Annotated in this window: 50 protein-coding genes (1 of these 50 running past the window's edge); 32 read left to right on the plus strand and 18 right to left on the minus strand. The window is 43.7% G+C overall.

Annotated features, from left to right (window positions below; all coding sequences use genetic code 11):
- The first annotated feature begins 154 nt into the window (after nt 1-154).
- Both DFP77_RS08550 and mdoH read left to right on the plus strand, forming a co-directional pair.
- Entirely contained in the window at nt 155-1,816 is a 1,662-nt protein-coding gene (locus tag DFP77_RS08550) for a glucan biosynthesis protein G (protein WP_258861093.1), read from the plus strand.
- A 2-nt stretch (nt 1,817-1,818) separates the two neighbouring features.
- The gene (mdoH, locus tag DFP77_RS08555; RefSeq protein WP_114411872.1) at nt 1,819-3,972 is read left to right on the plus strand and encodes a glucans biosynthesis glucosyltransferase MdoH; all 2,154 of its coding nucleotides are present in this window, start codon (nt 1,819-1,821) and stop codon (nt 3,970-3,972) included.
- Between the two features lie 161 nt (nt 3,973-4,133).
- Here mdoH and DFP77_RS08560 read toward each other — a convergent pair whose 3' ends face one another.
- On the minus strand, nt 4,134-4,559 hold the full coding sequence (locus tag DFP77_RS08560) for a VF530 family protein (protein WP_114411873.1): 426 nt from the start codon (nt 4,557-4,559) through the stop codon (nt 4,134-4,136).
- Between the two features lie 185 nt (nt 4,560-4,744).
- Here DFP77_RS08560 and DFP77_RS08565 point away from each other — a divergent pair, with 185 nt between their 5' ends.
- Nucleotides 4,745-6,325 (plus strand): NAD(P)H-hydrate dehydratase, encoded by a 1,581-nt coding sequence (locus DFP77_RS08565; protein ID WP_258861094.1) that lies wholly within the window; start codon nt 4,745-4,747, stop codon nt 6,323-6,325.
- A gap of 106 nt (nt 6,326-6,431) precedes the next feature.
- Here DFP77_RS08565 and fdhA read toward each other — a convergent pair whose 3' ends face one another.
- On the minus strand, nt 6,432-7,625 hold the full coding sequence (gene fdhA / locus DFP77_RS08570) for a formaldehyde dehydrogenase, glutathione-independent (RefSeq protein ID WP_114411874.1): 1,194 nt from the start codon (nt 7,623-7,625) through the stop codon (nt 6,432-6,434).
- Between the two features lie 154 nt (nt 7,626-7,779).
- Nucleotides 7,780-8,661 (minus strand): LysR family transcriptional regulator, encoded by an 882-nt coding sequence (locus tag DFP77_RS08575; protein ID WP_114411875.1) that lies wholly within the window; start codon nt 8,659-8,661, stop codon nt 7,780-7,782.
- Between the two features lie 128 nt (nt 8,662-8,789).
- On the opposite strand from DFP77_RS08575, the gene DFP77_RS08580 reads away from it, so the two are divergent.
- The 5 genes from DFP77_RS08580 to DFP77_RS08600 all read left to right on the plus strand — a co-directional run bounded on the left by DFP77_RS08580 (nt 8,790) and on the right by DFP77_RS08600 (nt 14,159).
- A complete protein-coding gene (locus tag DFP77_RS08580; protein ID WP_114411876.1) occupies nt 8,790-9,494 on the plus strand; it encodes a CoA transferase subunit A in 705 nt (234 codons plus the stop codon).
- Nucleotides 9,495-9,511: 17 nt separating this feature from the next.
- A complete protein-coding gene (locus DFP77_RS08585; protein ID WP_114411877.1) occupies nt 9,512-10,174 on the plus strand; it encodes a CoA transferase subunit B in 663 nt (220 codons plus the stop codon).
- 22 nt (nt 10,175-10,196) lie between these two features.
- Nucleotides 10,197-11,372 (plus strand): acetyl-CoA C-acetyltransferase, encoded by a 1,176-nt coding sequence (locus DFP77_RS08590; protein WP_114411878.1) that lies wholly within the window; start codon nt 10,197-10,199, stop codon nt 11,370-11,372.
- A 123-nt stretch (nt 11,373-11,495) separates the two neighbouring features.
- Entirely contained in the window at nt 11,496-12,869 is a 1,374-nt protein-coding gene (locus tag DFP77_RS08595; RefSeq protein WP_114411879.1) for a short-chain fatty acid transporter, read from the plus strand.
- Nucleotides 12,870-13,100: 231 nt separating this feature from the next.
- Nucleotides 13,101-14,159: a lipid A deacylase LpxR family protein gene (locus DFP77_RS08600; protein ID WP_114411880.1), complete on the plus strand. Its 1,059-nt coding sequence runs from the start codon at nt 13,101-13,103 to the stop codon at nt 14,157-14,159.
- A gap of 68 nt (nt 14,160-14,227) precedes the next feature.
- On the opposite strand, the gene DFP77_RS08605 is transcribed toward DFP77_RS08600, so the two are convergent.
- Nucleotides 14,228-14,848 (minus strand): DsbA family protein, encoded by a 621-nt coding sequence (locus DFP77_RS08605; RefSeq protein WP_114411881.1) that lies wholly within the window; start codon nt 14,846-14,848, stop codon nt 14,228-14,230.
- Entirely contained in the window at nt 14,842-15,708 is an 867-nt protein-coding gene (locus tag DFP77_RS08610) for an MBL fold metallo-hydrolase (RefSeq protein ID WP_114411882.1), read from the minus strand. Before DFP77_RS08610 ends, DFP77_RS08605 begins: the two co-directional genes overlap by 7 nt.
- A gap of 122 nt (nt 15,709-15,830) precedes the next feature.
- Between DFP77_RS08610 and DFP77_RS08615 the strand changes: the two genes are divergently transcribed.
- The 7 genes from DFP77_RS08615 to DFP77_RS08645 all read left to right on the plus strand — a co-directional run bounded on the left by DFP77_RS08615 (nt 15,831) and on the right by DFP77_RS08645 (nt 20,304).
- Nucleotides 15,831-16,730, plus strand: coding sequence for a LysR family transcriptional regulator (locus DFP77_RS08615; protein ID WP_114411943.1), 900 nt, complete (start codon nt 15,831-15,833; stop codon nt 16,728-16,730).
- A 223-nt stretch (nt 16,731-16,953) separates the two neighbouring features.
- Nucleotides 16,954-17,229, plus strand: a complete 276-nt coding sequence (locus DFP77_RS08620; protein WP_220235529.1) for a hypothetical protein — start codon at nt 16,954-16,956, stop codon at nt 17,227-17,229.
- A 284-nt stretch (nt 17,230-17,513) separates the two neighbouring features.
- Nucleotides 17,514-17,966 (plus strand): hypothetical protein, encoded by a 453-nt coding sequence (locus tag DFP77_RS08625; protein WP_147270553.1) that lies wholly within the window; start codon nt 17,514-17,516, stop codon nt 17,964-17,966.
- Nucleotides 17,967-17,978: 12 nt separating this feature from the next.
- Nucleotides 17,979-18,371 (plus strand): hypothetical protein, encoded by a 393-nt coding sequence (locus tag DFP77_RS08630; RefSeq protein WP_114411885.1) that lies wholly within the window; start codon nt 17,979-17,981, stop codon nt 18,369-18,371.
- A complete protein-coding gene (locus DFP77_RS08635; RefSeq protein ID WP_114411886.1) occupies nt 18,361-19,029 on the plus strand; it encodes a hypothetical protein in 669 nt (222 codons plus the stop codon). Before DFP77_RS08630 ends, DFP77_RS08635 begins: the two co-directional genes overlap by 11 nt.
- A 96-nt stretch (nt 19,030-19,125) precedes the next feature.
- A complete protein-coding gene (locus DFP77_RS08640; protein WP_114411887.1) occupies nt 19,126-20,049 on the plus strand; it encodes a viperin family antiviral radical SAM protein in 924 nt (307 codons plus the stop codon).
- 9 nt (nt 20,050-20,058) lie between these two features.
- Nucleotides 20,059-20,304, plus strand: coding sequence for a ParE family toxin-like protein (locus DFP77_RS08645; RefSeq protein ID WP_114411888.1), 246 nt, complete (start codon nt 20,059-20,061; stop codon nt 20,302-20,304).
- A gap of 10 nt (nt 20,305-20,314) precedes the next feature.
- On the opposite strand, the gene DFP77_RS08650 is transcribed toward DFP77_RS08645, so the two are convergent.
- The 4 genes from DFP77_RS08650 to DFP77_RS08665 form a co-directional block, all read right to left on the minus strand.
- A complete protein-coding gene (locus DFP77_RS08650) occupies nt 20,315-20,620 on the minus strand; it encodes a nucleotidyltransferase domain-containing protein (protein ID WP_114411889.1) in 306 nt (101 codons plus the stop codon).
- Nucleotides 20,617-21,030 (minus strand): nucleotidyltransferase substrate binding protein, encoded by a 414-nt coding sequence (locus DFP77_RS08655; RefSeq protein ID WP_114411890.1) that lies wholly within the window; start codon nt 21,028-21,030, stop codon nt 20,617-20,619. Before DFP77_RS08655 ends, DFP77_RS08650 begins: the two co-directional genes overlap by 4 nt.
- A gap of 79 nt (nt 21,031-21,109) precedes the next feature.
- Entirely contained in the window at nt 21,110-21,964 is an 855-nt protein-coding gene (locus DFP77_RS08660) for an inositol monophosphatase family protein (protein ID WP_114411891.1), read from the minus strand.
- A gap of 119 nt (nt 21,965-22,083) precedes the next feature.
- A complete protein-coding gene (locus DFP77_RS08665) occupies nt 22,084-23,073 on the minus strand; it encodes a 2-hydroxyacid dehydrogenase (RefSeq protein WP_114411892.1) in 990 nt (329 codons plus the stop codon).
- 320 nt (nt 23,074-23,393) lie between these two features.
- Between DFP77_RS08665 and DFP77_RS08670 the strand changes: the two genes are divergently transcribed.
- Nucleotides 23,394-27,665: a PAS domain-containing hybrid sensor histidine kinase/response regulator gene (locus DFP77_RS08670; RefSeq protein ID WP_114411893.1), complete on the plus strand. Its 4,272-nt coding sequence runs from the start codon at nt 23,394-23,396 to the stop codon at nt 27,663-27,665.
- Between the two features lie 108 nt (nt 27,666-27,773).
- Nucleotides 27,774-29,087, plus strand: a complete 1,314-nt coding sequence (locus tag DFP77_RS08675; protein WP_114411894.1) for a methyl-accepting chemotaxis protein — start codon at nt 27,774-27,776, stop codon at nt 29,085-29,087.
- A gap of 58 nt (nt 29,088-29,145) precedes the next feature.
- On the opposite strand, the gene DFP77_RS08680 is transcribed toward DFP77_RS08675, so the two are convergent.
- From DFP77_RS08680 to DFP77_RS08695, 4 genes are all read right to left on the minus strand, one after another.
- The gene (locus DFP77_RS08680; RefSeq protein WP_114411895.1) at nt 29,146-29,601 is read right to left on the minus strand and encodes a MarR family winged helix-turn-helix transcriptional regulator; all 456 of its coding nucleotides are present in this window, start codon (nt 29,599-29,601) and stop codon (nt 29,146-29,148) included.
- Nucleotides 29,602-29,724: 123 nt separating this feature from the next.
- A complete protein-coding gene (locus DFP77_RS08685) occupies nt 29,725-31,044 on the minus strand; it encodes a TRAP transporter large permease (RefSeq protein ID WP_114411896.1) in 1,320 nt (439 codons plus the stop codon).
- The gene (locus DFP77_RS08690; RefSeq protein WP_114411897.1) at nt 31,037-31,540 is read right to left on the minus strand and encodes a TRAP transporter small permease; all 504 of its coding nucleotides are present in this window, start codon (nt 31,538-31,540) and stop codon (nt 31,037-31,039) included. Before DFP77_RS08690 ends, DFP77_RS08685 begins: the two co-directional genes overlap by 8 nt.
- A 23-nt stretch (nt 31,541-31,563) precedes the next feature.
- Nucleotides 31,564-32,598 (minus strand): TRAP transporter substrate-binding protein, encoded by a 1,035-nt coding sequence (locus DFP77_RS08695; protein ID WP_114411898.1) that lies wholly within the window; start codon nt 32,596-32,598, stop codon nt 31,564-31,566.
- A 335-nt stretch (nt 32,599-32,933) separates the two neighbouring features.
- On the opposite strand from DFP77_RS08695, the gene DFP77_RS08700 reads away from it, so the two are divergent.
- The 9 genes from DFP77_RS08700 to DFP77_RS08740 all read left to right on the plus strand — a co-directional run bounded on the left by DFP77_RS08700 (nt 32,934) and on the right by DFP77_RS08740 (nt 43,413).
- Nucleotides 32,934-34,502 (plus strand): acyl CoA:acetate/3-ketoacid CoA transferase, encoded by a 1,569-nt coding sequence (locus tag DFP77_RS08700; protein WP_114411899.1) that lies wholly within the window; start codon nt 32,934-32,936, stop codon nt 34,500-34,502.
- A 32-nt stretch (nt 34,503-34,534) separates the two neighbouring features.
- Nucleotides 34,535-35,737 (plus strand): thiolase family protein, encoded by a 1,203-nt coding sequence (locus DFP77_RS08705; RefSeq protein ID WP_114411900.1) that lies wholly within the window; start codon nt 34,535-34,537, stop codon nt 35,735-35,737.
- A 72-nt stretch (nt 35,738-35,809) separates the two neighbouring features.
- Nucleotides 35,810-36,568: a crotonase/enoyl-CoA hydratase family protein gene (locus tag DFP77_RS08710; protein ID WP_114411901.1), complete on the plus strand. Its 759-nt coding sequence runs from the start codon at nt 35,810-35,812 to the stop codon at nt 36,566-36,568.
- Between the two features lie 182 nt (nt 36,569-36,750).
- Nucleotides 36,751-37,518, plus strand: coding sequence for a 3-hydroxyacyl-CoA dehydrogenase (locus DFP77_RS08715; RefSeq protein WP_114411902.1), 768 nt, complete (start codon nt 36,751-36,753; stop codon nt 37,516-37,518).
- Between the two features lie 13 nt (nt 37,519-37,531).
- On the plus strand, nt 37,532-39,295 hold the full coding sequence (locus DFP77_RS08720) for an acyl-CoA dehydrogenase family protein (protein ID WP_181858522.1): 1,764 nt from the start codon (nt 37,532-37,534) through the stop codon (nt 39,293-39,295).
- Nucleotides 39,296-39,429: 134 nt separating this feature from the next.
- The gene (locus DFP77_RS08725; protein ID WP_114411904.1) at nt 39,430-41,283 is read left to right on the plus strand and encodes a feruloyl-CoA synthase; all 1,854 of its coding nucleotides are present in this window, start codon (nt 39,430-39,432) and stop codon (nt 41,281-41,283) included.
- A gap of 11 nt (nt 41,284-41,294) precedes the next feature.
- Nucleotides 41,295-41,711: an acyl-CoA thioesterase gene (locus DFP77_RS08730; RefSeq protein ID WP_114411905.1), complete on the plus strand. Its 417-nt coding sequence runs from the start codon at nt 41,295-41,297 to the stop codon at nt 41,709-41,711.
- Between the two features lie 20 nt (nt 41,712-41,731).
- A complete protein-coding gene (locus tag DFP77_RS08735) occupies nt 41,732-42,481 on the plus strand; it encodes an electron transfer flavoprotein subunit beta/FixA family protein (RefSeq protein ID WP_114411906.1) in 750 nt (249 codons plus the stop codon).
- Nucleotides 42,481-43,413: an electron transfer flavoprotein subunit alpha/FixB family protein gene (locus tag DFP77_RS08740; RefSeq protein WP_114411907.1), complete on the plus strand. Its 933-nt coding sequence runs from the start codon at nt 42,481-42,483 to the stop codon at nt 43,411-43,413. Before DFP77_RS08735 ends, DFP77_RS08740 begins: the two co-directional genes overlap by 1 nt.
- A gap of 58 nt (nt 43,414-43,471) precedes the next feature.
- Here the strand turns inward: DFP77_RS08740 and DFP77_RS19790 are convergent, their stop codons facing one another.
- Nucleotides 43,472-43,600 carry a hypothetical protein gene (locus tag DFP77_RS19790; RefSeq protein ID WP_258861095.1) on the minus strand — a complete coding sequence of 43 codons (129 nt, stop codon included), beginning with the start codon at nt 43,598-43,600 and terminating at the stop codon, nt 43,472-43,474.
- A gap of 169 nt (nt 43,601-43,769) precedes the next feature.
- Between DFP77_RS19790 and DFP77_RS08745 the strand changes: the two genes are divergently transcribed.
- A complete protein-coding gene (locus tag DFP77_RS08745; protein WP_114411908.1) occupies nt 43,770-45,224 on the plus strand; it encodes a TrkH family potassium uptake protein in 1,455 nt (484 codons plus the stop codon).
- Between the two features lie 94 nt (nt 45,225-45,318).
- Here DFP77_RS08745 and DFP77_RS08750 read toward each other — a convergent pair whose 3' ends face one another.
- Both DFP77_RS08750 and fdhD read right to left on the minus strand, forming a co-directional pair.
- Nucleotides 45,319-47,646, minus strand: coding sequence for an FdhF/YdeP family oxidoreductase (locus tag DFP77_RS08750; protein ID WP_258861096.1), 2,328 nt, complete (start codon nt 47,644-47,646; stop codon nt 45,319-45,321).
- A 13-nt stretch (nt 47,647-47,659) separates the two neighbouring features.
- The gene (fdhD, locus tag DFP77_RS08755; RefSeq protein WP_114411910.1) at nt 47,660-48,478 is read right to left on the minus strand and encodes a formate dehydrogenase accessory sulfurtransferase FdhD; all 819 of its coding nucleotides are present in this window, start codon (nt 48,476-48,478) and stop codon (nt 47,660-47,662) included.
- A 427-nt stretch (nt 48,479-48,905) separates the two neighbouring features.
- On the opposite strand from fdhD, the gene DFP77_RS08760 reads away from it, so the two are divergent.
- On the plus strand, nt 48,906-50,303 hold the full coding sequence (locus DFP77_RS08760) for a peptidoglycan DD-metalloendopeptidase family protein (protein ID WP_258861097.1): 1,398 nt from the start codon (nt 48,906-48,908) through the stop codon (nt 50,301-50,303).
- A 110-nt stretch (nt 50,304-50,413) separates the two neighbouring features.
- Here the strand turns inward: DFP77_RS08760 and DFP77_RS08765 are convergent, their stop codons facing one another.
- Both DFP77_RS08765 and DFP77_RS08770 read right to left on the minus strand, forming a co-directional pair.
- Nucleotides 50,414-52,537, minus strand: coding sequence for a TRAP transporter permease (locus DFP77_RS08765; RefSeq protein ID WP_114411912.1), 2,124 nt, complete (start codon nt 52,535-52,537; stop codon nt 50,414-50,416).
- Nucleotides 52,538-52,632: 95 nt separating this feature from the next.
- Nucleotides 52,633-53,661 carry a TAXI family TRAP transporter solute-binding subunit gene (locus tag DFP77_RS08770; RefSeq protein WP_114411913.1) on the minus strand — a complete coding sequence of 343 codons (1,029 nt, stop codon included), beginning with the start codon at nt 53,659-53,661 and terminating at the stop codon, nt 52,633-52,635.
- A gap of 280 nt (nt 53,662-53,941) precedes the next feature.
- Between DFP77_RS08770 and DFP77_RS08775 the strand changes: the two genes are divergently transcribed.
- The 4 genes from DFP77_RS08775 to DFP77_RS08790 all read left to right on the plus strand — a co-directional run.
- Nucleotides 53,942-54,562, plus strand: coding sequence for an HAD family hydrolase (locus DFP77_RS08775; protein ID WP_114411914.1), 621 nt, complete (start codon nt 53,942-53,944; stop codon nt 54,560-54,562).
- 58 nt (nt 54,563-54,620) lie between these two features.
- Nucleotides 54,621-55,385 (plus strand): class I SAM-dependent methyltransferase, encoded by a 765-nt coding sequence (locus tag DFP77_RS08780; RefSeq protein WP_239544621.1) that lies wholly within the window; start codon nt 54,621-54,623, stop codon nt 55,383-55,385.
- Between the two features lie 118 nt (nt 55,386-55,503).
- Nucleotides 55,504-57,462 carry an acetate--CoA ligase gene (gene acs / locus DFP77_RS08785; protein WP_114411915.1) on the plus strand — a complete coding sequence of 653 codons (1,959 nt, stop codon included), beginning with the start codon at nt 55,504-55,506 and terminating at the stop codon, nt 57,460-57,462.
- 27 nt (nt 57,463-57,489) lie between these two features.
- On the plus strand, nt 57,490-57,671 hold the start of the coding sequence (locus DFP77_RS08790) for a LuxR C-terminal-related transcriptional regulator (RefSeq protein ID WP_114411916.1). The gene runs 472 nt beyond the window's last position; 182 of the gene's 654 nt are visible here — the first part of the coding sequence; its start codon is at nt 57,490-57,492; the stop codon falls past the right edge of the window.

Consider the following 57,671-nt stretch of genomic DNA (forward strand, 5'->3'; position numbering starts at 1 on the left):
CTGCTTTATCTGTGGTAAGAAGAAGTGTATCAACTTCAGCAGTTGGCTTCTTCTACACCTGATTTGCAGTGTCGCACTTATTATCTGAATTTAGGTCTTATATCCCTTCGGTCGCCTCATGACTGAGCCTAACTAAATAACAAGAGAGCTTTTTTTGATTCTTTTCTCCCAATGTCGTTTTCGTGTGTTTGGATGTATTAAATGGTCTTTATTGACGTCGCTATTGTTGAGTGCGATAGGCACGCCAATGGTATATGCAGAGGAGAGCGGGGCGACTCTCGAAACAGAAGTTGCTATTAATGCTAACGCATCTTCTGTACCTGATAGTGCAGAAAAAGCTCCTTTGGAGAGCCGTCCCGCTATAGCTCCTGTTACACAGGCTCCGAAAGGCTATGAATTTTCACATCAAACCGTGATCGACTTAGCAAAGGATCTAGCGTCAGCCCCAATGAAGCCTGCAGAAATGGCTCCAAAAGCTTTGATTGATATGGACTATCCCACTTATCGACAAATCAACTTTCAACAGAACCAAGCCGTATGGGGGAATACGCCCACTAAATTTTCAGTTCAATTATTTGCACCGGGTTTTTTGTTTAAAGATTTAGTGTCGATTGATGCGGTTGAAAATGGTCGTGCTTTTCCTTTGAAGGTGTCTGAAGACTCTTTTAAAACACCGAATGATGAAATAAGTAAGCTTATTTCACAGGTCGGAAAATACGCAGGTCTGCGTTTACATTATCCGATAAATACCGCCGATATGAATGATGAGTTTATTGTCTTTCAAGGGGCGAGCTATTTCCGAGCGATTTCCAAAGGTCAGTCTTATGGCTTGTCGGCACGTGGTCTTGCTGTCGATGTGGCGCAGCCTAAGGGCGAAGAGTTTCCAATGTTCAAACAGTTTTGGATTGAGCGCCCGTCGTCCAGCCAAGACGCTATTGTTGTACATGCATTACTTGACAGCAAAAGCGTCACTGGCGCTTATCGATTTGGTATTTATCCAGGAAAGCCAACTCGTGTCGATGTTAAAGCGACTTTGTTCCCACGAGTAGATTTAAAAAATGTAGGCATTGCACCGCTGACATCTATGTTTATGTATAACAACTCACTTGATGGCTCTGATATTCCGGATTACCGTCCTGCCGTTCATGATTCCGAAGGTCTGCAAATCTTAACGGGTCAAGATGAAATGGTTTGGCGTCCATTGAACAATCCCAAGTCACTGCAAGTGAGTGCTTTTAGTGATAATTCACCGAAAGGCTTTGGTTTAATTCAGCGCCATCGTGGTTTTGAAGACTACCAAGATTTAGAAGCCAGCTACCATACTCGTCCTTCTGCTTGGATTAAGCCGCTGAATGATTGGGGTGAGGGGCATGTTGAGTTGGTTGAAATTCCTTCAAACGCGGAAACAAACGACAATATTGTTACTTATTGGCAGCCTAAAGAGGGGCTGAAGAAAGGTGAGTCTTACACTTACCAGTATTTAATGACGTGGTCTAATGACACGCCAGTTTCACTGGACTCTCCTCGAATCGTTCGTAGCGCCAAAGGTGTGAAGTTATTCAAAACGAACCCAGAAGTAGTGATCGATTTTAATAAAATGCCGGACGTAGATGTCGATGATCTCACTATCGATGCCAGCATTAGTAACGGGAAGATACTTGAAACTATCGCGGTAAAAAACCCACATAATAATGGTGTTCGCGTGTATGTGTCTTTTGACCCAGAAGATACTGCTTTGTCGGAGTTGAGAGTCCAACTTAAACAGGATGATGTGGCCGTTGCGCCGACTTGGTTATATCGTTGGATAAAGGAGTAATTATGTTACTAAAGGACAGTGTTGCTAAGCAGGCATTGCCAAAGGTATCACCTTTGACTATGCCGCGTCATACCGTTGATGAAGAATCCCAAGCCCGTAAAAGTAGATTGCAAAGCTTTGCTGTTACGACATTTTTTGCCCGTTTATTTGTATTAATTGGGACGGTTGGATTGTCTTGGTATGGTGCAACTGAGATGTACGATGTGCTTAATACCAATGCGATTGCGGGTCTACAGTGGGCGTTCTTGGTATTGTTTTGTATCAACTTTACGTGGATCTCTTTTGCTTTTTCACAAGCGACACTCGGGTTGATCTTCCAGATTTGGCCATTTTCTAAAACTCGTAAAGAGCAAGAAGTCGATGGCGTTACGGCTATTTTGTTGCCTGTTTATAACGAAGATCCTTTGCGTATTCGTGCCAATATCCAAGCCATGCATGAGGACTTAGTAAAACAAGCACCGGGTAAGTTTGCGTTCTTTGTGCTGAGTGATACCAACCGAGCCGATGCTTGGATTGCTGAGGAACAAGCGTTTCGTCCGTTACTTAATGAAGATGACTCGGCGTGTCCTGTTTATTATCGTCGTCGCTACAATAATGCTGAACGTAAAGCAGGTAACATTGCTGAATGGGTGACCGGTTATGGTGGTGATTATGAATGCATGATAGTACTGGACGCCGACAGTTTAATGGGCGCGGATTGCTTGATCTCTCTGACTCGTCGCATGGCAGCAGAACCAGGTTTGGGTTTGATCCAAACCTTACCAACTATTATTCGTGCGAACACTTTATATAGTCGTATTCAACAGTTTGCTAATCATTGTTTTGGCCCTATTTATGCCTCTGGTTTAGCGGCTTGGCATGGTTACTCTTCTAACTTCTGGGGACATAATGCCATTATTCGTACCAAAGCCTTTGCTGATGCGTGTGGTTTGCCTGTTTTAGAAGGTAAAGCGCCTTTCGGTGGTCATGTAATGAGTCATGACTTTATGGAGGCGGCATTATTGCGTCGTGCGGGTTGGGGCGTGCGTTTTGATACCGACTTAAAAGCGTCTTATGAAGAAGCGCCACCTTCGCTGGTGGATGTGATTGTTCGAGATCGTCGTTGGTGTCAGGGTAACTTGCAGCACAAAGCCTTTGTATTCGCTAAAGGATTCCATTTTGCGACTCGTTTGCACTTGATCTCTGGCATCATGTCTTATCTGAGCGCTGTTTTCTGGTTGCTGTTAATCGTCGTCGGTTTTGCCTTGGCAGTTCAGGCGTATTTTGTTCGACCTGAGTATTTTTCCAATCCATCGTTATTTCCAACTTGGCCAGTATTTGACTTCGAAAAAGCGCGGTCGTTATTTGTCTTGTCTATGGCGTTGGTGTTAGCGCCTAAAGTATATGGCTGGTTGTCTGCCATGCTGAACTTTCGCCGTTGCATGCAATTTGGTGGGCCGATCTTACTGACTTTGAGCACCTTAGTAGAGACGGTTTTATCTGCTTTGTATGCGCCGATTCTTATGTTGTCTCAATTTCAAGTTGTTTATGATGTCTTTAAAGGTCGCGACAGTGGTTGGAAGCCACAATCACGTGATGACGGTGCTACTTCATGGAAAGTCGCTGCACGTGCTCACTGCAGCCACACTCTGCTAGGTTTTGGGTTAGCAGGTGGTGCTTTGTTTCTGAGTGAAGAGTTGTTTTATTGGTCTTTACCTATCAGCTTTGGACTGATTTTGTCTATTCCATTATCGTGGATCAGTGGTGGTGCGAAGCGTGGTAACGTCATTCATTATTTAGGGTTGATGCGTGCTCCAGAAGAAAAGCGTCCACATTCTATTATTGTGATGCAAAGTCGATATGATGAAGCGCAAAGTGAGCTGAAGTTTGATGATGCTTTATCTTCTTTGAAACGTTTGTCATCTGATTCGGCTTTGTTTTATTGGCATTTAGCCCAAATGCCACAAGATGAGCCCAACAAAGAATTCTCCCGCGCCTGGATTTGTGCCGAATGGCAGATTATCAACAGCGAGAATATTCAAAGTTTGCTAGATCATCTTAATGAAAAAGAGTGCCTTGCCATTCTGCAGCATCGAGAGCTTATGGTGGCAATGGAAAAATATTTGCCGGAAGATAAGCGTGTAAGCGAACAGACAGAAGAGTTTGTGTTGGCTTAGACTGACTAAGGTTTAAATTTCGAATTCGGCGTAAAGAGAGTATTTTCTTTGCGCCGTTTTTTTGTATCGACTAAATCATAAAGCTGATGTGATGTAAAAAGGGAAATTCACTTAATAGTAATTCCCCTTTTTAACGAATCTTATTTATTCAACAGGTAGATCTAGTGTCTAGAATAATCACTGGGTTTGTTATTCCGGTAGTTTTTCGTCTTGCCATGCTCTGCGGCTTTCTTGGCCTGCTTTTCTCGTACTCGCTCCGCATCTTCAAAACTCAATTCTGCTGGCTCGCGGGGTGTCTGACCTTCTGGAATGATACGCTTTCGCGGTGGCAGTTCGAACTGCTCCGATGATACGCGAGGTAGGTTTTTAAACTTATACAGATAGAAAATCTCTACTTTTTCTCGTGCCCATTCTGTCTTCTTGAGAAATTTCACACTGGATTCAATGCTAGGGTTAGTGTTGAAGCAGTTGATGTTCAGGTAAGCGTATAAAATCTCAAAACCATAGTGATCAACTAGTTGGGTGAGCAGTTCTTGTAAACCCAAGCCATGTAGTGGATTGTTTTCGTAGTTGATCTCGTCGTTCATAAAAGTATCCGATAATAAGTCAAAAATTTTAAAGGCTAATAATGTGCCATCATACCTGTGACGGCTTAGACTTTATAGTAAAGGCTGGTGTTAGGATTTGTTCAAATACGCAATATATGTCCCTAATGAATTAATAATGGTTGTTTTAAGGGCGACACTCCTTATAAGTTGTTAGGACGTTAGAAATGCAAAGGCAGAAAGCAATGGCGCAGATAAGTAAACAAGATTTTCAACTCCTTCTAACCGCAAGTGAAATGGGTGAGGCCGATATAGCGGCGGTTCAGGCTGGTGTTCCTGCTATGGAACTGATGGAGGCGGCAGGAAAGGCGGTTGCTGATGCTGTACTCGATCACTGGTCTAGGTGTTCTGTCTTGGTGCTTTGTGGGCCGGGCAATAATGGCGGTGACGGTTTTGTTGTCGCTCAACTTTTGCAGTCTGTTGGCTGGCCAGTGCGTTTGGCGTTTTTGGGTTCTGTTGAAAAATTATCGTCAGAAGCTGCGTATTTTTATCATGCGTGGCAAGGTGAAGTTGAAGCGTACTCTGTCGCTTTATTAGAGCAAACCGATTTGGTTATAGACGCTATGTTTGGTGCGGGTTTGACTCGGCCTCTAGAAGGCAAAGCCCGCGACATGATCGATGACATCATCGAGCGTAAAATACCTGTGTGTGCGATTGATGTTCCTAGTGGTGTGGATGGTACAACCGGTGCTGCTCTTGGCAAGATTGCTTCTGCTGAATTAACGGTAACTTTCTTTCGAAAAAAGCCGGGGCATTTATTGCTTCCTGGCCGTAGTTTGTGCGGCAAGCTTGTTGTTGCTGATATTGGAATCCCTGTTTCTGTGTTGGACGAGTTGAATCTGCAAACTTGGGAAAATAGCCCTGAGATTTGGTGTCGAGATTACCCTTGGCCTCGTTCAGGGGGACACAAGTTTCATCGCGGACACGCTGTAGTGTATGGCGGAGAAAATATCACTGGCGCAAGCCGTTTGACGGCTCGTGGCGCCATGCGAATCGGCGCGGGCTTGGTGTCGCTGGCTGTGCCAATTAAAGCGTGGGCAATATATGCCACGGCGATGACTAGCGTGATGGTGGCGAAATTAGAGCAAAGCCAAGAAGCGGAAGATTTTGAAGAGTTATTGCTCGATCCTCGTCACAACGCTATTGCAGTCGGGCCAGGTGCTGGCTTGGCTGGATTCGAGCGAATTCGTACACGCAAAATTGTTCTGGCAGCGCTGGCGACTAATCGTCCTACTGTGTTGGATGCTGATGCACTCAGTGCTTTTGCAGATGATCCAAAAACGCTTTTTGATGCGATCAATGGGTCTTGTGTGATGACGCCCCATGAAGGGGAGTTCGCGCGTCTGTTTCCTACTTTTAATGAAAACACTGATATTAATAAAAGCCCTGACATTAATGAGCAATGTGCGGCTGACAAGTTAACGCGTGCTCGACTTGTCGCCAAATTAAGTGGTGCTGTGGTGGTATTGAAAGGATCGGATACCGTCATTGCGTCGCCTGATGGCCGAGCGATTATCAACTCAAACGCGCCTGCGGATCTCGCAACCGGTGGCTCTGGGGATGTATTGGCGGGCTTTATTGTCGGATTACTTGCTCAAGGCATGTTGCCATTTGACGCCGCAGCGGCTGCTGTTTGGTTGCATGGTGAAGTGGGTAATGAGGTGGGGATTGGCTTGATTGCCGACGATTTGCCAAACCATCTTCCGAAAGTGTTATCTGCTTTTAAAACGCAGTACTTCAGCGATTAAATATAATTTTTTAGATAAAACAAAAAAGGCCTTGTTCTGCTCTCGTTATTTAAACGTTTGCGGAACAAGGCCTTTTTTAATCTAGCGTTCTAGATTAGTAGCTGAATTAGCTCACCATTTTGTGAGGGTCGATAACGAATTTCTTCGCTGCGCCGCCGTCGAAATCAGCATAACCTTGTGGTGCTTGGTCAAGTGAAATCATTTGTACGTTAACCGCTTTAGCAATGTCGATCTTATCAAACAAGATGGCTTGCATTAGTTGGCGGTGGTACTTCATAACAGGGCACTGGCCAGTATGGAATGAGTGAGACTTAGCCCAACCTAGACCGAAGCGCATGCTTAGGCTGCCTAGTTTTGCCGCTTCGTCAGTGGCACCTGGATCTTCTGTTACGTACAAACCAGGAATACCAATCTGTCCACCAGCACGTGTCATTTGCATTGCAGAGTTCAAAACGACTGCTGGAGATTCTTGTTTGTGGTTACAACCACAAGCGTGTGCTTCAAAGCCTACACAATCCACAAACGCATCGACTTCACGATCACCAAGAATCGCTTCGATTTTGTCTTGGATATCGCCTTCTTGAGTAAGGTCGATTGTTTCACAGCCGAAAGAACGTGCTTGGTTAAGACGATCTTCCACCATGTCACCAACGATGACACAAGCTGCACCAAGTAGGTGAGCGGATGCCGCAGCAGCTAGACCAACAGGACCTGCGCCAGCAATATAAACAGTAGAGCCTGGACCTACACCAGCCGTAATACAGCCATGGTAACCAGTAGGAAGGATGTCAGACAGCAAAGTTAGGCCTTGGATTTTTTCCAGTGCTTGGTCTCTATCAGGAAATTTTAGTAGGTTAAAGTCAGCGTATGGCACCATAACGTAGTCAGCTTGTCCGCCAACCCAGCCGCCCATGTCAACGTAACCGTATGCTGCACCTGGGCGAGCTGGGTTTACGTTCAAACAAATGCCTGTTTTACCTTCTTTACAGTTGCGGCAACGACCACATGCAATGTTGAAAGGAACCGATACTAAGTCGCCGACTTTAATGAATTCTACATCACGACCACATTCGATAACTTCACCGGTGATTTCATGGCCAAGAACTAGGCCTTTCTCTGCAGTTGTTCGACCTCGAACCATGTGTTGGTCACTACCACAAATGTTAGTGGTAACCACTTTTAGAATAACGCCATGATCACATCGGCGCTTGCCAATAGAAAGTTCTGGGAAGGGGATTGCTTCTACTTCGACAGTGCCGTTACCTTGATAAATAACACCGCGGTTTGCATGATTGCTCATATCGACATCCTTTTTTCTGTTGTTTTTGTTGTGCGCACGACTGGCTATTCTGTCACCAGTGAATATAAAGAGTAGCCCCTAGAGCGACATAGAAACATGCTAAAAACGACGTAAATGCACACTTCCTTATTTTGTTCCTGATAGGAACAAGACATTAAGCATAGGTATTCATCAACACATCCAGCATCGCCGCTGCGGCGACGGAGAGGTGGGATCTGGGTTGGCAGATGACGCCGACGCGTCGGCGAATTTCCGGTTCTATGACTGGTCGGCAGGTGGCCCCTTGTTCTATGGCTTGTTGTCGGCACAACGCAGGGACAACAGCGACGCCCATGCCTTCGCTAACCATGCGGCCCACAGTGGCAAGTTGGTGAGCATCAAACGCCACATTGAGTTCTATGCCTGCCTTATGGAGCGTACTTTCAATCATGGTGCGAACACTGGAAGGGCGCTGCAAGGTAATGAAATCGTATTCCAAAAGTGCTCGCCAAGAAATAGTGGTTTGGTCTTCTAATGGATGATCTTTTGGAAGGATCGCGATGAATCTGTCTTCGTAAAGGGGATAGAAAGACAAATCCACAAGATTACTGGGTTCGAAGGAGATGCCCAGTTCCACTTGATTGTTACGCACCATTTCCACCACCACATCTGATAATACATCGTCGATGGCGACCTGAACATTGGGGTACGAAGCATGATAATTACGAATCGCTTTTGGCAGCAATGACGCAGCAAAAGAAGGCATAGAGGCGATAGTAATTTTACCAAGTTGTAAGGCAAAACGTTGTTGCATCTCGTCTTCGGCATTTTCCCATTGGGCCAACAATCGTCTGGCGATAGGCACTAGAGCTTCGCCTTCTGGAGTTAAGGCGATATGACGTGTCGTACGAGTGAATAATTTCCCACCCAAATTATCTTCTAGGCTTTTAATCGATAGACTCAGCGCAGGTTGTGACAAGTGTAATTGCGTGGCCGCGCTGGCAAAACTCATGGACTCGGCGACAGCGAGGAAGGCTTTTACTTGTTTGACGTTCATTTAAGAATACTTCTCTTATGATTATTATTTTGAAAAACTTATTAATAAATAGAAAAAACAAATTTAATTAATTTATCTGCTTGGGTCAAACTGAAGGGAAATTAAGAATAAAAAAACAGGAGAATAAAATGGCCGGTTTTGACAAAGTCGTCGCTTCTTATGAAGAAGCCATGATCGGGCTAGAAGATAATATGACGGTGCTGGCGGGCGGTTTTGGCCTGTGTGGCATCCCTGAAAATCTGATCGCTGAAATCAAACGCAAAGGCACCAAAGGTCTAACCGTTGTGTCGAATAATTGTGGTGTGGACGGTTTTGGCTTGGGCATTCTGCTTGAAGATAAGCAGATCACCAAAATGGTGTCGTCCTATGTGGGCGAAAATGCCTTGTTCGAAAAGCAGTTGTTGGATGGTGAACTTGAGGTTGAGCTCACTCCACAAGGTACGCTGGCTGAAAAAATGCGTGCTGGTGGTGCGGGTATTCCCGCTTTTTACACGGCTACTGGCGTCGGTACGCCTGTAGCAGAAGGCAAAGAAACCAAAGAGTTTAATGGCCGTGAATACTTGCTGGAAGAAGCCATCGTTGGTGACTTCGCTATTGTTAAAGGCTGGAAAGCAGATCGTTACGGCAATGTTATTTATCGTCATACCGCGCAGAACTTCAATCCTTTGGCCGCAACTGCCGGCAAAATCACCGTTGTAGAAGTCGAAGAGATCGTTGAAGTCGGCGAGCTTGACCCCGCACAAATTCATACCCCAGGCATTTATGTTAATCGAGTGGTGCTCGGTACATTCGAAAAACGCATCGAAAAAAGAACGGTCAAGCCAACAGAATAAGAAAAAGAGGTTCTAATATGTCACTTACTAGAGAGCAAATGGCACAACGTGTTGCTCAAGAGCTACAAGACGGTTTTTACGTCAACCTAGGTATTGGTATTCCTACCTTAGTCGCCAATTACATTCCAAAAGGTATGGAAGTCATGCTGCAATCTGAAAATGGTTTGCTGGGCATGGGGGAGTTTCCTACGGAAGAAACCATTGATGCCGACATGATTAATGCAGGTAAACAAACTGTGACCACAGTCAAAGGTGCCTCGATTTTTTCCTCCGCTGAATCTTTTGCCATGATACGTGGTGGCCATGTGGATTTGACTGTATTGGGTGCTTTTGAGGTCGATGTGAATGGCAATATTGCATCTTGGATGATCCCTAATAAGCTGATTAAGGGCATGGGTGGTGCGATGGATTTAGTGGCGGGTGCCGAAAACATTATCGTCACAATGACTCATGCTTCTAAAGGTGGTGAATCTAAACTCTTGTCTAATTGTTCCCTTCCACTAACTGGCAAAGGTTGTATCAAAAAAGTCCTGACAGATTTAGCTTGGCTAGAAATTAAAGATGGCGCGTTTGTCTTAAAAGAACGGGCGCCGGGTGTTTCGGTAGAAGAAATTATTGAAAAAACACAGGGTAAACTTATCGTGCCGGATCATGTCCCTGAAATGATCTTCTCAAAATAATAATCACAACAGGAGCGTTACTATGAAAGCCGTTATTGTTGCTGCTGCAAGAACACCGATTGGCGCCTTTAATGGTGCTTTATCTTCGTTAAGTGCTGTGCAATTAGGTACTCAATTATTGTCTGGCATGTTAGCCAAACAACCTATTTTGAAAGATCACATTGAAGAAGTGATTTTAGGTCAAGTTCTGGCCGCAGGCTGTGGGCAAAATCCCGCTCGCCAAACCGCTGTTCATGCAGGATTGCCAAATCATGTTTCCGCGATGACGATTAATAAAGTCTGCGGCTCTGGCTTGAAAGCCGTGCAACTTGCAGCGCAAGCTGTGTTGAATGATGATGCCTGTATGGTCGTTGCGGGTGGTCAAGAAAGCATGAGTCAAGCGGCACATGTTTTACCAAACAGCCGCTCTGGTAAAAAAATGGGCAACTGGGAATTATTGGACTCCATGGTCACCGATGGTCTATGGGATGCGTTTAATGATTACCACATGGGTCAAACCGCCGAAAATATTGCCAATCGTTGGGATATTAGCCGTGCAGAGCAAGATGCATTTGCTGCACACTCTCAACAAAAAGCCACGCAGGCGCAAGCTGCAGGGCGTTTTGTTGAAGAAATTTTGCCGATCGCCATTCCTCAGCGTAAAGGTGATCCTATTATCGTCGATGCCGATGAGCAAATTCGTCCGGATACCACCGCAGAGTCCCTAACCAAGTTACGTCCTGCCTTTGCAAAAGAGGGCACTGTCACTGCTGGTAATGCATCTACCTTGAATGATGGTGCGGCCATGGTCATCGTCACATCGGATGTTGAAGCCAAACGTTTGGGCTTGCCGATTTTAGCCGTCATTGAAGCGGCCAGTGGCGCGGGTGTTGATCCTGAAATTATGGGGACTGGACCGATTGCTGCGACACAAAAAGTACTTAACAAAGCTAAGTGGCAAGTAGCTGATCTGGATCTTATCGAAGCGAACGAAGCTTTTGCTGTGCAGGCACTTTGTGTGAATAAAGAGCTTGGCTTAGATGCAGGCAAGGTAAATGTAAACGGTGGTGCGGTAGCCTTGGGACATCCGATTGGAGCGTCTGGTTGCCGAGTTTTGGTGACATTGCTTCATGAAATGCAACGGCAAGATCTTAAAAAAGGCTTAGCGACCTTGTGTATTGGTGGCGGCATGGGCGTTGCTATGTTGGTGTCTCGCTAATAAGTCATATTAAAAAGAACGAATAAATAAACGTAATAAAGTGAGTTAGCAGAAAAGGATCTATTCTTTTCTGTTTTTGCTTTTGTCGTCCAATAAAAAATATAAAAAAACAGGATAAAACTGATGAATACTCTCGAACAAAAACAAACAGGTTTACAAAAAGTAAGCCAATTCTTCGTTACCTTGTTACAGCGTTACCTTCCTGATCCTTTTATTTTCGCCATAGTCTTAACATTTGCTGTATTTTTATTGGTGATGCCGAGTACTGGGCAAGGGCCAATGCAAGTAGTTAATGCTTGGGCGGGTGGCTTTTGGAATTTACTTAGCTTCTCTATGCAGATGGCGATGGTAGTTGTTACGGGCCATGCCATGGCAAGCGCTCCGGCGTTCAAACGTAAGTTAGCTATGTTGGCGGGTGTCGCGAAAACTCCTGGGCAAGCGATTATCTTAGTTACGGTTATCAGTGCGATGGCGTGCTGGGTTAACTGGGGATTCGGTTTGGTGGTGGGAGCGATCTTCGCCAAAGAAATTGCGGCTCGTGTTCAAGGTGTCGATTACCGTTTATTAATAGCTTCTGCTTACAGTGGGTTTTTGTTCTGGCACGCTGGACTGTCTGGCTCTATTCCTCTGTCTATTGCAGGCGGTGCGAATATAGAAAAGGTCACGAATGGCGCAGTGACGGCTGCGATTCCAACGTCAGAGACAATTTTCTCTGCGATGAACTTAACCATTTTAGCAGTGATGTTTGTCACTATCCCGTTATTAAATCGTTTGATGCATCCCGCACCACAGGACACGGTTGCGATTGATGCAGAATTGTTAAAAGAGCAAGTCGTCGAAATGCCAAATAAAGCAGACATGACACCAGCTGAGCGCCTTGAAAACAGTCGTGTTTTATCCATGCTGTTAGGTGTGATGGGCTTTGCTTACGTGATTTACTATTTTGTGAATAACGGTTTCGCACTGAACCTGAATATAGTGAATTTTACCTTCTTGTTTTCGGCGGTTTTGCTTCATGGAACACCAAAAAGTTTGTTGAATTCGGTCTCTCAGGGAGCACGTAACTGTTCTGGTATTTTGCTGCAATTCCCATTCTACGCAGGGATCATGGGCATGATGACTGCAACGGGTGAATCTGGTGCGTCATTGGCAGGGGTGATTTCTCAGGCATTTGTGTCTATTTCCAATGAAACGACTTTTCCGCTGTTTACTTTCTTGAGTGCCGGTATCGTTAACTTCTTTGTGCCTTCTGGTGGTGGTCAGTGGGCAGTACAAGCGCCAATCATGATGCCAGCAGGTGCAGCACTGGGTGTTGATGCCGCGAAAACAGCCATGGCGATTGCTTGGGGAGATGCGTGGACAAATATGATTCAGCCATTCTGGGCATTACCAGCACTTGCCATTGCAGGGCTTGGTGCAAAAGATGTGATGGGTTATTGCTTGATGGCTTTGATCGGCTCTGGTGTAATTATCTCTTTAGGTTTTTTGATTTTCTAATCTAGAACGCCAAACAGGGCGGTCATGGCGAGAGGTTTTTGCCATGTTCGCCTCATTTTTCCTATTTGGTGCACATATTGAACTATTCTTGAAAATTATATGTAATCCTACCGCTCATTTCCTTAAAGTTATAACTCTTAGTCGTCCTTTCCAGCATAATTTCTCTTTATAATAGCGACCAACTTAATAATTTGAAGACACAATGTGCGTACGTAGGCGGGGGGAGTTCTTATGCGACAGGGAATAGACGGAGACGATCAAAAAGGAGTGGTTAGAGGTAAAGGCGAAGTCGTTGAAAGTAGCCTGAATCTAGTTAAATATTCTTTAATTAGCTTGTCTCTCCTGTTTGGAGTGTCTGCGTATGCCAATGAGAGTTGGGTGTCTGCAACCTTAGATAATGATTTTTTTGTCAATGAAGATAATGGCTATACTAACGGTCTGTATGTAACCTTTTATGACGTCAATGAGTCTGGTAATGATTCACACTGGCCAGACTTCTGGGTCAAGCCGCTAATGTGGACTATGTCAGATGCTCCAGTAAAGACCTCGGCAAATGTTTATAGTGTTGGCCAAGCCTTAAACACAGCTGAAGATCTAACGTTAGCAAATCCTCCCCAAGGCTCATTCCCATATTCTGCAATGATTAGTATCAATAATACTTATATCACGACACGTGATGATCATGCCGATCGTGTGAGTACGACTATTGGTATTGTCGGGCCATGGGCGTTAGGTAAAGAAACCCAGAAAGCCGTCCACAAAGTAATCAGCGCCCAAGATCCAAAAGGCTGGAATACACAGCTTCATAATGAGTTAGTGTTTGAATTATCCAGAAGCCGTGTATGGCGCTCCTGGGTTTCTGAGGAAGACACCATGGATGTGCTAACAGGCTTTGATGTGAGTGCAGGGACACTGAAAAGTTCGACGAGTACTGGGATTATGTTTCGTTACGGACGTAACCTAGAGAGCTCATATGCCACCACGTTATTAGCCGAGAATCGCATGTCCAACCCAACGGCAACAGATAATGGTTGGTTTGTCTATGCGGGGGTCAAGGTAGGCTATACGTTTAACCAAATTTTTACAGACGGTAATACCTTCCGAGATAGTCGGTCGATAGATTACGACCACAATACAAGCGTGCTCTCCACCGGTGTGAGCTATGCATGGGACGACATTGCTATTGCTTTTGCGATTAACTCACCATTCACTATTAATGGCGACAAACAGGACAGAGAGATTGATCGTTTTACTCGCTACGGAACAATGACCTTTGCTTGGCAGATTTAAAGCGTAGTTATTTGTTGATTGACTACAAAAAGAGCCTTCTCTGTAGATTCAGAGAAGGCTCTTTAGATTTAAACCAATTCGGCTAGATAGTTTTTCCACGCTTCAGTTTTGCCATAATAATTACTGTGCGGCAGACGCGTTAAACGATCCTCTTTTTCTAAGATAAAAGTAGGGTAGCCGCCAACCTGCAGTTGTCCCATGAGGTCATGGCTTTCTTGCACTTGGCTTAACATGTTCGCTTCAGACTGTGCCATTTTTTCGTTCCATGTCGCTTTATCTAATCCCATAGAAACAGCCAGATCTGCTAAAACCTTCAACACATCTAAATGCTTACCATCTTGATAATGGGCTTTTTGAATAGCGGCTAGCATGACATGTGCTTCGCCCCCCATTTCTTGACCAACAAGGAAGGCACGAGTTGTTGAGTAAGAATCTACGATATAATCCTCAGCTCCCGCCACTCTTGCTTTATAAGCGTCGCCAAAGTGTGCTTTTGTCATGTTGGCGATTTGAGCATCAGCTTGCAAAATGTGTTGTCTAAACGAAGGATCAATTGCCCGTTTCGGAATCATGCCACCAGGGTGATAAATGATTTCAAATTCCTGCATGTCAGCCAATATACCTACCAGTGATGATGCCCCGTAGCACCAACCACACATTGGGTCGAAGAAATAATGAACTTTTACCATGACATTTCACCTTTATGGACTTTCGCTGCGATACCTAAGCTTAAAGCACCTTGAGCATCTGGATATTTTGCTGTCATGGCTTTAATAAGTTCAGCACTGTTTTTGCTCTCTTTCTTCGCTTTTTGAAAGACTGTGATGTAATTCAGCGAGCTTGAAATCGTACTTGAATCAAGTTTTGTACCTGGAGCCATGTGACCAGGAATAACAACCGCTGGTTTTAATGCCAGCATTTCTTGTAACTGTGCAGTCCAGGCGGCTTGTGCAGCATCAGATTGCGCATCTGCCATCCATAGGTGCATGTTTCCGTATACCGCTACATTGCCTAAAATAGCTTTGTTTTCTGGAATCCAAAGGTAAGGGCGATGTGCAAATGCACCTTCAGTGCCACGAATATCGATAGTATGGCCGTCTACCATCAAAGTCGATTTATTGTAAGCTGTTGGAATAATTGGATTGATTGGCGCGTTGTCGCCCATTTTTGGCCCCCAAAAAGCTAATTTCCCCGCCAGCTTTTCTTCAATGACCTTTTTAACTGCTGGAGTCGTGATAATGTCGGCTTTTGGGAAAATAGTGTGCAGCGTCTCTGCGCCAAAGTAGTAATCAGGGTCCGCTTGGCTAATGAAAATGGTTTTTAGCTCTTTATGGGAATCCAGTACTTTTGCCGCAATGCGCAATGCATCGGCTTTGGTAAAACCAGTATCGATAAGCATAGCTTCCGATTCACCATATACCAAAGTAGAATTCACATTAAAGCTATTAGCATCTGCATTATATACATCTAGCGTTAAAGGTTTTGAGTCTGCAGCAACAGCAGAATGAGCGATAAGTGCAGAAGCAGCGATGGTAATCAGTTTTTTCATCTTTCTCTCCAAAGAGTGACTGTGTAATTCATGTGGCCATAATAGAGAATTGACGTGCTCGGAAAAATACACAAAAATGAGCATGATTGTTTCTTATATCGTGCAAGTGGATGCGTGGAATTATGGACAGAGTGATAGCTGCTAAAGTTTTTATCGATGTTGCCCAATCGCGGAGCTTTTCCCGCACCGCAGATCGTTTGAATATGTCGCGACCCATGGTGACACGTTATATAGAAGCCATGGAAGATTGGTTAAAGATTCGTTTGTTGCATCGAACGACACGGAAAATATCACTGACTAGCGCGGGTGAAGCCTGTTTAAAAGACGTGGAGCAGTGGCTGGAGCAAGCGGATAATATTCTTTCCCTGGTGAATACCAGTGATGAGTTGTCAGGTTTGGTGCGAATCACCTCCAGCATGTCATTTGGTTTTTCTCAACTGATGCCTGCCATTCAAGACTTCATGCAGAAACATCCCAAAGTCCACATTGATATCGATCTAGAAGACAGTACGGCCGACTTAACAGAGAAAAGCATTGACCTTGCCATACGAATTGCTTCGAACCCAGATCCTTCCTTAATTGGCAAACCCATTGCTGTGTGTGAATCTGTGCTGGTGGCGTCTCTGGCTTACCTTGAAAAAGCGCGACAAGCGATTGGTGAGATCCAACAACCGCAGGACTTGATACATCATCAATGCTTGGGCTATAAAAACTTTGAACGCCACATCTGGCATCTTTCTAAAGGTGATCAGTTTGAATCGATTAGCGTAGATTGTCGTTTAAGTATTAACGAAGCCACAGCGCTCTTGCATGCTACATTGAATGGCATGGGGGTTTGTCTTCAGCCTACTTATTTAGCGAATCGTTACATTAACGACGGCAGTTTGTGCCATGTCTTACCTGAGTGGAAACCCAAAGACCTGATTATCTACGCGCTGTATTCGTCTCGAAAACATTTATCGCCTAACGTTCGTGCTTTGATCGATCATTTAGAACGCTACTTTGCCGAGCATCCTTGGTGATGAATCATAAAGAAAGGATTCCGCAATTCGAATTGTCAGGGTAAACTGACAATTCAAGATGACAACAATGAGTGAAGAAGGAACTTTAGAACGCAATGACAACGACCCAATCAAACTTTGCATTTCTCAAAGGTCATAACGACTTCCTTTTTACCATTGTCCAAGCAGCCGAGATAGTGTGGGACAAGTTAATATATCTCTATCACAATGTAGAGATGCGATAATGCCAGTACCACCTATTGAAGAACAAACCGAAATTGTCCGTCTGGTGGATCAATACTTTGCCTTTGCCGACACCATCGAAAAAGAAGTGCAAAAAGCCCAACAGCGGGTCGATAAACTCACCCAATCCATCTTAGCCAAAGCCTTCCGCGGCGAGCTAGTCCCGCAAAACCCAGACGACGAACCCGCTGACGAACTGCTCAAACGCATCGCCGCCGCCCGCGCCGAAAGCGAAGCCCTTGCCAAGGTAGCCAAGAAAGTTAGTAAGAAAAAGTAAAAAGACAGAGAAGAGTGAACCCCCTCCCAGCCTCCCCCTTAGCAGGGGGAGGAGGAGTAGGCAGGTGTGTTTTGCTAAATTTTAATCAAAAATAACGAATAATACATTTTAAGGACGAAATTTTTATGTGGTTAATAACTAAGAAAATACTCAATGTAATAGACCTTATGGTTGGGCATACTGTTTCTTTTTTTATGTCTCTATTTATAATCTTTTTTACTGTTATTCTCTGTTTTGTGAGCTTTTACTTCTTTTTTTATCTGCCGTTCGATGGAAACTTAAGTTTGAATGAGTTGGATAATCTTGAGTTGTTGGGCTTTTTTCTCTTCGTCATTGTCTTGCGTCGCTTTTTTGTACGGAGTGGGTCTGTAGGTGAGTCTTTTAGTGAGATAGTAACAAGGTACGTCGTTATCTCGGCTGGTGCCGCTGCATTTTTTCTCACGGTGAGTTGCTTGCTGCTCGTTTTGGCTTCTAAAAAAGAACAGCTTAGTGTTAGTGACTTTCAAAAAAATGATATCTATTTGGTCTTTTTTGTTGTGTACCTCGTGGCTCTTTATGCTTTGACTCCGTTGCCTAAATTAGGATGGGTATCGAAAGACGCTAAAAAGCATGATTCAGCAAAAGTTCAAGAGACTGAGCCAGCATCCGCTGATTCTACAGAAGACAAAACCGATTTTTTTACAGACAGCACTGGTAATACACGCGCTGATTCCATGAATACTGATAATAAACAATAAAAGGATTTTTGAATGACTGGTTTTAAAATGAATATAAATACTCGTGTTGTATTGGTTTGTTTGTCTTTGGTGTTAAGCAGTCAGGCGTTTGCTCGCGGTGATATTCCTATTAATAATAGTGGTTCACTTCTTGTTAGCGCTTGTCGAGAGGTCATTGAAATCTACGATAAGCGTGGTAAAGCCGAGCTCTTAGCAGGTCAACGCACTTCTTTAAACGAAGGTATTAAAGCTGGCTACTGTATTGGAGCTACTATGCAATTCTTAGAGCACAATCATGGCTGTAGCAGCTATACAAGTTCTTGGTATCAATTGGCCGAAAGAATTGCTCATTCAAACCTAACCGAATCGCAACTCAAATATAAGAAATCCAGTTCTATTTTGAAGGCAGCTTATTGTGGAACCTAACTACTACAGCATTCCAGAAGCGCTGAAACTGTTATTTGGTTCGGAACTGCTGAGGGAGGTTCCCTCGTTACGAACCAAGGCAAATTCTTTTTTGCGCAACGACCTTTTGACTTTTAAAGAAGAGTTAATTGTTCATAAGAAGAGCAAGTTTATCCCTCAAACAGAGCTTGATACCTTGTTCAATGCCATGTTGTTGAGCGCTGTTTTTGCTGATTCAAAAGAAGTGAAGGCGATTTTCAGTGAGCCTAAGAAGCGCCAGCAATGTGCCGAGATAGTGAAAGCCATGTTCACTCGTCAACATTCGCTGGCGGGTATTGCTCTTTCTAGTAGCAAGGCAACGGCTTTTGTGACTTGTCTTGAAGGGGATTTTGATCTTAGGACGGAGCGTTTGCCTAACCCGTTTAAAACCCTGCCTCAGGCGACCCTTGGCAATAATGGCTCGTTGCTTCGTGTTTTATTGGCTCAAGCGGCGGTGCTTGAGCCGATGGAAAGTATTCTAATGAAATACTTAGATGGTGAATGGCTGGAGGCGAAAGCCTTGATTGATCAATTGGATGCGAATGCTTCCGGTGTTGCCGAGCTGAAGGCTGAGATAGATAAGAAAATCCATGAAGCGGAAGAGGTGGATGATCTTTTGGATTTTATGCTCAAGCTTTAATTTTTTCGTAGAAAAGAAAAATAGATTTAGAAAAATCTATGTTGTGCAGTGCACAAGTTGAATCTGGTTTTCGTTGACAATAAACGGAGGTTCAACATGACGGCACTTATTTCAGCAACACATACCGCAAACACAGACCTTGTAATTAATTTTCACATGACAGAAAGCTGTAACTATCAGTGCAGCTACTGTTACGCCACTTGGGATGACTTAGAAGCAAAAAATGAGCTTCATCGTTTGTCAGGCCAAGTGGAGTCCCTTCTACAAAATCTTGCAGACTATTTCCTGCGTCCTAATCCATTACAAGCTGAAATGGGTTATCAGAACGTACGCCTTAATTTTGCTGGCGGCGAGCCTATGTTGCTTGGTCAGCGCTTTTTGGATGCCGTGACGTTTGCGAATCAGTTAGGTTTTCGCACGTCTTTGATTACCAATGGACACTATCTTACTGACGACATTTTGTATGAATTGGCGCCCTCGTTGGATGTATTGGGGATTAGTTACGATACGGCGGATCATGCTTTAGCTCAGAGTATTGGCCGTGTTGATCGCAAGAAGCGTTGGATTGATGCTGAACAACTTATGCAAATGTGCGCCCGTTATCGGTCGTTGAATCCCACTGGAACTTTAAAGCTAAACACAGTGGTGAATTCGGTGAACTGCAATGACAGTTTGTTGGATTTAATAAATGAGATTCAGCCAAATAAATGGAAGTTGCTGCGTGTTTTACCTGTTCATGATCATCAGTTAACGATTACTCAGGCTGAGTATCAAGCTTATATTCAGCGACATGCTGCGCTATCTAGCATCATTGTGGAAGAAGACAATGATGCCATGACACACACCTATCTGATGATCAATCCGGAAGGGCGTTTTTATCAAAATTCCGACGCGGGCAGCGGTTATATCGTCAGTGATTCGATTTTGACTGCAGGTGTTGAGCAAGCACTTAGTCAGGTTCCTTTTAATGTATCTGGGTTTAAGCAGCGTTATCAGCTTATTCCTGCTTTAGTACTTTAGGAGGAGCTTATGACTATTCAAGTAAAAGAACATGATGCAATTCCTACGCATATACAGAAGAAAGCGTGGAAAGAAATATATCGGCTCATTGCAAATGAAACGAGGTTACGAAAATGGAAGGCTTTACGTTGTCAAAGAGGGATGTATCGTTTGAGATTAAATCGTAATTATCGTCTTGTCGTTGCGAAAGAAAGCATACGAACAGGCGCTTATGAGATTATGAAACATTCAACCTTTGATAAGCGCTTTAGGTAAAGGCAGAAAGTTAAGATGGGTAAATAACCACCCCTGATTCTCGAATCTGTTTCAACAAGGCTTGGTTGGTGAGGTTGTTTTCATCAACTAAGTCGATCATATATGGGCTGTTTAAATCGTCTAATTCAACACGAAGAGTGGGGATGATGTCTGCTTTTGGTGTTGAAATAGAAAGGTCTATATCTGAGCCGTTTCGAAAATTCCCTGTAGCGCGGGAGCCAAACAGAGTCACTTTTTCAATGTCTGGATACTTTGAAAAGGTCTCAGACATTTTTTGTAACAAGTTTGTTGGAATGCCGAATGGGGAAAGGGTCATAGGGTGGACAGTTTTTCTTTTAGTTGGATGAAGCAGGCGTTATAACTTTCGCGTACCTTTGAAAATTCTGTTTCAAGAATACTCGCATCGTAGGCATGTACCGTTTTGTTACGGCTTTCTATCATGTCCATCCATATTTGACCGTCTTGGATTAGGCCAATGTTAAACGCCAGTCTTGTTGCGGTTCTTGATCCTGTGATGTTTTGATGGCCTTCGTATTCTAGGTAGTCTTTTAAAACTTTCCAAGCCAGTTCGTGAGTGAATTCGAATCTCTGTAGCACGCCTTCTTTTATGATGTTTGGCGATTTTTCGTCGTAGGCTTCGACGGCTTCGTTTAGTTGCAGCAAGGCTTTTTTATAATTTTGAAATCGTTGTTTCCAACGTTCTGATGGTAGATTTTCTTCGGTCATGCCTTTGTCGTCTCTTTGGCCTATACGTTCTAGCATTATGCCATAGATTACGTTGAGTAAAAGGGTGGGGGCGTTCAGCCTATTTCCTAAACCACTCTGCCAAATCTTTCCATTGTTGCTCTGATTGAGCGGCGAGCATTTCGCCGTCTAGCATGGCTGGGTTGTATTCTTGGCCGTCGAGTGTTCGGCATATGCCGCCCGCTTCGGTGTGAACCAGTACGCCTGCGGCGTGATCCCATGGCAGCATTTTGTAGGTTAAGCTGAAGTGAAAGTGGCCTTGGGCTATTTGTCTATAAGCAGGGCAGGAAGGTAAGTTGTTAATGCGAACAAAGCGGCTCGCTTTAAGGGCAAAGTTTTGTTTTTTCTGGCCAGTATACGAGTTAACCGACATGATGCCGATGAGTTTATCTAGGTCTGGTTCAGCCGTGAAGCTGAGTGCTCGTGGTGATTGCTTAGGTGTTTGATGCTTGCCTTTTTCATTCATGGCGGTGCGTTGAAAAAAAGCACCTTCGCCCAGGTTTGCGTATATCCAGTCATCATTTACTGGGTCATAAAGTAAGCCAAAACGCGTAACGCCTTTTACAACGACGGCGAGTATGATGCCAAATTCTGATAATCCGTGGGCGTAGTTCCAGGTGCCGTCAATAGGATCGATTATTACGCAAGTGTCTGAGGTGCCAATTTTATCAGTAGTGGATGGATCTTCGGCAACGGCTTCTTCACCGACGATTTCCCAGTCAGGAAAGGCCGCCTGAATTTCTTCAGTGATAAAGGCTTCACTGGCTTTATCGGCAATGGTAACAAGGTCCGTTAAGCTGCTCTTAGTTTCTACGTCGGTAGCGCTAAGCTGACGAAAGTTTGGCATGACGATCTCTTGGCCTGCTCTGCGGACGATACTGATCAGTCTTTCTTGCGTTGGTTTATCGAGATTCACTTTTTGTCACTCCTTTTGTCATTTCCAGTGTTTAGAAATTATACGCGATCGGAGTGACGAATGGTTTAGTGAATCTTGATAATTTTATGATGTTTTTGTGACTTCTTTTCTTAGCAGACTTACGCCAATTGCCTTGCTCCACTGCTGTCGCTTTGGTGATGCAGTAAGTTGTCGACGGTGGTTTCAGCTATATGGTTAAGCGCTTCAATAGTAAAGTAGCCTTGGTGGCCTGTAACGACGACGTTCGGGAAGGTGAGCATAAGCTGGAAAACGCTATCTTGAATGATGTGGGATGACATATCTTCGAAGAATATTTTGTTTTCTTGTTCGTAAACATCTAAGCCTAGATAACCGATTTTTCCGCTGTAAAGTGCGTCGATGGCTTCTTGGGCATGGACGAGTGCGCCACGGCTAGTATTGATGATCATCACGCCATCTTTCATTTTTTCTAAGCTGTGTTTGTTTATTAGGTGATGAGTCGATTCGTTTAAAGGGCAGTGCAGGCTAATAATATCGCTTTGTTGATAGATTTCATCGAGTGTGAGGTATTGGCAACCTTGGTCGATGAGCGCTTGTGACGGATATAAGTCATAACATAACACCTTGCAGCCGAAGCCTTTCATGATGCAGCAAAACGCTGCGCCGATGCGTCCTGTGCCAATGCAGCCAACGGTCTTTCCTGCTAGGTTAAAGCCCATTAATCCTTCTAACGCAAAATTGCCCTCTTTTACCCTGTGGTAAGCGCGATGAGTTTTACGGTTTAGAGTCATGATGAGGGCGACAGCGTGTTCGGCAACAGAGGTCGGGCTGTAATCTGGAACGTGAAATACTTTGATACCTTCGGCTTTTGCAGCATCTAAGTCGACATTATTAAAACCTGCACAACGCAGGGCGATGGTTTTGACTCCTTGCTGTTTTAACAGATGAATGACCTCGGCATTAATATCATCGTTAACGAAGCATGAGACGGCATCAAAACCCTGTACTAAGCTAATGGTTTCCATGCTAAGTCGGCTTTCAAAGTAGCTCATTGATAATGCTTTATCATTGGCGAAGGTGGCTAGTGTCCTTTTGTCGTAGGGCTTGCAAGAAAAAACAGCAACATTCATGAAGGTCGATCCTGTTGTTTTATTTGAGAAGAAAACGCGCTTAGCAGTGCAAAAAAGGATAACGTAAAATTATGCCAGTTGCTTCGTTTGTGTAACAAACCTTGATGCAAGACAATAAATTGCATGGAGGTTCTGTGCTTTTAAACGATTGTCCTTCTCGCTATTTTGTTGTGATAAATTGTCGTTTATTTTGTGTTTTTTTGTAGTAATTCTCTAAATATAAGTTATTAATTAACCTACACTTATAGTTATTTTATTCGATTACTCGCTTCTATAGTTTTGACCAAGTATGACGTGAGATTTGTTGCTCGGAGGCAAAAGTGCAAAAAGTATCATCAGAATCTATTTTTAACCGCTGGGTACTTATTACGTTATTGGTGACTATAGCTGTTGTTTTTGTTGTTGTTTACAAAGTACGTGAAGACAATAAAGTACAGATTAATCAAGCGACTTTAGATGCATCGAATATTCTTCAACAAGAAGTACAGACTCGTATTCAGCTTTATCAATACGGCTTGCGAGGAGCCAGAGGGGCAATACTAACCACTGGTGAGGATTTGATTACGCGTAAAATTTTCACTTTATACAGCTTAAGCCGTGATGTTGATTTGGAGTTTCCTGGAGCCAGGGGATTTGGCTTTATTCGCCGCATACCCCCATCTGAAGAAAGTGCTTTTGTTGATCGAGCGCGTAAAGACGGCTGGCCGGAGTTTTCTGTTAAGGCATTGAACCCTAATTTTAATGAACGATACGTTATTCAATATATTGAGCCCGTCGATCGAAATCGTCAGGCGGTTGGTTTGGATATTGCCTCTGAAAGAAATCGGCGAGAAGCCGCTGCTTCTGCTTTGTATTCAGGAGAAGTTCGTTTAACTGGCCCAATAACCTTGGTGCAAGCTACAGGAAAGCCTCAACAATCCTTTCTTATTCTTATGCCCATTTATCATGGTGGTAGTACGCCTTTGACTCAAGCAGAGCGCATACAAAAGGGGTTCGGTTGGAGTTATGCACCTCTGCTAATGGAAGAGGTATTGAGGGGGCTGCCAGTAGATGTTGAAAGGCTTCATTATGAACTTTGGGATATCACTGATTTGGACGAGCCTGTTCAGTTCTACGATAGCGGTGTATCTGGCGTGGCTGGTTATGAACAGGTACAAACGAGCGTAGTTTATGGACGTGAGTGGCGTAGTATTCTTAAAGTTACTCCTACCTTTATTGCGTCATTGCGTTTACCCAACCCGTTAGAGTTTTTGTTGATTGGCTTATTAATCAGTTTCTTGCTCACTGTTGTTGTTGCGTTTATGCGTCTTTACATCATACGTAATCGTGAGGTGATAGCGCAGCAGTCTAGAATTTCTGCCGTGGTTGAAAGCTCCGCAGATGGCATCATTAGCACCAATTTGGATGGCTTTATCGTTAGTTGGAATAGCGGTGCAGAACGTATTTTAGGCTTTTCAAAAGAAGAAGCGATAGACAAAAGTGTGGTGGACTTACTCGTTCCTTATGACCTTCGTGGTGAAGAACAAAAGGCTATGATGAAGCTGAAAAAGAGAAAAGAGTCTCAATCTATCGAAACTCGAAGAATTACGAAATCAGGCATTGAAATTCCTGTTTCTTTGACTTTGTCACCCATATTAGACATTGATAAAAATGTGATGGGTGTTTCAAAAAGCATACGGGATATTTCAGAGCGCAAAAAAGCGGAAGCTAAGATCTTTGAGTTGAATAGCAGTTTGGAGCATGAGGTAAAGGTTAGAACGGCAGAGCTGCGTGAGTTGAATTTTTTGCTGAACGATGTACTAAGTGCTTCATCCGAAGTTTCTATTATCGCGACAGATTTGAATGGTGTAATTAAGTTATTTAATAAAGGGGCTGAGCGCATGCTTGGCTACTCGGCTGATGAGGTCGTTGGTAAAGTGACGCCTGTCGGCTTTCATGACGAAATTGAAATCGATAAACAGCGTATTGAAATATTTGATTCTACAGGTGAAACGGTTTCTAACTCCCTAGGTGTACTTATTCACCGAGCCTTACAAGGAGAATTTGAAAGTAAAGAATGGACTTATATACATAAAGACGACAGTAATCGCCCTGTGTCTTTGGTTGTCACACTAATGAAGGATGGTGAGAACAACATTGTTGGGTATCTAATGATGGCGATGGACATCACAGAGCAAAAAAGCAATCAACAGGCATTGATTTATGCCAGAGATCAGCTGCTAATGGCAGCGGAAGTGGCACAGTTAGGTATTTGGAGCTGGGACATAGTTGACGATACATTAGAATGGAATGACCTAATGTTCGATATATATCAATATCCATTATCTAAGAAAAAAGATGGCGTTGTCTATGAGGACTGGGGAAGCCGATTGCACCCAGAAGACAGAGAAATGGCAGTCGAAGCTTTAAAAAGAGCGGTTGATGGAACTGGTTATTATGACATTGTGTTTCGGATTATATTACCTGATGACAGGGTACGCTATATTTCTGCCAGCGCTTCTTTACAGGAAAACCCTGAGGGCAAGAAAACGATTATGATGGGAATCAATCGTGATATCACGGAAGAGCGGGAATTAGAGAGCTGGTTACGTAAAGCTAAAGAAGAGGCTATTGCGGCTAATACCGCTAAATCGAACTTTCTGGCCAATATGAGCCACGAAATACGCACACCTATGAACGCAATTTTGGGTATGCTACACCTTGTCAAACGTACTTCTTTGACGAGTCAGCAAGATGATTATGTTTCTAAAGCACAAATCTCAGCGAAATCATTATTGGGGTTGATCAATGACGTTTTGGATTTCTCTAAAGTCGATGCGGGTAAGTTAGAACTCGAGAAAGCGCCGTTTGAAGTGGAAGCCTTGTTATGTGAGTTATCGACTGTTTTATCTGGAAGTTCGTCAGGTAAAAATGTTGAATTGATTTTTGATATTGATAAAGACATCCCTGCTTTTCTTGTCGGTGATAAATTACGCTTCTTGCAAATCCTAATTAACCTGGTTAGCAATGCTGTGAAGTTTACTTTAGAGGGCAGCGTGGTGTTGAAAATTCAGCAACAACCGGCTGAATCAGGTGTAGCTCGGCTAACGGTGTCTGTGCTGGATACCGGTATTGGCATAGCAAAAGACAAAATAGATTCGATTTTTGATGTATTTTCCCAAGCGGAATCTTCCACTGCACGCCGCTTTGGCGGTTCAGGATTAGGCTTGGTTATTTCTCGTCGCTTTGTCGAATTAATGGGTGGTGCTTTATGTGTAGAGAGCGAATTAGGTAAGGGCAGTCGCTTCTATTTTACGGTTGATTTACCTGTTTCTGATATTAAGCCAGAATTGCCTTCTAACAATATATCAAATCAGCCTTTACGCATTTTAATAGTTGATGAAAATGTTGCGGCGCAAGCAATTTTCACACGCATGGCATTTGGTCTTGGTTGGACTAGTGAAAAAACGGATTCGATGCAGGGTGCTGTTGTTCTGTTGCAAGAGTCGCTTGTCGCTGGAGATAAATATGATGTCATTTTACTAGACACGAAAATATCAGACTTTATGGGGCAAGAAAGTATTAAACAGGTAAACTCAATCTTTCCTGACCTCGAAGATGTGCCAAAAGTCATTTTATTATCTAGCATAATGAATGATCAATCAGATAACGAACTTGATTTTGTTTCTGGGTATTTATTAAAACCTGCGACACTGAGTCAATTGTCAGAAACCGTTTACCAATCTCTTTCAAATGATACATCCTCGGCATCGAATCGTCTTAGTAATAACTATACTGGCAATAATTTAATTGGCGTAAAAATACTATTAGTTGAAGATAATGCTTTTAATAGACAAGTAGCCACAGAGTTATTAGCCGTTGAAGGCGCCATTGTTTCTGTAGAAGAGGGAGGAATAGAAGGTGTTGCAACAGTTCTCAATCAAAATGTAGGGACCTTTGATCTTGTTTTGATGGATATGCAAATGCCCGATGTTGATGGTTTAGAAGCGACGAAGCAAATACGCAAAGATTCGAGGTTCGCATCACTTCCTATTATTGCTATGACAGCCAATGTATCGGAGTCAGATCGCCAAGCCTGCCTTAAAGCGGGAATGAATGACCATATTGGTAAACCTCTAGATATAGATAAAATGGTTGCCTGTATTCTCAAACATACTAAAAGACCGAATTCGGTCGTGGCTTCGGAAAGCATTGAAGGCTCTTTAACTGAGAAAAATCCCCCTGTAGTAGAACTTAGCGATTACGAAGATATTGAATCTATTTTGGGTCGATTTGGTGGCAGTGTAGAGCTTTATAACAGTGTTATTGAAGGCTTTACCCAAGAGTCAGAAGATTTGTTGGAAAAAATAGCTGAAAGCGTTGAAACGAGAGATCGAGTAGCGACCGCAGAGAATCTTCATACTTTAAAAGGGGCTTCTTTAACAATGGGATTACAGCGCTTTGCTAGCCTGGTTTCTATATCCGAAAAAACGCTAAAAACTACTGAAGATAATGAGCTAGTACAAGCATGCTTATCATCTATTGATGTCAAAGAGTTACGGGCGCAGTTACAAGAAGAGATGACTAATATTTTACAAAAAATTAAGGAATAACGTGAATTGTTGGTGATTTGATCTAAGCTATTTCAATAGATTGATTATTCCACCGAGCTTAATCTTGATAACGCTGGTCTATTGATGAGCAGATTCTAGGAGAGATGAATGTTTAATAGTGACTTAAAGAGTGAACTTAAGGTTATAAAGGAGGAATTGCATTCTCTTTATCAAATAAAAGACAGCTTAGGTCAAGAAATGCTGGTTATTACTTTGGATACCGATGGATTGGTGAAGTCAGTTAATAATAAATTTATCACAGAGCTTGGTTTTTCAAAAGAAGCAATCATTGGACGAAAGTTATCTGATTTAGTGCCTATTTGTTCACGTAAAACAGAGCATTACAAGGCATTCCTGAATGCTATAAAAGAAGTTAAACATTGGGCTGGGGCTCTGGAAATTGAAAAAGAAGATGGCTCTGAATCATGGTTAAGAGCAATTTTTCAACCCATTTTACATGGTGAAACAGGCGAACTAAAAGAATACTCTCTTTATTGTAATAACTTAACACGGACTATTACTAGCTCCCGTGAAGACGAGAATATTATAGCTGCATTGCAACGATCTACTGCGGTAATTGAGTTTGATATGAGTGGGCACATATTAGATGCAAATGAGCTGTTTTTGCGTGGCATGGGTTATAAAATTGATCAAATAAAAGGCCAACATCATAGGATGTTTTGTACTGCTGAAGAGTCTGGTTCTAATGGCTATGCGGAGTTTTGGGCGCGCTTAAATAAAGGTGAATTTGTTGCGGATCGCTTTCAACGCATTGACAGTCTAGGCAATATAGTCTGGCTAGAAGCGTCATATAACCCAATTTCTGATGTGCATGGACGGTTTTACAAAGTAATCAAGTTTGCTACCTTGATCACTGAATTGGTGAATCGTGAATTGGCAGTATCGGAAGCGGCAGATATTGCTTATTCCACTTCACAGCAAACAGACTCTAGTGCTAAGAAAGGCAACCAAGTAGTCAGTGAAACCGTTACCGTGATGCGCCAATTATCTGAGCAGATGGAAGAAGCTGCGCAAGGGATTTCAGAATTGGATACACAGTCGCAATTAGTCGGCTCCATTATTGAGAGTATTCGAGGGATCGCGGATCAGACGAACTTATTAGCTTTAAATGCAGCAATTGAGGCTGCCAGAGCAGGTGAGCAAGGGCGAGGCTTCGCGGTTGTTGCTGATGAAGTTAGACAGTTAGCATCACGTACTAGCTCTGCGACAGAAGAAATTGTTGGTGTGGTTGGAAAGAACCAAGTGCTTGCCGAAAAAGCCGTAGACTTGATTAATAAAGGTAAAGAACAGGCGCAAAAAGGACTGGCGTTATCTAATGAAGCGGGCGAAGTGATCGTCGAAATTCAAGATGGCGCTAAGCGTGTTGTAGATGCGGTAGGTCAGTTTAGCAATAAGCTTTGATTATTGCTTACTGTTTAAAAATCAGTAAGGGCCAACCTCGTCGGTTGGCCCTTTTTAATTACTTGGATAGAGTGTCTAGTGTTTTTAATAGCCAATTTAATTCATTGTCGCCATCAAGACGTGCCGCCATCTCTTGTTCATGTTCCATGACTCGTTGACTTATTTTAAGGAAAAACGCTTCCCCATGCTTTGTCATAAAAAGAGCATAGGATCGACGGTCATTAATGGCAGGCCTACGTTCAAGAATGTCCATTTTTTCGAGCTTGTCGACTGCTGCCACCATAGCGGAGCGATCATTGCCTAACGCCTGAGCAACGGCTGTTTGGGTCAGTCCGGGATTACGTTCAACAATGGCGATAATCGCAAACAAGCCTGGACTGATGCCAAGGTCTGAACAGACTTCAGAGAATTTAGTAAAGAAATTCATTTGGGCGCGGCGTAAGCGGTAACCAACCAAGTTATTGAGAATACCAAAGTCTACGGATTGGTCTGTTTTTTTTGTGTCGTTAGCCATGAGTGTCTCAGTTCTTAATCGGATAAGCAGGTATTGTAATATAAAAACCAGTTTGGTGTGAGCATAAACTGTTGGAGGGTATATCGAAAAGGCGTAGTTGCAATTTGCACCTACGCCTTTTTATTATCCTATTAAGTGAACTAGCCCAAGGGTAATACTAGGGAAAAGTATAAGTAATGCGACCCTAATAAAGTCAGAGATAAGGAAAGGAATAACGCCTTTGAAGCACTCTTTGAGCTTTAGGGCATCATCGAACGATTTTATAATAAACACGTTCATGCCTACCGGTGGTGTGATTAGCCCCACCTCAACAACGATCAAAGCTAGTATGCCAAACCAAAGCCCTAAATCTGCTTGCGGTATGCCAAAGTCCATCGCCATTATCATTGGGAAGTAAATTGGAATTGTCAGTAAGATCATAGCCAAACTGTCTAAAAAACAGCCCATGACCAAATAGGTAAGCAGCATGCAAACCAATATAGTGTATGGCGATAAACCTGAGTTTTGTATTAGCTCAACACCCAAATCTGGCAATCTAGACAATGCGATAAAGACGCTAAAAAGGTCTGCTCCTAACACAATGAAAAAGATCATCGCGGAGGATACTGCTGTCCGTATTAAGCAAACCAATAGGCCATCCATACGCATTTTGCCATGAGTCAGGGCAAGAATAGCGGTTAAAATGACACCGACGGAAGCGGCTTCTGTTGGAGTGAAGATCCCCATGTAGATACCGCCTAGCACAATCAAGAAAATAGTCGTGATATGCCAAACATCTTTGGTGGATTTGATTTTCTGGGCAAATGTTGTTTTTTCGCCACGAGGACCTGCGTTAGGATAAATTCGTACATAAATTGCAATAGCAAGTATGTAACCCCCAGCGGCTAAAAAGCCTGGCACAAAGGCAGCAATAAACATTTTCGAGATATTTTGTTCAGTAAGTACAGCGAAAATGATCAGCACCATAGAAGGTGGAATCAATATTCCCAGTGTTCCGCCAGCTGCCAACGCACCAGCCGCTAAGCTGCCTGAATATTTAAGGCGCTTCATTTCAGGTAAAGCCACTTTACCCATAGTTGAAGCGGTTGCCAAAGAGGAGCCACAAATAGCACCAAAGGCGGCACAGCCAGCAATCGCAGCCATGGCGATACCGCCACGCTGGCGACCAATCCAAGTATTACAAGTCCGAAAAAGCTCTGCGGTAATGCCTGATCGTGTCGCTAACTCCCCCATTAATAAAAATAGTGGGACAACTGAGAGATCGTAAGTGGAAAATTTCGCAACTGGTGCAGTACCTAGGTATTCTAAAAGAGCAGGTACACCACCAATAAGAGAGTAACCAACAGCACCACAAACTAGCATAGTTAAGGCGATAGGAATACGAACACTCATCAGAACTAGCAGTACAGCCATCATAAAAAAGGCCAGTTCTATATTACTCATGATTACCTCCACACAAGGTGGTAGACAGCTTATAAAGACCGCATAGGCCACAAAGTATCATCGATATAACGCCCACAATAAATGTCCACCAAGTAGGCAATTCAAGAAGCATACTTTGCTCTAAATATTCCTTTGCTTCTAAGCCGCTCAGGCTCATGCGATAGGCAAAAACAAAGGCCACTATGGTGAAAACCACATCACTGAATGTATCTAAAAAACGTAAAGTGCTTGGCTTGCAGTTTGCGGTAAAGAGATCGACGATGACATGACCTTTGCGTAAATAGCATTCAGGTAAAAATAGAAATACGGCCATGGCAAGGCCCATTTCGGTAATTTCATAATCGCCTACTATTGATTGCCCTATGGTTGATCTACCAATAATACTGGCGACGGTTGTCGTCGCCAGTATTAACATGATAAAACCACCCGCTAGCGCAAATAGTGTCGATAAACGACCTAGATAAGATCGGTGTATATCTGCATTAAATTTGATCATGCTAACTTATCCGATTCGCTGGCTTATAAGTCTTCGTATTTTTTGATAAGAGCTCTCGTTTTATCAAGAAGACGTTGCCCTTCGTAGCCATCGTCATTCATGTCTTCAACCCATTTATCGACTACAGGCGCCATGGCATCTTCCCAGCGCTGATGTTCTGCACCTTCGATATAATCAAAAGTATTGCCACGTTCTACTGCAAACTTACGTGCAAACACTTCATAAGTATCAAATCGCTCACCAATGTGGCCTGCTAATGCTACGCCTGAATTGTTATCGATAATTTTCTGTAGGTCAGCGGGCATGCTGTTATATACCTTTTTATTCATCGTAAAGGCAAAGGTATTTGAATATAAGCCTTTGCCTTTAAATTCAGTATGGTGTCCAACTAGTTCATGAATTTTCATCGGTAGAACCACTTCATATGGCAATACAGCTACGTCAATTACACCTTTAGAAAGCGCGCTTGGCATTTCTGGGACAGGTAAAAAGACGGTATTAACACCAATTGCATCGAATGCTTCAGACATGTATTTATTTGGAGCACGAACTTTTAAGCCTTCTAAGTCTTCTATACTTTTGACTCTTTTATCACGGGAATGAAGTGAGCCGGGAGTGTGTGTATGAAGAGCCAACAGATGAACATCTTTTAGTTCATCTTGCATTTCAGTTTCAGCATATTCCTGTAAAGCCATACTAGTCGCTTTAGCAGAGCCTGGGATAAATGGCAGTTCAAAAGACGTCATTTTCGGGAAACGCCCTGGGGTATAACCTGCAACAGTCCAAGAGATATCGACGATGCCTTTACGTGTTTGGTCAAAAAGTTGGGCTGGCTTACCGCCTAATTGCATAGCGGGGTAAATGTCAATTTTAATGCGACCATTGGATTCCTCTTCTACTTTTTTCGCCCAAGGAGCCAAAAAATTACTGTGTGCATTTGAAGCAGGAGGAAGCATATGGTGCAGTTTTAGCGTGTATTCAGCATCGGCGGCTAGAGCGTTGATAGACATCATAGAGCTCATCATAAACGCTAGGCTTGTCAGTTTGATTTTTTTCATTTTGTTCACCTTATATTTGTTTTTGTTATGCAGTGCTTTTAACTATCAGATGACTTGATCAGGATGCTCCATCATTCTCGCTGATCTGCTGTCGTTTATCGCTTTCTTGGTATCTTCACTCAAGAATAAACTAGTTTTGACATAAATAGTTGTGCTTTTCAACAATCCCACTTATAGAATTTTCACTCAAGGTATTCAAAAAAAGTAACGCCAATACAAAGTGTTTGTAATAAAAATAGTTGTGGTGTACAACATTAATTATTCTTGGCTAAGTAATATCAACAAAATAAAGCCCAACTTACTAAATAATTATAAAAGACATGTGAGGGTAAAAAATGAGCAAGGTTATTTCCCTAGCGCAAGCTGCTGACTTAATTCCAGATGGTGCCAACGTCGCTTGGTCTACCGTAGGAATGTCCTATTTTGCAGAAGCGATCGCCAAAGCTGTTGAGCAGCGGTTTGAAAAAACAGGTCATCCACAGCAATTAACGCTTATTCATGACTGTGGTTGTGGTGATGGTAGAGATGCAGGCATGTCACATATGGCGCATCCAAATTTGGTGAAGCGTTTGATTTCTGGTCACACAGGTCAAGCACCAAAGATGGCGCAGATGATTACTGATAATGCCATTGAGGCGTACTTGCTTCCTCAAGGTGTATTAACCACCATGTGGCGCCAGATTGCTGGAAATAAGCCAGGTGTGATTACAAAAGTAGGTATGGGGACCTACGTTGATCCTTTGATTAGTGGTGGTAAAGTGACATCTATAACCACTGAAGATCTAGTGAAACGCATCGATATTGAAGACGAAGAGTGGCTGCTTTATAAAAAATTCCCATTAGATGTGGTGGTTATCCGTGCCACTACGGCCGATGAAAATGGCAACTTGTCTGTAGAAGAAGAAGCCATGTTGGCGGAAATTTTGCCAATGGCGCAGGCAGCGAAAAACAGCGGTGGTATCGTTATTGCGCAAGTGAAATACATTGCTGAACGTCATTCTATCCACCCTAAAGAAGTCAAAGTGCCAGGCGTTTTAGTTGATTACGTTACTGTTGCTCCAGCTGAAGATCACAAACAAACCATCACCACAACCTACAACCCAGGTTTAGCCGGTAACTCACGTGTACCGTTAAACGCTTTGCCACCTATGCCGTTCAGCGACCGAAAAGTGATTGCTCGCCGTGCTGCTATGGAGCTGAAAGCTAATGTCATGGTGAACCTTGGTATCGGTATGCCAGACGGGGTAGCTGCGATTGCGGCAGAAGAAAAAGTCTCTCATTTATTCACCCTAACAACCGAGCTTGGTACTTACGGCGGTATTCCTGCGTCTGGCGGTGATTTTGGCACGGCATGGAATGCGGACGCGATTATAGAACATGAAGCTCAGTTCGATTTTTATGACGGCGGCGGTTTGGATATTGCTTTCTTAGGACTGGCTCAAGCGGATAAAAATGGCAATTTAAACGTCAGTAAGTTTGGTCCTAAAGTGGTTGGGCCTGGTGGTTTTATTAATATTTCCCAGAGCGCTAAGAAAGTGGTGTTCTGCGGCACATTGGTGAATGGCGCTAAGCTTGGCTTTGAAAATGGCAAGATGAAAGTGTTGGAAGAAGGTAAGGTGCAGAAGTTTGTTGAAGCCGTTGATCACATTACTTTCAGTGGGTCTGTTGCGAGAGAAAACCATCAACCTGTCGTGTTTGTCACTGAGCGTTGTGTGTTGGAGCTGCGCCAAGAAGGCATGGTTCTAACCGAAATTGCACCGGGACTAGATCTAGAAAAAGACGTGTTAAGTGTGATGGCGTTCCGTCCAATCATCGCTGATGACCTTAAAAATATGCCAGCAGAAATCTTTGCTGAGCAGTGGGGCGGTTTGGGCGACATCATGGCTGCGGCTAACCAAGAGTAAAAATAACAAGAATAAATAAGCGAGGACACTTTATGTCTATCAAGAATGTAGAAATTCCTTACGGCGCTTACTGGAGTACGCCGTTTACCAAATGGCAAGGTTCATTGCAGCATCTGCACTCGATGAAATTTGCAGCTCATGTCGCAAAGTCCGAATTGGCGAAACGTAATATCGATCCAAAGGTATTCGATTCAGGCGTATTGGGCATGACGGTTAATCAGTATCAATCTTTTAACGGCGCACCTTGGCCTTTGTATGATATTGGTGCGGTAAACACAGCAGGTCATGCGGTTAACCAAGTTTGTGCGACCAGTGCTCGTGGTTTGTTTGCTGCTGCGTCGGAAATCGTCTGTGGCATGGCGAATATCTCTCTCTTGATGACGGCAGATCGCTGTTCAAATGGCCCGCATATTTATTATCCAAATGCGAAAGGTCCAGCCGGTGCATCGGAAGACCAAGTAACTTATAACATGATGAACGATTGTGTTGGCGGCCATTCGATGATGCAAACGGGTGAAAACGTTGCTAAGCGTTTTGACATCACTCGTGAAGAATTGGATTTAGTCACTTACCGTCGTTATGAACAATATCAATATGCTTTGAAAGATGATCAAGCTTTTCAAAAGCGTTATATGACGCTGCCTTTGTCTGTGCCAACGGCTAACTTCAAAAAAGAAGACACGGTAATTACTGGCGATGAAGGGGTTTTCCCAACGACGCTGGAGGGCTTGCAAAAGCTGAAACCGATTCAAGAAGGTGGTGTGATCACCTTTGGTAACCAAACGCATCCTGCTGATGGTAATGCCTCTGCGATTCTTTGTCGTTCAGAAGAGGTGGCGTCTTTAACTTCTCGCCCAGAAATTAAGATCGAAGTGCTTGGTTTTGGCCAAGCCCGAGATGATCTTGCTTACATGCCAGCGGCACCAATAGAAGCGGCGAAACGTGCTCTAGCTGTAGCGGGGGTCGATATTAAACAAGTGAAAGCGATTAAAACACACAATCCATTTGCGGTTAATGATGTGGCTTTTGCAAAAGCTATGAACATTGATGTGATGACCATGAACAATTACGGCTGCTCGTTAATTTGGGGTCACCCACAAGGACCAACGGGTATGCGTGCCATTATTGAGCTTATTGAAGAGTTGGTTATCAATGGCGGCGGTTATGGTTTGTTCACTGGTTGTGCTGCTGGAGACACTGGCATGGCCGTGGTGATTAAGGTTTCTGACCGATAAAAACGGCATGACTACTGCGCTCGCCAATAAGAGTTTGAGGCGTTCCATAAAGAATTTTAAAGGTAATCCAAGATGACATATCAATTTATTAATTATTCCGTAGAAAATGGCGTGGCGCATTTGCAGCTTAATCGCCCAGAAAAGAAAAATGCCATCAATGACAGCTTATGTCTTGAGATTGAACACGTGTTTTTGAATTTAACCGATGACGTGAATGTCATTGTGTTTTCAGGTAGCGGCCCGGAATTTTGCTCTGGTCTGGATTTGCAAGAGCACAAAGCCCGTGAGCCATTTGAAGTGGTGAAGCATTCTAATATGTGGCACCGCGTGTTTGGTCATATTAGTGATTCAGGCATTCCTGTCGTGGCTGCTATGCATGGCGCGGTGATTGGCGGCGGTTTGGAATTGGCGATTTGTGCCCATGTTCGTGTCAGTGAAGAAAATACCTTTTACCGTCTGCCTGAGGGTAAACATGGCATCTTTGTTGGCGGTGGCGCATCGGTAAATGTATCCAATGTGATTGGTGCCAGCCGCATGACAGAAATGATGCTGACGGGGCGTGATGTAAGAGCCGAAGAAGGTTTGCGTATTGGCTTGGCACATTATGTTGTTGGCAATGGTGAAGCCTTGGCAAAAGCCTTTGAAATCGCAGAAGGCATCGGCAAAAACTCGAAATACTCCAACTGGGCCATGACAACAGGTCTAAGCCGTATTAGCAATATGTCGGCACAAGATGGTCTGTACACTGAATCATTGATTTGTGGCATTACGCAAACCAGCGATGAAGTAAAAGCGCGTATTGATGCGTTTTTGAATCGTAAAAAAAGCTAAGAAGTTTTGCCTTTGGTAATGCATACCATGAATCTTGATATTTAATTCACTTGCGCCTGTTTCGCAAGCTCAACGCGTCAGCGTGAATCAAATACCAAGGTTCTTTTTATCAAAGAACAAGGAAAAGACTGAGTAAATCTGCCCTTTGTCATAAAAATAACAGCAAGATCAGGAGTATTTAGATGCAAATTCAAGACAAACATTTTGTGGTGACAGGTTCAGCTTCGGGCATTGGTGAAGCAGTGGCGCGTCGCCTTCATAGCTTGGGGGCGAAAGTCACTTTAGCGGATGTAAATGAAGAAGGTTTAGCACGCGTTAAATCTGATTTAGGTGAGCGCGTACAAGGTTGCGTGACAGACATCGTTGATGAGAATTCGGTACAAAGTGCGATTGATCAAGCTGTTGAAGCCTTTGGTCCTATTAGTGGTTTAGTGAATTGCGCAGGTATTCCAGGCGCAGAGCGTATTGTCGGTCGTGAAGGGCCACATCGCTTGGCATCATTTCAACGTGCGGTATCGGTTAACTTAATTGGTACTTTTAATATGATTCGTTTGGTTGCTGACAAAATGCAGCATAACGAACCAGAAGCTAATTTAGAGCGCGGCGTGATTATCAACACAGCATCTGTAGCGGCGTTTGACGGTCAAATTGGGCAAGCAGGTTATGCGGCTTCCAAAGGTGGTGTGTGCGCCATGACTTTGCCAATTGCTCGTGAATTAGCACGCTTTGGTATTCGAGTGATGACCATTGCTCCGGGATTATTTAAAACGCCAATGATGGATGTTTTGCCGGAAGAAGTGCAAAAATCTTTGGGCGAATCTGTGCCATTTCCACCGCGTCTTGGTGAGCCTGATGAATACGCGTCTTTGGCACAACACATCATCGAAAATGGCATGCTGAATGGCGAAGTGATTCGTCTTGACGGTGCGATTCGTATGGCTGCGAAGTAATACGGAGTTGATGATGAACTATCAAGCTCCTTACAAAGATATGAAGTTGCTGGTGGCACAAGCCTATCAACAGCAAGGTCTGGCTGGCGTTGAATCGTTAGACGGTTTTGACCCTGAATTGGCCAATGCGGTAATGGAAGAAGCGGCTAAGTTCGCTACTGGTGTACTTGCTCCACTGAACCAAGTTGGTGATGTGCAAGGTTGCCGCTTTCGAGACGGGAAAGTGATTACAGCTGATGGTTGGAAAGAGGCGTATCAGCAATTCGCCGAATCTGGCTGGATTGGTTTGGCATTGCCTGAGGAGTTTGGTGGTCAAGGTCTGCCAAAATACATTGCCCAGCCTGTAAACGAAATGTGGCTGTCAGCGAATTTGGCCTTTGTGATGTTTCAAGCTTTGGCGCAAGGTGGTTCAGAAATTCTTTTAAATTTTGCCAATGAATCTATTCAAAGCCGTTATTTACCAAAAATTGTCAGCGGTGAATGGACCGTGGCGATGGCGCTAACGGAACCAAATGCGGGGTCGGATTTAGGGGCATTGAATACTAAGGCGATTCCACAGGCTGACGGCACTTATAAAATCAAAGGTCAGAAAATTTACATCACTTACGGTGATCATGATCTTACTGACAATATTGCCCATTTAGTGCTGGCTAGAACGCCAGACGCGCCAGCAGGCAGTCGCGGTATTTCGCTATTTATCGTACCTAAACATCGTGTTGCTGATGATGGTGCATTAGGAGAGTTTAACGATATTCGCTGTACCGGTATTGAACACAAAATGGGGCTTCATGGTAGCCCAACGTGTTCTATTAGTTACGGTGATCAAGATGGTTGTATTGGTGAATTAGTCGGTGAGTTGAATCAAGGTCTAATGGCGATGTTCGTCTTGATGAATGAGGCCCGATTGAGTTGTGGTCTGCAAGGTGTTGCTTTGGGAGAACTTGGTTATCAGTGTGCATTGGAGTATGCCCAAGAGCGAACTCAAGGTACGAATAGTCAAGGCGAAAAAGTGGCCATTGTTGAACATGCCGATGTGAAACGCATGTTGTTAGAGATGCGTTCGGAAACCTTTGCACTGCGTGCTTTGGGTTATCAGATTGCTGCGCAAATTGATGCGACCGAAGCGGCAGACAATCAAGAAGAAACGAATCAATCAAAAAAAGATCGAGTCGCTTTGCTGACGCCGATTTTTAAAGCCTTTTCGACTGAGCGTGCCAATGTGATGGCAGGCCAAGTGGTTCAGGTATTTGGTGGTATGGGCTTTGTAGAAGAAACTGGTGTGGCGCAAATTATGCGTGATGCTCGAGTGACGACGATTTATGAAGGCACTACTGGTATTCAAGCCCGTGACTTGATGTTTAGAAAAGTGCGCGGCGATCAGGGTAAAGCCTTAACTGAGTTATTAGCAGAAGTAACTCAGTTGGCTCAGTCTTTTGAGTCCGACGAGGTATTTGCCTCTATGGCGCAAGACTCTCAGCAAGTGATTAATAAGATGACGTCGTTACTGCATTCACATTTGCTGAATCCTGATATGGACCATGAAGATTTACTGGCTGTGTCTGTGCCCTTCTTGGAAGCCATGGGGATCTTATGTTGCACATGGCAGTTATTGAATGTGTTGGCTTATCAGCAAGCGCAAGAAAATACGGATGAGTCTTACGTGCAGAATATTAAGGCGCTATCCGTATTTTACGGTGCTTATCGTTTGCCGTCTGCCATGGCGGCATTGAAGGTCGTTGAAAACGCTGGGTTAGGTCTTGGCAAATATAAATTTTGAAGCAGGCCATTTAGGTCTGAAGTCGAGATAAAAATAACAATTCGGCAGTGGTTAATAAACCACTCCCTAAAACTCTAGCCATAAAAATAATCATAGAGCCCTGAAGGGCAAAAGATGAGAGTGGGAGCAAAAAAATGAACGGTGAATTTCATCCAATAAAAGTTGTAGCGCATCCTATCGACATTGAAAATCGCGACGGCGGAGTGCAAATCATCAATAGCCAAAAAGCGCTCGATGAGTATGCTCGTTGCTGGACAGATCAGCTTGAATACTGGGCTGATAAAACCCCCGATCGAATATTTGTTGCGCAGCGTGATGAGCAAGGTGACTGGCAGGAAGTTACCTACTCACAAGCGGTAGCCCGAGTACGAAAAATAGCATCTTGGTTAATCACTCAGCCAGTTTCTGCTGAGCGTCCCATCGTTTTTTTATGTGGCAACAGCGTTGAGCATTTGATGCTTGCTTTGGCTGGTATGTATGTGGGTGTGGCTCATTCTCCTTTGTCGCCTGCTTATTCTCTTATCGCGACGGATTATTCTAAGCTGCAAGGTATTGTGGATATTTTGACACCCGGCATGATTGTGGTGGATGAGTTGGCACCTTATGAAAAGGCAATTAAAGCGGTTTGCCAAGATACGGAAATTCCCGTAGTGGTGATCAAAGGGGATACCAAGGCACAACAAATTGACAATCCAATTGTGGCTTTTCAATCCTTTTGGGACTTTCCTGAGTCGGCTTTGATTGATGAAATGAACGAGCAAGTGAATGGCGATACGATTGCCAAAGTGCTTTTCACCTCTGGTACCACAGGTATGCCAAAAGGCGTTATCAATACTCAGCGTATGATTTGCGCCAATCAGGTGATGATTCATCAAGTAATGCAGTTCTTGCAAGATCAGCCGCCTATTATGGTTGATTGGCTACCTTGGAACCATACTTTTGGCGGTAACCATAATATTGGTATCGCTTTGTATAACGGCGGTAGTTTGTATCTTGATGATGGCAAGCCAACTGAAAAACTGTTCGCTAAGACATTACAAAATTTGGCGGAGATATCTCCAACCGTGTATTTCAATGTGCCAAAAGGTTTTGAGTTATTAGTGAAAAATTTGAAAGCGGACAGTGAGTTAGCTGAGAAGTTTTTTGCGCGCTTACAGTTTACCTTCTTTGCCGCTGCAGGTTTGGCTCAGCATATTTGGGATGATTTGGATGCGCTGGCGATTCAATATACTGGCAAGAAAATCCCTATGGTCACTGGGCTAGGCTGTACCGAAACAGCGCCGTCAGCGACGTTTGCTTCTGTTGAAGAATCAACTTCTGGTGTTATTGGTGTTCCTGCGCCAGGTGTGTCTATCAAGCTTGTTCCAAACGAAGGTAAGTTAGAAGCGCGTGTGAAAGCTGAAACTGTGATGCCGGGTTACTGGCGTCAACCAGAATTGACCGCAAAAGCGTTTGATGAAGAAGGCTATTATTGCTTAGGCGATGCGATAGCATATCTTGATGAAAATGAACCGCAGCGAGGCTTCCGTTTTGACGGGCGTGTATCGGAAGACTTTAAACTCGATAGTGGTACTTGGGTCAGTGCAGGTACATTGCGTGCTAAATTTATCAGTGCCTTTGCGCCATTTGTACAAGATGTTGTGTTATGTGGTACGAACCGTGGCTATATCAGTGCATTGATCTTTCCTGATTGGGCTCATTGTCAGGCGATTCTTCCTCATGATTTGGTGGAGACGAACGAGCAAGTTATTGCACACTCAGCAGTACGTGATGCTTTTCAGCAGAAGTTAAGAGATTTTGCTAAAAACAGCACCGGTAGTTCGACTGTGGTTCAACGTATTTTGTTGCAAGCTGTGCCACCGAGTATTGATGCAAATGAAATTACTGATAAAGGTTCGTTGAATCAGCGTGCGGTGCAAGCTCATAGAGAAGACCAAATTGAGCTTTTGTATCAAGAGCCTCTTTCTGATTTGGTTATCAGTTTATAAGGAAGAGCGTCATGTTTAACAATGAACGCCAAGTACAAATTGAGTGGGGTGACTGCGATCCCGCCGATATTGTTTTTTACCCGCGTTATTTTGCCTATTTTGATGCGTCAACGGGGGCTTTGTTTGAGTCTATGGGTTATTCACTTCGTTATATACGAGATGAATTAAAGACGGTCGGATTTCCAATGGTTGATACACGCTCCCAATTTTTCAAACCCTCTAAATATGGTGATAAGGTCACTATTAAAAGTGAGTTTACCGAGATTGGTCGTGCCAGCTTTGGAATTCGCCATCAACTTTTTAATGGCGGCGACTTAGCGGTTGAGTGCACGGAAAAACGTGTCTGGGCCTGTCATAATGCAGAAGGTGTTCTTAAAGCCAAGCCAATTCCTGACGACATTAGAGCAAAAATCTTGAGTCACGGTTAATAAGATAGGTCAGTGAAAGAATGAAAATTTTAGTGGGTGTTAAACGAGTCATTGATTACAACGTTAAGGTTCGTGTTAAAGCAGATCAAAGCAATGTGGATTTAACCAATGTCAAAATGGCAATGAATCCATTTTGTGAAATCGCTGTTGAAGAAGCGGTTCGCCTGAAAGAAGCTGGCGTAGCATCTGAAGTGATCGTTATGAGCGTTGGAACGGCGCAAAGCCAAGAGCAACTTCGTAATGCTTTGGCGTTAGGCGCTGACCGTGCCGTTCTTGTTGAGAGCGAAGGAGAAGTAGAGCCTTTGAACGTTGCCAAGGCGTTTGCTGCTGTGGTTGAAAAAGAGCAGCCTGTGTTGGTTGTTCTTGGTAAGCAGTCGATTGATTCTGATAACAATCAAATGGGACAGATGTTAGCTGCCTTGACTAAACGTCCACAGGGTACCTTTGCATCTAAGCTTGTTGTTGAAGATGGCAAAGCGCTTGTTACTCGTGAAATCGATGGCGGGCTACGTACTGTTGCGCTGACATTGCCTGCGATTGTAACGACGGATCTACGTCTTAATGAGCCTCGCTATGCCAAATTACCCGATATTATGAAGGCTAAACGTAAACCACTCGATACTTTATCCTTGGCAGACTTGGGCGTAGCGCCAAAGGCTCATTACCGATTAGATAAAGTGGAAGCGCCTTCAATTCGTAGTGCGGGCATTAAAGTGGCGTCGGTGGATGAATTAATCTGTAAATTGAAAGACGAAGCGAAGGTGATCTAATGACGACTTTATTAATTGCAGAACATAAATCCAGTACGCTTTCGTCTGCTACTTTATGCGCCTTGACGGCTGCTCAAGCTATTGGCAATGACGTTCATGTGCTGGTGGCGGGTAATAATGTTGAGTCCGTTGCTGATGCGGCGGCGAGCCTTTCTGGTGTTACTAAGGTGATGTGTGCTAATGCGGATGTTTATGAATATGCCTTGGCTGAGCCAATGGGCGATTTGATAGTGTATTTATCGGCAAGTTATTCGCACATTATTGCGCCGTCCAATTCAGAGTCAAAAGACTTTATGCCAAGAGTGGCCGCTTTATTAGATGTTGGCCAAGTGTCTGATATTTGTGCTGTATTGAGTGCAGATCAATTTAAACGCCCGATCTATGCTGGCAATGCTATTGCAACGGTAACGGCTTTGGCTGCCAAAAAAGTCATTACAGTACGGGCGTCTTCTTTTGATAAAAACGCTCAACAGAATGATCAGAAGTGTCCTGTTGAAACGGTCGATTTTGTGGCTGAGAGTGTTTTGTCTAGTTGGCAATCTGACGACATTACTGAGTCAGAAAGACCAGATCTTTCCAGTGCGAGCCGCATTGTGTCAGGTGGTCGTGGAGTCGGCAGTGGCGAGAACTTTGCCTTGGTCGAGGCGTTGGCCGATAAGCTAGGTGCTGCGGTTGGTGCCTCTCGTGCGGCAGTGGACGCAGGTTTTGTATCGAATGATTTACAAGTTGGCCAGACGGGTAAAATCGTCGCGCCGGATTTGTACATGGCATTTGGTATTTCTGGCGCTATTCAGCATTTGGCGGGTATGAAAGATTCCAAAGTCATTGTGGCGGTAAACAAAGATGAGGACGCGCCTATTTTCCAAGTAGCAGACTATGGCTTGGTAGGCGATCTTTTTGCTGTGCTTCCAGAAATGACTTCGAAGCTATAGGCGATAGTGTCGAATTTTATTTTGTGTACTGACAGACCGAGCCTTGGCTCGGTTTTTTTTATGGTTTTTCTATGTCTGATTTTGAGCTGAGCTCGATGACGCGCTTTGCACTAATAAACAAAAAGCAGCCTACAGTGATGGCCATTGCGCTCAGGTGAAATATATCAATCAGTGGTACTTGGTTCATGTTCGTTCCTTTTGAAATTAAGGCTTATTTATTATTTTGTATAATAAAAGCACATGGTGCTCAATTCGTCCACATTGTTTACAAAATAGCTTTTTTTGAATAGCTGTGTTTGTCGAAGGTAAACGTTTAGAATCTGACTCTAATTAATTGATAGGAGCGGCGACCGATTATGATTCGCCCTTTATTAGTGCTGCGTTTGCTGACAATGCCATGCTTGTGGATGAGTGTCGTGCAGTTTGTGTTTGGTGAATTGTCTTTTATGCTGTTTAAGGATGGCGTCGGGCGTGCGTTTGCTATACCTGCAGTGGTTATTTTTTTCCTTTCTCTGACCATTTTGTTGGGTTTTCGAAAGTACGCATTACCTTCGGTTAATACGCGCGAAGCTATGTTGTTCGCCACGTTAACTTGGTTTGCTGTTGGGGTTCTGGGGGCTATTCCCATCATATCCATTACTCACATTTCTTTTACTGATGGTGTATTTGAATCGATCAGCGCCTTGACGACCACAGGTGCAACCGTGCTGTCTGGCTTAGATGACATGCCACCCACCTTTTTGATGTATCGCCAATTCTTACAATGGATGGGGGGGCTGGGCGTGGTTATCTTTGTGGTGGCAATTCTTCCGATGTTAAACATTGGTGGTATGCGCCTATTAAAAGCGGAGACGCCTGGCCCAATTAAAGACGAAAAGCTTTCTCCTCGTGTATCTAGTACCACACATTATTTATGGATGGTGTATTTGGCTATCACTGTGTTGTGCGCGTTAAGTTATTATTTTGCAGGTATGTCTGCATTTGATGCGATTGGACATAGCTTTACCACGGTATCGACTGGAGGCTTTTCAACACACGATGCCAGCATGGGCTATTTTAATAGCCCATTAATTTTGTGGATCTGTAACCTTTTTATGGTGTTAGGAGCTGTGAATTTCGCTTTGCATTATCGGATTTATATCGCTCGTAGTATTAAGCTTTATTGGCAAGATGAAGAAACACGAGGTTTCTTAAAAATTATTGGTTTTATTGCTTTGTTATTGGCTTTGTTTCTTTTTCAGACTGGTTCAGAAGAGGGGCTTTGGGTTTCCATAACACAGTCGTTTTTTCATGTGATTTCGTTTATTACTAGCACTGGCTATGCGGCAACGGATTTTGGCGCTTGGCCGGCGGTGACGTCGATTATCTTGATTTTTGTTGGTTACATCGGTGGTTGCGCAGGGTCGACAGCGGGTGGTAATAAAGTTATTAGGAATATCATTTCGGTCAAATCAATAGGCTTGGAAATAAAACGCTTAGTACACCCTAATGGGGTTTTCGCCATGAAGTTTCAGGGGCGAACTATCGCAGCAGATGTACGGCATTCTGTGATGGGCTTTATGTGTCTTGTCGCCATGATAACGATATTGTTTACGGTGTTGCTGATGATGACGGGTATGAGTTTTATGGCGTCTTTAAGCGCTACTGCAGCGTGTTTGAATGTACTTGGGCCAGGCTTTGCAGAGCTAGGTAGTAATTTTTCTCCGTTAAGTGATGCTGGCACTTGGCTGATGAGTTTTGCCATGATCTTAGGGCGTTTGGAATATTTTACTGTGCTGGTGCTTTTCTTTCCGGTGATGTGGCGTCATTAAGAAAGGGCTGTTGGACCGAAAAAAAACGGCTAAAAACAGTAATAAATGCCCGATTATTGAGTAATGGGGCATTTTCTTGTGTTGTTGAATGAAATTAAGCCGCTGAGATACCAATACCGTTGCTTTCTTGTTCGTACGTTTCTAGCTCTATCGCAATACTTTTTGATGTTGGTGTATTGCTGAATTCACCATAGCTGTCCAGCGGTACTAACGGATTAGTTTCTGGGTAATAAGCAGCAATGTTGCCTGCAGGAATGCTGTAAGGTACTAGCTTGAAACCACTTACTTTGCGCACTACACCGTCATCCCATAGGGAGCGTAGCGTGACACTTTGACCTTCTTCGAATCCTAGTCGCTGTATATCTGCAGGGTTTATAAATACCACTTTACGCTCGCCCTTGATGCCACGATATCTATCGTTCATACCATAAATAGTGGTGTTGTACTGGTCGTGAGAGCGTAGAGTTTGCATGATCAGCGTTTTGTCTGACAGAAGATCTTGGGCGCGCTTAGGCAGAATAGAATCTGGTAACGGGTGAGTGTGACAAATTGCTTTGCCGGCAGGCGTTTCCCAGCTTCTTTCGCGAGCACTGCTGCCTAGGTAGAAACCACCATCTTGTAGAATACGTTGGTTAAAGTCTTTGAAACCTGGCACGACCGCAGCGATGTGTTCACGAATAATATCGTAATCGCTCACGGTTTCATTCCAATCAATAGGGAAATTACCTAGCGTCGCAGCAGCCATCCCGGCGATGATGGCAGGCTCAGATTTTTGTTCTTTGCTTAACGGTTCTAAGACGCCACCAGAAGCGTGAATCATGCTAAATGAATCTTCTACCGTGACTTTTTGCTGTCCTTTAGCCTGATGGTCAATATCAGTTCGACCAAGGCAAGGCAGTATGATGGCTTCAGTCCCTGTAACTAGGTGGGAACGGTTAAGTTTGGTGCTGATTTGTACGGTTAGCTCGCATTGCTGTATGGCGTGTTCAGTCGCTTTCGTGTCTGGTGTTGCGGCTGCGAAGTTGCCACCTAAAGCGATGAAAACACCGACTTTGCCATCGCGCATCGCGCGGATAGTATCGACAACAGCAAAGCCATGCTTTTGCGGTGGTGTAAATTGAAAGTGTGTTTCTAAAGAATCAAGGAATTCTTGTGGAGGGCACTCATTAATGCCCATCGTTCTATCTCCTTGAACATTACTGTGGCCACGGACAGGGCATACGCCAGCACCAGGTTTTCCTAAATTACCACGAAGCGCCATTAGGTTTACCATTTCGTGAATAGTGGCAACCGAGTGATGGTGCTGAGTGATGCCCATTGCCCAGGTTAAAATCACACTGTTTGCCTTAGCGTAGACGTTAGCTGCATGCGTGATGTCTGCTTTGCTTAGTCCTGATTGATCGAAAATATCTTGCCAAGGTGTCTGTTTTACTTGCTCAAGATAGACATCCAAGCCTTGAGTGTGCTCTTTGATAAAGTCATGATCGAAAATTGCTTCGCCATTTTGTTGAGCTGCTTCTTCCAAGTCGATAAGGACTTTGACTATACCACGCACAACTGCCATATCTCCGCCAATTTTCGGACAGAAGTAGCCAGTGTTGGTTGGCTTGGAACCATTGGTCAGCATTTCTATCGGGTTTTGAGGGTTCTGGAAACGCTCTAACCCACGTTCTTGTAAAGTGTTAAAGTTTAATAACTGCGCGCCACGTTGTACTACTTCTTTTAGAGTTTCTAGCATACGCGGGTGGTTTGTTCCTGGGTTTTGACCGAAGACAAAGACCGCATCAGCATGTTCAAAATCGTCTATTTTAACTGTTCCTTTACCGCTGCCAATGCTGCTAGTTAATGCATAGCCACTGGCTTCGTGGCACATGTTTGAACAGTCAGGGAAGTTGTTTGTGCCGTAAGCACGTGCAAAGAGCTGGTATAAAAATGCGGCTTCATTGCTGGCTCGTCCAGATGTGTAGAAAGCGACATTGTTTGGGGTCGCTTGTTTTTTTAGCGTATCGCCGATGTGTTGGTAGGCTTGCTCCCAAGAAATGGCTTCGTAGTGATCTGTTTCTCGGTTATAACGCATTGGCTCAGTGAGTCGACCTTGATATTCAAGGAAGTAATCACTTTGTGTATTTAGCCAACTTACGCTGTGTTTCGCCATAAACGCGGCATCGACTTTACGTGATGTGGCTTCCCAGTTAACGGCTTTAGCGCCGTTTTCACAAAAGCGAATTTTGGCAGGGTCGTGTTTTTCACCCCAAGCACAGCCTGGACAATCAAAGCCGTGGGGCTGATTGGTTTTTAATAGTGAGTGAATATTTCGAACCGCATTTTTGCTTTTTAACCAATGTTTTGTTGTGCTTTTTAATGCACCCCAGCCGCCTGCCGGTCCTTTGTATGGCGTATAAAAATCAGCTTTTTTACTCAAGATCTGTTCCTTCTTACGGGGTTGAAGATGCAAATATTCTTGGCGCATCTTGCTTAGGCAAATGAATTAGCGTTAGCCCATAATGTTCAGCGAGTGTTACCGCTAATGCGCTTGGTGAGGCTAAATGCACTAGTCTAGAGAGGCCGACTCGAACGGCCTTTTGTACTAATTCAGTACTGCATCTGCTAGTCATTAAAACGCTGTAATTATGTAGATTGATATTTTGTTGCAGTGCGTAGCCAATAATCTTATCGAGAGCATTGTGTCTACCTATGTCTTCCATGCAGATAAGAGGGCTTCCATCTGGGGAAACTAGCAATGCAGCATGAACCGCCCCTGTTTGTTTTCCAAGTGTTTGATAATCAGCTAGACGTGATTTTAACGACAATAAAGTAGACTCAGCTATCGGTTGGCTTGGTGATAATTTTGGTAGTGTAGGGATCGCTTGAGGAAGTGATTCGACGCCACATAAACCACACCCAGTTGCACCAAGATGGGCATGTTTTTTTTGCTTAAAATTGGCGAAGCGGCGAGCGCTTAAAGTTAAGTTAATAGCAATGCTATCAATATTTGGCGGTATCTTGGTGGACTCTATTTCCAAATCTCGTACATCGCTAATTTGCTCAATAATCCCTTCGCTACGAGCAAAACCGATAACAAACGCGTCTAGTTGGTTGGGTGTGACCATCATGACCGCATGGGTAATATCATTGATGCTAATAGCCAGTGGTATTTCTTCCACTAGTTTAGCTGATCCAGCAGCGAGCTTATTATCACAGCGATCAAACGAATGTCGCTGATAGCAGGGAAAAGACAGGGATGAATATTGCATATTATCCGATTTAGTAAATGAATTTGAGAGGCCTTTAATAGTACGGAGAGACGTGAATGTCGTCCAATCTTTTTATGTTGAGAAAGTGCATAAAACGAGGTGAATTTATGGCAGTAATTAATTGTTCATAAAAGAATCAATATAGGTGCGCTTTTCAAAGTGTTAAGTATTTCTTTGAGACTTAAAATGCCGTATTCTTGCCCGAAAAAAAATAGCTTCAACGCTTTTTCCGTATTGGTTGTGTAAAACCCTAGGCGAAAAAGGTATGGACTGTGATTATTTGCACTCCAGCAGTGGCGAGTGGATGGCACTTCAGACAAAGTGTGGTTCTGTACTTGTCCTATATTGAGAATGTGTGCAACCCAGATGGTAGTGCATAGTCAGGGTTCTGTGTGAGCCATTTTTTTGTTTAATGAGTTTTTTATTTATGCAGTTTATTACACGCCTTTCGCGCTGGGCTTTATCTGGGCCGCGTGCTTGGTTATCCATTATCTTCGCTGTTTTCATTGTTCTACTGTTTGTCTATAAATCGCTTGTATCGCCAACAGACAACCCTAAAGAGTACCTATTACCTAGTGGTGAGGCTAAGACGTCCATTAAGCCTTCTGATACTAATGCAAACACAGATGAGGATAATGATTACGGCTCTTTAGTCACCACCGACCCTTTACAGCATGTAGAAAAAGTTACTGCACCTCTTCCTTCAATTGAATACGTTATAAAATCGGGCGATACGCTAGCTGGCATCTTTGCGCGCTTGGGATTATCCCGAGAGTCTTTGTATTCTGTGCTGGAGGCTGACCAAGAGTATCTTGTTCTTGAACCATTGCTTCCTAATGATAAGTTTACTTTTAAGCTGAATGAAGATGGGGAATTGGCAGAGTTAAATCGTCGGCTCGATGTTAGTAAAAGTGTGTCATATGTACAGCACGAAAACGGTGGTTTTAGCTATGAAGAGCATATTAAGCCCATCACCTACACCCATGAAACAGTCCATAGCAAAGTAGTGAGCAACTTTTATCTGTCTGCGAAAAAAGCGGGTCTTTCTGACACCAATATTTTGATTATTCAAGATGTGCTTAAAGGTCGAGTAAATTTCCGAAAGGATTTAAGAGCCAATGACGAATTCGATTTTGTCGTTAAAAAAGGCAGTATTGATGGTGTAAAAGTGGGTGAGGATCAATTAGAAGCCTTAGGGATTACCGTCAAGGGCGAAACGTACCGTGCTTTTTTACATTCGGATGGTCGATTTTACGATGAAGCAGGTAACAGTTTAACGCCTGCTTTATTACGCTGGCCAACGCGTAAACACTATAGAATTAGTTCGTCTTTTAATGCTAACCGTTTACACCCTATAACTGGGCACCCCGCTCCCCATAATGGAGTTGATTTGGCAACCCCTTCAGGAACCGAAGTGTTGGCTACTGGCGATGGTATTGTGACCCGAGTGGCATCACATAAATACGCGGGTAAATATGTTGTTATTGACTATACTGGCCCATATGGCTCTCGTTATTTACACCTTAATAAAATTCTAGTGAAAAAGGGCCAAAAAGTTAAACGTGGTCAAGTCGTTGCATTATCTGGAAATACTGGACGAACGACAGGAGCACATTTGCACTATGAACTGCATGTTAGAGGTCGACCAGTAAATCCAATGACAGCGAGTATTCCAACAACGCAATCAATACCAGATAGTATGCGCAGTGAATACAATGCCAATGTTGCTAGTTGGATTAGTATGATGACAGATCGTAAGTCAGAGCGTGCTGATGTACATAAAGAAATGCCAGAGCAGACAGAAGTAGACTCTGGTGCAGAGTAAGGTTTACGGGTGTTTTGAATAAGCGTATTTCTATACAGCTTAGTTGTTTGAAATAACGATATAAAAAAGGAGCATTGTGATGCTCCTTTTTTATTGGTTAACTTTTTACCTTACAGGCTCTTTTTATAAGACTTGTTACCAACGACAAAGATACCTAAGAACACTACTAAGCCGATGAACTGAATCCATAGATCTAAGTTTGGCCATAACATCATCAAGGACGCTACCAATAGCAAAGCGCGTGGCACAATGGCTAGCTTGTCTTCTAGATAACCTTCCATCGCACCTACTAATGCATACATGCCAAAAATAGCAAAGAAAGATAGACGTAATAATGTTTCAGAATCACCACCAATCAGTGGAGTATAGGCCATTAATAACGGCACAATATACAGACCTTTTGCCAGTTTCCATGCAGTCATACCCGTTCGCATTGGTGGTGTTTTCGCTATCGCGGCTGCGGCAAATGCCGTTAAACACACAGGAGGCGTCACATTACTATCTTGTGATAACCAGAAGATAATCATATGAGCAGTTACTAAAATCATAGCCACGCTTTCAGCACCTAAAGCCTGATCCATTAACATGCCTTTAAAGTCATTTGGTACCTGTGCCAACAAAGCCTGTGCTTGGTCTATCGGCATGCCTTGCGCGAGCGCCGCAATAGCAGAAGGATCGACCAACATAAAGACTGCGTTTGCCGCTTCAGGTAAGCTTCCCGATGCCATCATGTCTAATAGTTGGCTTTCTGCTATCAGATTGAACAAAGCCGGCGCTGACAGTGTTCCTAAAACAATATAGGCCGCTGTAACGGGTAAGCCCATACCCAAGATAAGAGAGGCAATGGCCACCAAAATTATGGTGTAGAACAAACTCCCACCAGCCCAGTTAGTAATTAATAAAGAGAAAGTGTTACCTACCCCCGTTGTACTAATTACGTTTACCACTAAGCCAATACCGACTAGAAGAACCGCCGTCGTTGACATATTCTTTGCGCCTTGAGCCATAGCATCGAGTATTTCGGCAGGCCCCATGCGATGTTTGCTAGATAGAAATGAAGCGGCAATAACAGCAAGTATACTGATCCCTGCCGCGTAAGTTGGCGTAAAACCCTGAATTAACAGAGTTACCAGAACTGTTAAAGGGACAATATGGTGCCAACCACTTTTTAATACTTGCGACACTTTTACAGCATCATCACTTTCTGTTGAAATCACCTTGCTACGCTTTGCTTCAACACGAACGAAGAAGCCAACAGAGAGAAAATACAGTAAGGCAGGAATAGCTGCGACACTGATGATGGTTACATAAGATACTTGGGTATAGGACGCCATGATAAAAGCACCAGCACCCATAACAGGAGGCATTAGCTGCCCACCAGTAGAGGCAGCGGCTTCAACGCCCGCTGCAAAGCGTGCTGGAAAGCCAGCTCTGCGCATCAGAGGAATAGTGATAACCCCCGTCGATACAGTGTTGGCGACAGAAGAGCCAGAAACAGAACCCATTAGCCCTGAACCGAGCACAGCGACAAACCCCGGTCCGCCAATCATTTTGCTGGCAAGAGAGCGAGATAGATCGATGATGAAATCGCCGGCACCGGATTTTACTAAAAAAGCGCCGAATAAAATAAACATGAAGACAAAGCTCCATGAAATACGAGAAATAGAACCGAACATACCGTCAGTACTAAAAAAACTGCGGTATAGCAGGGTTTCTAGGCTAAGACCTGGGAAGTTAAACATGCCTCCCAGCCAGCGTCCCCACAACACAACATAGGTCAAGGCTACAATAATCAGGAATGGAATGAACCAGCCACTGGTTCTGCGAATGAGCTCAAGAGACAGTAATACAGCAATGCTGGAAACGATCCAATCTGATGTGCTGAATGTCACACCTCTGGCGTAGAGAGCGTCTTCGAAAAAGATGATATACAGCACCATTCCAATCAGTGCGAGCACGATAGCACCATCGAAAAACATCGCTACTTTGCTGTCTTGCCATTTTGGGTGTGCTGGAATCAGTAACGCGCATAATGCGCCAAAGCCTGCAAAGTGAAAGGCAGAGACCCACAATTCAGGTAAGGTCGCGATGGTGTTGATGTAAATATGAGCCACAGCGAGAAAAACAGAAATGGTAAAAACAAGACGGTTTAACCAGAGCCCGGAGCGATGTTTTGTTTCGAAATCTTCAAGATTAACGTCTTGAGAGTCGGTTGGTTGCGATGAAGCAGTCATAGACAGGCTACCTTAGATACGTACAGAAACAAATTGAGCAAAGAGAGGTAAAGTGCGCCGTACTTAGTACGGCGCGATAATCAATTACGACTAGATTAGTTGGCAATCAGGCGAGCTGGAATGTTAATACCGCGCTCACGATAATAACGAGCCGCACCAGGGTGCAATGGAACAGGCAGGCCAGCAATGGCTTTTTCAATTGACATTACAGAGGTCGCTTTGTGAATGGCACTTAAATATCCCAAGTTCTCATAAAGTGATTTAGTCAGCTCATAGACATCGTCTTCAGACAAATCTGCACGTGTCGCAAGGAAATTAGGTTGCGCTACTGTGTTGATGTCTTTTGTTTGGCCAGGGTAGGTATTGGCAGGAATAACGTAACGAGTCCATAACTCGTAATTACCATTGGCTTGTTTAATCTGCTCGTCCGTGAAATCCAACACTTTCACCTTGTCACCCATTGATGCGTATAATCTTGTTACAGCACTGACAGGTACACCAGCTGGCGTGTTCATACCATCAATGTTGCCATTTTGCATAGCATCGGCACTGGCACCGTATCCCATGTAAGCTAAGGCGAACTTATCTGGATCGATATTGAGGCCTTTTAACTGTTGGCGGCCAGAGCCTTCAGTGCCAGAGTTTTTAGTGCCAATTGAAAATTTGTGATTAGTATTTTCAATGTCTTTTAGGTCGGCAACTGTCCCCGTTTTAGCCAAATCTGATTTTAGTACAAAGTGTTCTACGTTTTGCCATAGCATTGAAACAGAACGTAATTCAGACTGTTTGCCTGAGCTTTCAAATGGGCCTTCACCGTCCCATGCCCATGCGCCATAAAGGCCCTGTAGAATAGCGAATTGTGCTTGGTTTTCGCGAAGTAATTTGATGTTTTCGCCTGAGCCTGCAGAACTGATTGCAGAGACAGATAAACCGAATTTTGGTTCTAGCTTAACTTTACTTAATGTTGCGATAGCCACACCAACGGGGTAATAAGTGCCACCTGTTGATGCTGTTGCTAATATATAGTTGCGGTTATCAGCAGCAGACACATTGGTTGCGGAAAGTGCAATAGCAGCCGCGGTTGCACTAGAAAGAATGGCTTTAGTAACGAATCCCAATTTCATGTTATTTTTCTCCTAATTGGTGGGGTTGGTTGATTATATCTATAGCGATAATCGTGCCAAATATATAACTCGTTGATATGTATATATTATTTTTTATTTCCTTCTATTTTTTCACTTTTATATCCTGATATGCGCTATTTATTGCTTATTGTTGACGTTTCTCTGTAGGCAATAAATTGCTCACGATTAGATCGAGTAACCACTACTGTTAACGTGTTATTTTGTTGCTTGTCCCATTTTGGGTAAGCGAAATATTGCCGATGGATCTGGAAGGTAAATAATGAAGCAAGAATCGACTATTCGTGTTGTACTGTTTGACTTAGGAAATGTGTTGGTAGATCTGGGTGATGTCTCTGAAATGCACCGTATGCTGAATACAGAGGGAGAAGAGTCTGATGTTTGGCTGAAGTGGTTATCATCACCGACTGTTGCTGCGTTTGATTCGGGTAAGATTTCTTTTGATAAATTCGCGAAAGATTTATTGGCTGAAGTGGGCAGTAATATTGATAAAGATGTCTTTAAGGCTTCATTCAAAGCATGGCCAAGGGGGTTGTTTGACGGTGCATTGGAGTTAGTCGCAGCAGTTAAGCCTGAATATCATCGGGCGATACTATCCAACACCAATGCTGCGCATTGGCCAAGGTTGATGGATGAAATGGCTCTAGCAGGTAAGTTTCACAGTTATTATGCCTCTCATCAAGTAGGGTTTGTGAAACCGGATGCCGCGATTTATTATCATGTTATTGAGAGCTTGAAAGTGTCGCCCGATCAGATACTTTTTATTGATGATAATCAGGTTAATATTGATACCGCATGTGCATTGGGTATGAAGGCACATCGAGTAAAAGGAATTGAGCAAGCTCGTCAAGTGCTTGAACAGTACAAGGTGCTATCTAGTTAATATCAAGATAGTAGAACCGGGTAGGTTGAAGCCTTTAAAGGAAGTTATTGAGGTGAAAATGCAGTTGGGCTTAGAGGTTTCTATGCGTACTTTTGATGGACAGTCTTCGATTAGTTATTCTCGAACTCGACCAATGTATCCGGCCGAGCTCTATTATTGGCTTTCTCAGCAAGTGCCTTCTTCCAGCGTAGTATGGGATTGTGCTTGTGGAACGGGTCAGGCATCAGTAGATCTCGCTGCATATTTCGACCATGTCGAAGCATCAGATATTAGTGAGTCTCAAGTCACGGCGGCAACGCCTCATCGTAAAGTGAATTATCAGGTGTTTCCTGCCGAGAAAACTCTTTATCCAGATGACTATTTTGATGTGGTGTGTGTCGCTCATGCACTGCATTGGTTTGATTTAGAGTCTTTTTGGTCTGAGCTTCGACGAGTCTTGAAACCTGGCGGCATATTTGTTTGTTGGGGGTATAACTGGCTGCAAGTCGGAGAAGCAGAAGATAAAGCAATTGCAGAGGCAGTCTTGCCGCACCTTGAAGAGTATTGGCCGGCAGAAAGTCGCTTGTTGTGGGAGCAATATAGGAATATTGAATTTCCGTTTGAACTTATAGACGTACCAGCATTTGAATTGAAGTGTCACTGGTCTGTGACACAAACTTTGGACTTTATTCGAACTTGGTCAGCGTCTCAGTTACGTATACAAGAGCTGGGGGACGACTTCTTGCTAGAGGCTTCTCCCATTATTCGAGAAGCTTGGTCTGAACCAACTAAAAAGCAGCAAATACATCTGCCATTTTTTGTAAAGGCAGGGCGCTTTTCTTAGACAAGCCGTTAAACGCTTAAATGAAAAGTCTCATAAGACTAAAGTGGAATAGATCAGAATGCTTGTCGGGTTATAGTAGTTCTGCATCCGAATAACAAATTTAACAATGGAGCGGGTTATGAAATCATTATATAGCGCAACCTCAAATGAGGCGGCAAAAAATGCCAATGTGAGTCAAGCAGAATTTGAAAAACGCTATCAAGAATCGATTGAAAGCCCAGATGAATTTTGGGGTAAAGAGGGGGAACGATTAGATTGGTTTACACCTTATACTAAGGTGAAAAACACCTCTTTTAAGCGAGGTGAAGTTAGTATTAAATGGTTTGAAGATGGCGAGTTAAACGTCGCTTATAACTGTATTGATCGCCATTTGGCCACCTCTGCCAATAAAGTTGCTTATTACTGTGAAGGCGACAAAGAAAACGACGAAAAAGTCGCGATTACCTATCAGACACTGCATGATGAAGTCGGGCGCTTAGCCAATCTATTGAAGCGCCAAGGCGTTAGAAAAGGCGACCGTGTCGCTATATACATGCCAATGATCCCTCAAGCTGTTTACGCCATGTTAGCGTGTGCTCGAATCGGTGCTATTCACTCTGTTATTTTTGGTGGCTTTTCCGCCAACGCGATTGCTGATCGCTTGAATGATTGTGAAGTGAAGCTCGTTATTACCGCCGACGAAGGTCGTCGCGCTGGGAATACGATTCCACTTAAGCACAATGTAGATATGGCTCTAGATCATAATGCGTGCCCATCGGTTGAGTCCGTTGTTGTATATCGCTATACGCAGAAAGATGTGCCTTGGTTTGATGGTCGTGATGTGGATTGGGCTGTTGAAGTTGAGAATGAAAGTACTGACTGCCCAGCAGAACCAATGAATGCAGAAGACCCATTGTTTATCTTGTACACATCAGGGTCGACAGGTAAGCCGAAAGGGGTAGTTCATACAACGGGTGGTTATTTAGTTTATGCGTCATTGACCCATGAATTGGTTTTTGATCTTAAGCCTGATGATATTTACTGGTGTGCGGCTGATGTTGGCTGGATCACCGGACACAGTTATATGGTATATGGTCCGCTCGCTAATGGCGCAACCAGTATCTTGTTTGAAGGTGTTCCAACCTACCCAGATTCAGGTCGAATTGGTCGAGTGGTAGACAAATTTGATGTCACTCTTTTGTACACTGCGCCAACGGCAATTCGTGCTTTGATGGCGAAAGGTGATGAAGCAACACGTACTAGTCAGCGAAATTCTTTGCGTATATTGGGCAGTGTTGGTGAGCCAATTAACCCAGAAGCTTGGTCTTGGTATTACAGTGAAATTGGTAATTCTGCTTGCCCTATCGTAGATACATGGTGGCAAACAGAAACGGGTGGCATGATGATGACGCCACGTATTGTTCAGGGTGATGTAAAGCCTGGATCTTGTACTGGGCCATTGTTTGGTGTTCAGCCTGCATTGGTGGATGCTCAAGGTGTTGTACAAAATGCTCAGGGCGTTCAAGTGGAAGGTGGATTGGTCATTACGGATTCATGGCCTGGCCAAGCACGTACCGTCTATGGTGATCATGAGCGTTTTGAACAAACTTATTTCAGCACGTTTGAAGGCATGTATTTCACTGGTGATGGGGCGATGCGTGATGAAGATGGTCACTATTGGATCACCGGCCGAATGGATGATGTCTTAAACGTATCTGGTCATCGTCTCGGTACTGCTGAAATTGAAAGCGCCTTGGTAGCGCATCCTTCTGTTGCTGAGGCTGCGATTGTAGGATATCCGCATGATATTAAAGGACAAGGTATTTACGTTTACGTGAGTGCAGTTGCTGGAGTCACTCCAGACGAAGAACTCACTAAGTCGTTGAAGCAGTTTGTTCGTCAAGAAATTGGGCCTATCGCGACACCTGATCTGATTCAATGGGCAAGCAAAGGTCTACCAAAAACGCGCTCAGGTAAGATCATGCGTCGTATTTTGCGGAAGATTGCTGCTAATGAACATGATCAATTAGGAGATACAAGTACATTAGCTGATCCAAGTGTGGTTGATGATTTAATCGAAAACCGTTTAAATGTGTGACCGTTTACATATTTAAAAGGATAAACTGTGATTTCACTTGTTATCGCGGATGATCATCCTTTGTTTCGTAGTGCACTAAGTGGTGCATTACGAGCAGAGATTCAGGGTATTGTCATCGTCGAATCTTTTGACTTAGATTCGACGATACAGTGCTTGAGCCGTCTTGATGACCTTGATTTGCTCTTACTGGATTTAAATATGCCGGGCAG

Origin of the sequence: Marinomonas foliarum (assembly GCF_003337275.1) — a bacterium.
Taxonomy (GTDB): Bacteria; Pseudomonadota; Gammaproteobacteria; order Pseudomonadales; family Marinomonadaceae; genus Marinomonas; species Marinomonas foliarum.

Bases quoted from the DNA above. Each gene is read 5' to 3' on its own strand.
- mdoH (WP_114411872.1), top strand. From the start codon at position 1,819: ATGTTACTAAAGGACAGTGTTGCTAAGCAGGCATTGCCAAAGGTATCA.
- DFP77_RS08560 (WP_114411873.1), bottom strand. From the start codon at position 4,559: ATGAACGACGAGATCAACTACGAAAACAATCCACTACATGGCTTGGGT.
- DFP77_RS08565 (WP_258861094.1), top strand. From the start codon at position 4,745: ATGCAAAGGCAGAAAGCAATGGCGCAGATAAGTAAACAAGATTTTCAA.
- fdhA (WP_114411874.1), bottom strand. From the start codon at position 7,625: ATGAGCAATCATGCAAACCGCGGTGTTATTTATCAAGGTAACGGCACT.
- DFP77_RS08575 (WP_114411875.1), bottom strand. From the start codon at position 8,661: ATGAACGTCAAACAAGTAAAAGCCTTCCTCGCTGTCGCCGAGTCCATG.
- DFP77_RS08580 (WP_114411876.1), top strand. From the start codon at position 8,790: ATGGCCGGTTTTGACAAAGTCGTCGCTTCTTATGAAGAAGCCATGATC.
- DFP77_RS08585 (WP_114411877.1), top strand. From the start codon at position 9,512: ATGTCACTTACTAGAGAGCAAATGGCACAACGTGTTGCTCAAGAGCTA.
- DFP77_RS08590 (WP_114411878.1), top strand. From the start codon at position 10,197: ATGAAAGCCGTTATTGTTGCTGCTGCAAGAACACCGATTGGCGCCTTT.
- DFP77_RS08595 (WP_114411879.1), top strand. From the start codon at position 11,496: ATGAATACTCTCGAACAAAAACAAACAGGTTTACAAAAAGTAAGCCAA.
- DFP77_RS08600 (WP_114411880.1), top strand. From the start codon at position 13,101: ATGCGACAGGGAATAGACGGAGACGATCAAAAAGGAGTGGTTAGAGGT.
- DFP77_RS08605 (WP_114411881.1), bottom strand. From the start codon at position 14,848: ATGGTAAAAGTTCATTATTTCTTCGACCCAATGTGTGGTTGGTGCTAC.
- DFP77_RS08610 (WP_114411882.1), bottom strand. From the start codon at position 15,708: ATGAAAAAACTGATTACCATCGCTGCTTCTGCACTTATCGCTCATTCT.
- DFP77_RS08615 (WP_114411943.1), top strand. From the start codon at position 15,831: ATGGACAGAGTGATAGCTGCTAAAGTTTTTATCGATGTTGCCCAATCG.
- DFP77_RS08620 (WP_220235529.1), top strand. From the start codon at position 16,954: ATGCCAGTACCACCTATTGAAGAACAAACCGAAATTGTCCGTCTGGTG.
- DFP77_RS08630 (WP_114411885.1), top strand. From the start codon at position 17,979: ATGACTGGTTTTAAAATGAATATAAATACTCGTGTTGTATTGGTTTGT.
- DFP77_RS08640 (WP_114411887.1), top strand. From the start codon at position 19,126: ATGACGGCACTTATTTCAGCAACACATACCGCAAACACAGACCTTGTA.
- DFP77_RS08645 (WP_114411888.1), top strand. From the start codon at position 20,059: ATGACTATTCAAGTAAAAGAACATGATGCAATTCCTACGCATATACAG.
- DFP77_RS08650 (WP_114411889.1), bottom strand. From the start codon at position 20,620: ATGACCCTTTCCCCATTCGGCATTCCAACAAACTTGTTACAAAAAATG.
- DFP77_RS08655 (WP_114411890.1), bottom strand. From the start codon at position 21,030: ATGACCGAAGAAAATCTACCATCAGAACGTTGGAAACAACGATTTCAA.
- DFP77_RS08665 (WP_114411892.1), bottom strand. From the start codon at position 23,073: ATGAATGTTGCTGTTTTTTCTTGCAAGCCCTACGACAAAAGGACACTA.
- DFP77_RS08675 (WP_114411894.1), top strand. From the start codon at position 27,774: ATGTTTAATAGTGACTTAAAGAGTGAACTTAAGGTTATAAAGGAGGAA.
- DFP77_RS08680 (WP_114411895.1), bottom strand. From the start codon at position 29,601: ATGGCTAACGACACAAAAAAAACAGACCAATCCGTAGACTTTGGTATT.
- DFP77_RS08685 (WP_114411896.1), bottom strand. From the start codon at position 31,044: ATGAGTAATATAGAACTGGCCTTTTTTATGATGGCTGTACTGCTAGTT.
- DFP77_RS08690 (WP_114411897.1), bottom strand. From the start codon at position 31,540: ATGATCAAATTTAATGCAGATATACACCGATCTTATCTAGGTCGTTTA.
- DFP77_RS08695 (WP_114411898.1), bottom strand. From the start codon at position 32,598: ATGAAAAAAATCAAACTGACAAGCCTAGCGTTTATGATGAGCTCTATG.
- DFP77_RS08700 (WP_114411899.1), top strand. From the start codon at position 32,934: ATGAGCAAGGTTATTTCCCTAGCGCAAGCTGCTGACTTAATTCCAGAT.
- DFP77_RS08705 (WP_114411900.1), top strand. From the start codon at position 34,535: ATGTCTATCAAGAATGTAGAAATTCCTTACGGCGCTTACTGGAGTACG.
- DFP77_RS08710 (WP_114411901.1), top strand. From the start codon at position 35,810: ATGACATATCAATTTATTAATTATTCCGTAGAAAATGGCGTGGCGCAT.
- DFP77_RS08715 (WP_114411902.1), top strand. From the start codon at position 36,751: ATGCAAATTCAAGACAAACATTTTGTGGTGACAGGTTCAGCTTCGGGC.
- DFP77_RS08720 (WP_181858522.1), top strand. From the start codon at position 37,532: ATGAACTATCAAGCTCCTTACAAAGATATGAAGTTGCTGGTGGCACAA.
- DFP77_RS08725 (WP_114411904.1), top strand. From the start codon at position 39,430: ATGAACGGTGAATTTCATCCAATAAAAGTTGTAGCGCATCCTATCGAC.
- DFP77_RS08730 (WP_114411905.1), top strand. From the start codon at position 41,295: ATGTTTAACAATGAACGCCAAGTACAAATTGAGTGGGGTGACTGCGAT.
- DFP77_RS08735 (WP_114411906.1), top strand. From the start codon at position 41,732: ATGAAAATTTTAGTGGGTGTTAAACGAGTCATTGATTACAACGTTAAG.
- DFP77_RS08740 (WP_114411907.1), top strand. From the start codon at position 42,481: ATGACGACTTTATTAATTGCAGAACATAAATCCAGTACGCTTTCGTCT.
- DFP77_RS19790 (WP_258861095.1), bottom strand. From the start codon at position 43,600: ATGAACCAAGTACCACTGATTGATATATTTCACCTGAGCGCAATGGCC.
- DFP77_RS08745 (WP_114411908.1), top strand. From the start codon at position 43,770: ATGATTCGCCCTTTATTAGTGCTGCGTTTGCTGACAATGCCATGCTTG.
- fdhD (WP_114411910.1), bottom strand. From the start codon at position 48,478: ATGCAATATTCATCCCTGTCTTTTCCCTGCTATCAGCGACATTCGTTT.
- DFP77_RS08760 (WP_258861097.1), top strand. From the start codon at position 48,906: ATGCAGTTTATTACACGCCTTTCGCGCTGGGCTTTATCTGGGCCGCGT.
- DFP77_RS08765 (WP_114411912.1), bottom strand. From the start codon at position 52,537: ATGACTGCTTCATCGCAACCAACCGACTCTCAAGACGTTAATCTTGAA.
- DFP77_RS08770 (WP_114411913.1), bottom strand. From the start codon at position 53,661: ATGAAATTGGGATTCGTTACTAAAGCCATTCTTTCTAGTGCAACCGCG.
- DFP77_RS08775 (WP_114411914.1), top strand. From the start codon at position 53,942: ATGAAGCAAGAATCGACTATTCGTGTTGTACTGTTTGACTTAGGAAAT.
- DFP77_RS08780 (WP_239544621.1), top strand. From the start codon at position 54,621: ATGCAGTTGGGCTTAGAGGTTTCTATGCGTACTTTTGATGGACAGTCT.
- acs (WP_114411915.1), top strand. From the start codon at position 55,504: ATGAAATCATTATATAGCGCAACCTCAAATGAGGCGGCAAAAAATGCC.